Raw genomic sequence first — 55,966 nt, forward strand, 5'->3', positions numbered from 1 at the left:
CGCGACGCCGGTTGGAATCTGCACCACGCTGACCACGCCCTTGACAGCCTTGGCCTTGGCTGCATCGAAGGACTTGACCTTGCCGCCAAAGCGCGGCGCATGCGCCACCACGGCGGTGAGCATGCCCGGTACGTGGATGTCCTGGGTGAACACCGCTTTGCCGGTGGTCTTGTCGACGCTGTCCTTGCGCGGTGCGTGACGCCCGATCAGCTTGAAGTCGGCGGCGTTTTTGAGTTTGACGTCGGCCGGCACCGTCTGCGTGCTGGCCGCGCGGGCCAGCTGGCCAAAGGTGGCGCTCTTGCCGGAGCCCTTGTGTGCCACGACGCCGTTGGCGACAGTGATCTCCGCTGGCGCGACTTTCCATTCCTGAGCGGCGGCGGCAACCAGCATGGCCCGCGCCGACGCGCCAGCCTTGCGCAGCTGCTCCCACGAGTTGGCCATGGCGCTGCTGCCACCGGTGCCTTGCATCGGGCCCCAGGACAGGTTGTTGTAGCGTTTGGCGTCGGCCGGCGCAGCTTCGACCTTCACTTTGGACCAGTCAGCGTCGAGTTCTTCGGCGACGATCGTGGCCAGGCCGGTGTAGGTGCCCTGGCCCATTTCCAGGTGCTTGGAAATGACGGTCACTACGCCATCTTCGCCAATGCGCAGGAAGGCGTTGGGCTCGAAGGGCGCGGCCTGGGGTGCGCTTTTGGCGGCGGCAGCGGCCACCGATGGCAGGTAAATGGCCAGCGTCAGGCCAGCGGCGCCCTGCAGGAAACTGCGCCGGCTTTCGTTTTCAATACGTGTGGTGGTCATGGTGTCCCCTGGCTCAGGCAAGCGTTTTTGCCGCTTCGTGGATGGCGGCGCGAATGCGCACGTAAGTGGCGCAGCGGCAGATGTTGCCGCCCATGGCCTCGTCAATATCCTGGTCGCTGGGCTTGCGGTTGCGGGCCAGCAGCGCCTTGGCGCTCATGATCTGGCCCGACTGGCAGTAGCCGCACTGGACTACGTCGAGCTTTTGCCAGGCATCCTGGACTGCTTTGCCAACCTTGTCGGTGGCCGCACCTTCAATGGTGACGATCTTCTTGCCCACGGCAGCGGACACGGGCGTGCTGCAGGAGCGGATTGCTTCGCCGTTGAGCTGGACGGTGCAGGCGCCGCACAAGCCCATGCCGCAGCCGAACTTGGTGCCAGTCATCTGCAAGGTATCGCGCAGCACCCACAGCAGCGGTGTATCGGGTTCGGCGTCGGCGCGGGTGGCCTTGCCGTTGATATTGAGAGTGATCATGGGACGGGTCCAATCGGCGTGGGGAAGGTGAACTATTGTCATGGTGGAATGATCTAGGGCGATAGTCCAAAGCAACGGATTTCTTGCCTAATTCTCTGACTGGCGGGCCGAACAGGACAGTCCGGGCGTGCGCCGAGGTAACATATGGGCAAGAGGAACCGGAGGACGACGATGAATCAGATGGACGCAAACGCACAGCAACTTGCCCGCCTGGAGCAGGCGCGCGCCAGCCTGGCAGCCAGCGTGGCGCGCTGGGCCGGTCCCGATCAGGATCCCTGGAGCGGCCCCATTCCCGGGCTCAAGCTATTCCAGCGCACGGCGCCGTCGGAACCCATCAGCTGCATGTACGACCCGAGCGTCACTTTGATTGTGCGTGGCCGCAAGCGCGTGCTACTGGGCGAGGATACGTTTTTGTACGACGCCGGCGAACTCCTGATCACCTCGGTCGACTTGCCCGCCATTGGCGAAATCATCGAAGCCGATCCGGCGCGGCCCTTCCTGTCGCTGTCGATGCGGCTGGACCAGCGCGTGATGACGGAATTGATTGTCGAAGGCAAGCTGCGTCCGCCGCGCAGCGAACCAACCGGGCGCGGCATGACGGTGGGCCAGGCGACCTTGCCGCTGTTCCAGGCATTTCAGCGCCTGCTGGACCTGCTCGATGCGCCGGAAGAAATTGACGTGCTGGCGCCCTTGATTCAACGTGAAATCTTGTACCGCCTGATGGTGAGCGAGCAGGGCACGCGACTGTGGCAGATTGCCTCGCTGGGAAGCCAGGGCCAGCGCATTGCGCGCGCCATCGACTGGCTCAAGGCGCATGCCACCGAGCCCTTGCGGGTGGACGAGCTGGCCGCTTCGGTGCAGATGAGCACCTCGACCTTCCACCATCATTTCCGCGCGTTGACGGCAATGAGCCCGCTGCAATTTCAAAAGTGGCTACGCTTGCATGATGCGCGCCGGCTGATGCTGACCGAGCATCTGGATGCGGCCACGGCCGCATTCCGGGTCGGTTATGAAAGCCCGTCCCAGTTCGGGCGCGAATATCACCGCCTGTTCGGGGCGCCGCCGCTGCGTGATATTGCCAGTTTGCGGCGTGCGCCGGCTGCCGTGCATGCGACGGCGCCGGCCATGTCCGAGCCTTAATAGCAGTTGGCTTGCCGCCTTCGGGGCTTCACACCCCTGGCGGCCATTGGTACTTGGGCACCGTCGTCATGGTGGTACCGCTGATGATCAGCACTTCCCGATGGGGCAACAAGGGGATTTGCACCGGGTCGCCGTCATAGCGCTTGATGCTGCCATTCTCAATGATATAAAAGCGCACTGGTCCGGCCAGCCCGGCCGCGCCATTGCGCGATAGCGGCTGCTGCCACAGCGAGAACCACTGCCCCAGCTTGAACTGCTTGGGCACATCAGCTTCCATATGAATGATGCCAGTCACGTCGTGGGTGTGCATTTCGTAGGCGTGATAGCAGCCGGCGTGCACGCGGCCTATCCCGTCAGGAAATCCCAAGCGCTTGCCGTTCTTGTAGATCGAAATCAGCGCGTGCTTGTGATAGTTGCCGTTGACAAGACAGTTCACACCATCGACCGGCTTGCCGGTGCCGAACCACACTGGCCAATATGGCGTCGCGTTGATGGTCGCCGCAATCAGCGGCGTGTACACGGGCGCCAGCTGGATCGTTTCGATCGCGGTGGGCGCGGGCCCGGCAGAACTGACGCCTGTCTCTGACGTATCCGAGGCGGCAGCATATTCGGTACTGGCCTGTTGCGCTGGCGCGGGGACGTCGACACCCGCCCCGCATCCCGCGAGCATTAGCAATGAGAGAAGGGCGCCTGTGGCGGCCAAGGGGTCGGTTGATTTATGAGATAACATCTTTCGCTCCTGCGAGGATGGGTGAGAAAATCTGTCGAGAATGGCCCGATGGAAAACAGTTTCTTCTTATAAGTGCTGGTCTGGCGGTAGAAACTAGTGAAGTTCCAGCTACATCGCCCTCGCGAAGGCGGGGGCCCATGCCACGTTACTGCATCCGGGGACATGCTATGGGCCCCCGCCTTCGCGAGGGCGATGTGCTAACCCAACTGGATGCCCCTTCCATGCTTCTCCATGCAAGCTGAGCGGTATTGAGGATTTCGAGATGGCGTGACGCGTCAACGCCAAACGGTTGCGGCGGCGTAAGGCGCTTGGTTCAAAGAGGAAAATCCGTTGACGAAGGCATGCAGGCTGTCGCGGCCTTCTCACTGGTTCGGTTTGATAGCGCTAACCTGTTCGATTGTGCTTAACTATTCAGACAAGGTTGGTAAATACATACAGAAAACCCTTACAATCAGTGGCAGCATCGCCTCAACACCATGCAGCGTGCATAGTTGGAAAACGAGAATGCCATGATTGAAAGCATAGAAGATTTGCGCCACTGGTTTGCGGCCAGCGGCGTGGCCGATTTGGTCGATAGTTGTATGGGGCCTTTGCCGCGGTCGAAAGCGGCCTTCGGGCGCTGGTCTGATGACCAGCCCGACCACGCCATTCGCACCGTCAGCCCGCACCCAGGTTCCTACCGGCTGTCGCTGATGCTCGAACCGCTGGAGGCGCGCATCTGGGTCGACCGCCGGCCGGTGTGGGGCGGCATGATTCCCGCCCACCGCTTCCGGATTTGCCCGCCCAGCGAACAAGGGCAGTGGAGCCGCCTGAGCAGCTGCGACATCGTCAACATCTTCATTCCCATCGAGCTGGTTGATCAACTGGCCTTGTTGCGCGGCGACCTGCCGACGCCGACCCCAACGCTGGGTGCGCAAACCTTCGTGCAGGACCGCATGGTCGTCGACCTGGTCCACAAGATGCTGGACGCGCAGTCGATGGCGGGGGCGCTGGCACGTGAAGCCTGCGACGGCTTGATGACCACTCTGGTGTGCTATCTGCTGGAACACCACAGCAAACCCGCAGACCAGATTCAGTTGAGTGGCCTGGCCGGGGTGCGCTTGCGCCGTGTGCTCAAGTACATAGCCGAGAGCAGTGCCGAATCGCTGCCCAATGCCGAGCTGGCAGAGATGTGCGGGATGAGCGAGGCGCATTTTTCACGCGAATTCCGGCGTGCTGTCGGCTTGCCTCCGCACCAGTACATGATGAAGCAGCGCCTGGAACGTGCGTGCGCGGCCTTGCTGTCGGACGATGCGCGCATTGTCGATATTGCCGGTCAGTGCGGCTTTGCCGACGCCAGCCATTTCTCGCGCGCGTTTTCGAACCAGTACGGCATGTCGCCCACGACCTTCCGTCATCAGCGTCGCGCTCACAATTGATCGCTTTATACAACGCTTTGTATGCACAAAAGCCGTTTTGTTCAACTTGAGCAGGAAATGCAGCGCACCCGAATCGGATAAAAAAGACAATCTTTGTTCTATATCAATAAAGTCAAACAAGGAGACTCTATGAAGGTACATCCAATGTGGGCACTGCTGTTCCTGGGGCTGGCAGGGCAAGCGGGCCTGGCGCAGGCGGAAAACATTTCGCTGCGCGTGAATTTCAACGATGGCCGCAGTGGCACCAGCTTTACGCCGGTGCGCGCCGAAGTGGGCGCCTTTGGCGTGACGCCCAATTTGCCGGCCCGCGCCGAAGGTCAGCACTGGCGTGTGGTGGCAAAAAATGCCCAGGGCGTGATCTTGCACGAAGTCGCTGTGCAAAACATGCAGCAGCGTCACGTGGAAGTATTCAATCCCAAGACCGGGAAGGTCGATCTGGCGCAGACCGTCAAGCAAGCCGAAGGCGCGTTTGAAGTCTCGCTGCCGTTCGACAAGGCGGTGGCCAGTGTCGAGGTCTTGCCAGCCAAGCCAGCCAGTGGCAACGTGCGCACCATGGCGGCGGCAGGCCCGGCGGCCAGTTTCGACCGCGCCACCCTCGACAAGCTGGTGGGCGCCGGCAAGCTGGCGCGCAGCCAGGGCATGGCAACCGCACTGGCCGCCGCTGCCACCGCCACGACCATCATCGAATCGGGTCCGGCCAAGACCAAAATGGATTATGTGTTCGTGGGCGATGGCTACACGGCAGCTGAAATGGGCAAGTGGGCCGCTGACGCGAAAAAAGTGATTGACGGCTTCATGGCCGATCCGCTGTTTGCCGCCAACCGGGGCAGCATGAACGTGCGCCGGGTGGACGTGGCCAGTAACCAGTCGGGCGTGGATGAGCCGGACCGCGGCATTTATCGCGATACCGCCATGGATGGCAACTTCTACTGCTACAACATCGAACGCCTGCTGTGCGTGAACAATACCAAGGTACTCAATATTGTCGGCTCGGTGCTGGCGCCAGACCAGCGCGATGTGGTGATCGTCATCTCCAACTCGACCCGCTACGGTGGTTCCGGCGGCGCGGTGGCGACCTTGTCGATGCATGCCTCGTCAGTGGAAGTGGCACTGCACGAAATTGGCCACACCGCTTTTGCGCTGGCCGATGAATACGACTACGGTACCTGCAACACCAGCAGCGAGCCGACCGAGGGTGACGTGTCGCGCGTCTGGTCGCGCAGCGTCAAGTGGGGCAACCTGATTGCCGCCAGTACCCCGGTGCCAACCCCGGCAGGCAGTTATCCGAATGGCACGGTGGGTACCTTCCAGGGCGCGCAGTACTGCACGTCCGGCAAATACCGCCCGACCGAAAACTCGCGCATGCGCACCCTGGGCTACCCATGGCACGCCGTCAACGAGCGCCTGGTCAAAGCCGTGTTTGCCAAGTACGCGCCGCCAGTCACCGGCGGGCCAAGCCAGAGCGGCACGCTGAACAACGGCAGCTCGGTGTACGCGCCCAACACCACGCCTGGCTATATCACGGCGGGCAACGGCACCATCACGGGCCAATTGACTGGCGCGGCCGGCACTGACTTTGAGCTGTTCCTGCTGAAGTGGACCGGCAGTGCCTGGACCAGGGTGGCTTCCAGCACCGGCCCCACCTCGACCGAATCGATCAATTATGCGGGTACGGCCGGCTACTATTATTTTGAAGTGAAGTCGTATTCGGGCACCGGAACGTACAACCTGAAGTACGCATTCCCGCCGCAATAACAGCGCGTCGCCGTTATTGCATTGACGAAGTCGGTCAGGACGGTTAGCCTGCGAGCTATTGTAGAAACTTTAATACAATGTCGCGGGCGCCGTCATCGTCCTCGCGCCGGCAGGGCCCTCGCAGGGTTCGCCCGTGCCGGGGCGATGTTGGGCCAGCGCCATAGCCACATCGACCCACTGGCATCGGACAACGCAGATCGTGCACATCTCCTTCACCGCCCACGCGATATCGATCTCTCCGGTCGACGGCATTTTTACCATCGCGCTGCTCGAACGTACCTCGGGCGAGGGCAAATACCTTCTTCTCAAGCGCGGCAACCCTGACGGCGCCGCCGGCAATACCGGGTTCAGCGCCGAGTTATGCGGTCATGCACGGCTGGCCTACGGCGCCATCGACGCCGTCGACGTGGGGCGCAACACGCTGCGCTTTGCGTTCTCGGCAGACGGCGCGCGCTTGCTTGGCGCGCAGGAGGCATGCATTGCGCACGAACTCAAAGGGGCCGATTTCAGCCGTCTGCTGGGCGCACTGAAGCGCATTCTGGGGGCGGCCCGCATCCGCCATACGCTGCCTACCAGCGAGGAGATCGGCAAGCTGGTGCGCTTTCAGGGTGAAGCGCCCGACATGTACGGCCAGATCGATTTGTTTGTGCCTGCCTTTGAGCGCCATTTTCCGGTGCAGATTGAATTGAAAGGGGCAGGGGCAATCTCCGACTATTCAACCAGAGTCATCGCAGACATCCTTTCCATGAACAGCGCGGCACGGGCCAAGATCACCGGCCTGCTGTGCGAGCACGCGTTGAAAACCAGCCAGGATGTGCGCTTTGGCGAAGAGGGCGGCAGCAACAGCGGCGCACCCGCCAGTTTGCTTGGGCGCCTCAGAAACCGGTTCGGCAAACAGCGCTTCATTCCTATTCCGCTGGACGATCCGCGTCATCCCTGTTATTTGGAGAATGGCAGCGCCAGCGTTGAACAAAAAGTCGAGTGGCTGGGTTTTCGTATCGACGAGCGGGCTGCAGTCGCCAGCCGCCTGTGCGTGCTCGATTGCCGGGCCCAATGGGATGAGGACAATGGCGTCACGCTCGTGATCCGCAATGGTGTGCCGGTAGCGACCTCGGATGCGGACGTCAACATTGAGGACTTCGACCGCCCTTGATGGGGCACTGTCTCGATGTAGTAAAAAAACCTGCGCGCCGATAGAATTGTGGCAATATTATGCCCTTGTTAGCGCTCACTGTAGCGCAGTTACAAACAATTCTAATCGGAGACCTCATGCAAAAAATCGTGCGCAGTGCCGTCATCGGCGCCATGCTGCTGCTGGGCAGCACCCAGGCGCAGGCAGACGCGACCAATCCCAAGATCGGTTTTTCCATTGATGATTTGCGGGTCGAGCGCTGGGCGCGTGACCGCGACTATTTCGTCGCCGCCGCCACGCAGCTGGGTGCCAAGGTGTACGTGCAATCGGCTGACGCCAGCGAACAAAAACAGATCGCGCAGATCGAGAACCTGATCGCGCGCGGTGTGGACGTGCTGGTCGTGGTGCCGTACAACGCCACTGTGCTCAATAACGCCATCAAGGAAGCCAAGAAGGCCAAGATCAAGGTGGTCTCGTATGACCGGCTGGCCCTGAATTCGGACCTGGATGCTTACATTTCCTTCGACAACAAGGCCGTGGGCGAAATGCAGGCCAGGGGTGTGGTGCAGGTGCAGCCCAAGGGCAATTACTACCTGCTGGGCGGTGCGCCGACCGACAACAATGCCAAGATTTTGCGCGAAGGCCAGATGGCGGTGCTGCAGCCCCTGATCGACAAGGGCGACATCAAGGTCGTTGGCAAGCAGTGGGTCAAGGAATGGAGCCCGTCCGAAGCGCTGGCCATTGTGGAGAACGCGCTCACCGCCAGCGGCAACAAGATCGACGCCATTGTCGCCTCGAATGACACCATTGCAGGTGGTGCGATTCAGGCGCTGGCAGCGCAAAAGCTGAGCGGCAAAGTGGCGGTCTCCGGTCAGGATGCCGACCTGGCAGCGGTCAGGCGGGTGCTGGCGGGCACCCAGGCCATGACGGTGTACAAGCCGCTCAAGCTGCTTGCAGGCGAAGCGGCCAAGCTGTCGGTGCAACTGGTGCGCAACCAAAAGCCAGCCTTCAATGCCCAGTATGACAATGGCTTCAAGAAGGTCGACACCCTGCTGCTCAAGCCGACCATGCTGACCAAGGCGAATATCAATCTGCTCGTGAGCGACGGGTTTTACACCAGCGCCCAGATCGCGGGTAAATAGCCGGTGTCCGACTACCTGTTGGAAATGAAGGGCATCGTCAAGCAGTTCGGCGGTGTTCGTGCGCTTGACGGGATCGATATCAAGATCAGACCGGGCGAATGCCTTGGTCTGTGCGGCGAAAACGGCGCCGGCAAGTCGACCCTGATGAAGGTGCTGTCAGCCGTGTACCCGCACGGCAGCTGGGACGGCGAGATCCTGTGGGACGGCACACCCCTGCAGGCAGCATCGATTCGCGCCACCGAGGCCGCTGGGATTGTCATCATTCACCAGGAACTGATGCTGGTGCCGGCTTTGTCCGTGACTGAAAACCTGTTTCTCGGGCATGAGCTGACCTTGCCCGGCGGGCGCATGGATTACCCGGCCATGCACCGCCGCGCCAGCGCACTGCTGGCCGAACTTGGCCTCACCGACGTGAACGTGGCGCTGCCGGTCCTGCACTATGGCGGCGGCCATCAGCAACTGATCGAAATTGCCAAGGCGCTCAACAAGAATGCGCGTCTGCTGATCCTGGACGAGCCGACCGCGTCGCTGAGCGCATCCGAGATCGCAGTGCTGCTCGATATTGTCCGCTCGCTCAAGGCACGAGGCGTCGCCTGCATCTACATTTCGCACAAGCTGGAAGAGGTCGCAGCCATCTGCGACACGGTGGCGGTGATCCGCGACGGACGCCATATTGCCACCACGCCGATGGCGCAGCTGGACGTGGCAAGCATCATCACGCAAATGGTCGGGCGCGAAATGCACCAGTTGTACCCGCGTCAGACGCGGGCGCTGGGCGAGGTGCTGTTCGAGGCGCGCAACGTCAGCTGTTACGACGTCGACAAGCCGCAGCGCAAGCGAGTCGATAATGTGTCCTTCACGCTGCGTAAAGGCGAAATTGTCGGCATTGCCGGACTGGTGGGGGCAGGGCGCACCGAGCTGGTGTCGGCCCTGTTTGGCGCTTATCCTGGGCGCTCGGAAGCGCAGGTCTGGCTCCATGGCAAGCAGATCGATGTGGGCACGCCGTACCAGGCAATTCGCGCGGGGCTGGCGCTGGTGCCGGAAGAGCGCAAGCAGCACGGCATCGTGCCGGATCTGACGCTGGCGCAGAACATGACGCTCACGGTGCTCCAGAGGTTTTCGCGTCTGGGACGGATCGACAGCGAGGCGGAACTGGCCACCGTGCAGGCGCAGATGACCCGGTTTGGGGTGCGCGCGGCCAGTCCCTTCTTGCCGATCACCAGCCTGTCGGGCGGGAATCAGCAAAAAGTGGTGCTGTCGAAAATGCTGCTCAGTCAGCCAGCGGTGCTGATCCTGGACGAACCCACGCGCGGTGTCGACGTGGGTGCCAAATACGAAATCTACCAACTGATGTTCGAGCTGGCCACGCAGGGCATGGCCATCATCATGGTGTCGTCCGAACTGGCCGAAGTGCTGGGCATCTCTGACCGGGTGCTGGTGATGGGTGAGGGCAAGCTGCGAGGCGACTTCATCAATGACGGCCTGACACAGGAAACCGTGCTGGCGGCCGCGCTGGCGCATTGAATCGATTACCCAAGAATTGCACAATGAACCAAGTCAAATTCAAGCAGCTGTTTACTGAATACAAAATCCTGGCGCTGCTGGGCGCCATTGCGTTGATCTGGCTGTTCTTCAGCTGGCAAACCGAGGGCGGTTTCACCTCGGCGCGCAACCTGTCCAACTTGATGCGGCAGATGGCGATCACCGGCATTCTGGCGTGCGGAATGGTGTTTGTCATCATCGCCGGCGAGATCGACTTGTCGGTTGGCTCGCTGCTTGGTTTGTTGGGCGGGGCTGCCGCCGTGCTCGATGTCAGTCACCATTTGCCCTTGCCGCTGATCGTGTTCCTGGTGCTGGCCTGCGGCCTGGTGCTGGGCCTGTTCAATGGCTTGCTGGTGGCGTATGCGGGTATTCCTTCTTTCATTGTCGGGCTGGGTGGCATGCTGGCCTATCGTGGCGTGGTGCTGGGCATTACCGGGGGCACGACGGTGGCGCCGGTGTCGGACAATATGGTGTTTCTGGGCCAGGGTTATCTGTCACCGTCCCTGGGAATCGGCCTGGGCATTGTGCTGTTCATCCTCGCAGTCGGGCTGACCTGGCGTCAGCGCGGCAACCTCGCGCGCCACAGCTTGCCCGTGCCGCCGCTCTGGCGTGATGGCGTGAAACTGGCCGCCATTGCTGCCGTCTTGTTCGCTTTTGTGCGCACACTCAATACGTATGAGGGAATCCCGCTGCCGGTGCTGTTGCTGTTGCTTCTGCTGGGAATCTTCAGTTATCTGGCGTCGCAGACGGTGTTTGGCCGCCGCATCTACGCTGTCGGCAGCAATATGGAGGCAACGCGCTTGTCCGGTGTGAATGTGCGCGCCGTGAAGCTGTGGATTTTCGGGCTGATGGGACTGATGTGCGCGCTGGCTGGCTTGATCAATACTGCGCGCCTGGCTGCCGGGTCGCCGTCGGCCGGCACCTCGGGCGAACTCGATGTCATTGCCGCATGCTTTATCGGCGGCACGTCGATGCGTGGCGGTTACGGCACCGTCTACGGCGCCTTGATCGGCGCCCTGGTCATGGCCAGCCTGGACAACGGCATGTCCATGATGGACGTCGACAGTTACTGGCAAATGATCGTCAAAGGCTTGATTCTGACGCTGGCGGTGTGGGTGGACGTGGCGACGCGGGCAGGGCGGCGCTAGTGAATTCGCTGCTGTTAGCCGATGTTATCGTTATTTTAATTAGTATTTACATTCTAATACTGCAAGGTAGATAGTTTGGCAAAGGCGGCATTGCTGGGCGATAATACGGCCGGCATAACGTCATGTCGATGGCATCAGATCGAGGCGGGCTTGCTCCAGGGTTGCAAGAAGCACGTGCAACCGTCTGCAACGATTGAATTCCAAAGGTAGAACATGACGAAGAATGCAGCCCCTGCACTGGTGCGCAATGTAGTAATGGCCCTGGCCGTGGCCACCCTGGCCGCTTGTGGCAGCGGCGGTGACGACAAGCCGGCCGGCGCTATCCCTGCGCCAGGGCCGGCACCGACGCCAACGCCGACCCCGACACCGACCCCGACGCCCGCTGGCGTCCTGAACACCGCTGACCGGGCCTCTGTGCAGCTGTTTTACAACAGCACCATGCTGCCCGCGTTCTCGGTACCGATCGAATGGACCGGGGCCGTATCCGGCTGCTCGGCAGGCAAGACGTCCGATGCCTACAAGGCAGCCGTGGTGCGTACCGTAAACAACTTCCGTTTGCTCGCCGGTTTGCCCGGCAATGTGACGCTCAATGCCGCCAACTCGCTCAAAGCGCAGGAGGCCGCGCTGATGATGGACGCGAACAACAGCCTGAGCCATTCGCCGCCAACGAGCTGGGCTTGCTACACCGCCGATGGCGCGACCGCTGCAGGCAGCTCGAACCTCGCCCTGGGCAATTCCGGACCGAGTGCGATTCACGCCTACATGGCCGACACCGGCACCCCGAGCCTGGGACACCGGCGCTGGGTGCTGTATTCCCGCCTTGGGCAAGTCGGGACCGGCGATACGCCACGTGCCAATGATTTGTGGGTGTTCGGCAACGAAGTCACTGCACCACCGAGCGCGACCACCAACGGCGTGGCCTGGCCATCGCCTGGTTTTGTGCCGCGCACCAACCGTGTTGCCGATCCCCTCCATCCGTGGAGCTTCTCGGTGCCGGGCGCCGATTTCAGCAAGGCGACAGTGACGATGACCGATGACAAGAACCAGTCACTGGCACTGGGCAGTGTTTCTCAGCTGCCCAACGGCTATGGCGACAACACCTTCAGCTGGAAGCTGACTGCCGCAGCCACGCAATGGGATCGCGGACCGTCGGACACCAAGTTGAACGTACAGATCAACAATGTGATCGTCGCTGGCCAAGCGAAAAACTTCCAGTACTCCGTCACGTTCTTCGCACCGTGATGTGCACGGGGCAGCGTCTGCTGCCCCAGTTCGGTTACGGCTGCGACTTTTTGCGCGCGGCCAGCGTGCGGCTTTCCCGCTTGAGTCCCTGTGACACCGGACACACCGCCTGCATGAACGAGGCCAGCGTGTTGGCCAGGTTGTCCGATTGCAGACGATAGAACACGAACTGACCACGCTTGTCGCTGGCAATCAGGCCGGCCGACTCCAGAATCTTCAGGTGTTTCGACAGCGATGGCTTGGTCATCTCGAAACGTTCGGCAATTTCGCCCGCTGACAATTCCGCTTCCGACAGGTAGGCGAGGATTTTTCGGCGCGGGGCGGACGCCAGCGCGGCAAATATTTGATCCATGAGGCAGGGCCGTTTGAGGTAAGGGGCGGAACCGCATCATACACCATCAAATCGCACTTAGTTAATTAGCTAGTTAGCTAAGTATGGTGTATAGTGACTTCATGGACGACAAGACACCCGGCACCGCTAGCACCACGGTCTATTACAACAGCGCCTGTCCCGTGTGCGATGCGGGGATTTGCTACCAGCGCGCGCGCATGGATGTGGCCAAGGTCGATTTTATCGACGTCAACGCGCGGCCTGAAGTCGCAGCTGCTCTGGGTATCGATCTTGAAACACTGCGTGAACGGCTGCACGTGCGCGACGCGCAGGGCCACATGCAGGTGGGCGACCAGGCCTTCGCGGCGCTGTGGGTGCAAACGCGGGGGCAGCGCTGGCTTGCCACGCTGATTGCCCGGCTCGGCTGGCTGACTGGCCCACTCTACAAGCTGGTGGCTCGCTGCCTGTATCGCTGGAACCGCGCGCGCGGCAACTGGTAACCCGATTCATCACTTCAAGGAAGCAATTGTGGAACACATCACCGCAGCAAGCAACGCAGACCCTGCCGAACTGGCCCGCTTCAATGCGCTGGCCGCCCGCTGGTGGGATGAGAAATCAGAATTCAAGCCCCTGCACCGCATCAATCCGCATCGGCTGAACTGGATTGACAAGCTGACCGGACTGGCAGGCAAAGCCGTGCTGGACGTGGGCTGTGGCGGCGGCATTCTGGCCGAGTCCATGGCCAGGCGCGGGGCGGCCGTCACGGGGATCGATCTGGCGGACCAGCCGCTGCGCATCGCGCAGGCGCATGCCGAAGGGCAGAAACTGGCCTTGGCCTATGCACACAGCAATGCTGAAGACTGGGCCGCCGGTCATGGCGGCCAGTATGACGTCATCACCTGCATGGAAATGCTCGAGCATGTGCCGCAACCGGCGGCGGTGGTGGCGGCGTGCGCAGCCATGACCAAACCGGGCGGCTGGGTGTTTTTTTCAACCATCAATCGCAATTCGCTCAGTTTTTTGCTGGCCATTGTCGGGGTTGAGTACGTGCTGCGCCTGCTGCCGCGCGGTACCCACCAGTACCAGCGCTTCATCACACCGGCCGAATTGGGCGCCATGGCCAGTGCGGCCAGCCTGCGCCTGGTGGAACAGCGCGGCTTGGGCTACAACCCATTCACGCAACGCTTCAAGCTGCACCGCTTTACTGGCGTGGGCTACTTGCTGGCGATGCAAAAAGCCTGATATCAGGCGCCCACGATGGATTGGCCGCACACGCGCAGCACCGCGCCGCTCAGGCTCGAGGCGCCTGGTGCGCTCAGAAAAGCAACCGCATTGGCCACGTCCTCGGGCAAGCCGGCCTGGCGCAGCGCATTGAGACGGCGGCCCGCTTCGCGCGTCGTGAAGGGCATCTTGCGCGTCATGGCGGTATCGATGAAACCGGGCGCCAGGGCATTGATCGTGATGCCGCGCGCAGCCAGTGCTGCGGCGCTGGCCGCCACCCAGGCAATGATGGCCGACTTGGCGCAGGCGTAGTTGGTCTGGCCAAAGTTGCCGGCAATGGCGCTGGTGGACGACAGGCAGACAATGCGGCCCTCATCGCGCAGTGTGCCGTGCTGCAGCAGGGCGTCGGTCAGGCGCAGTACCGCTTCTAGATTGACGGCCATCACGGCATCCCATTCCGAGGCTGACATGCGGGCCAGGGTGCGGTCGCGCGTGATGCCGGCGTTATGAACGACGATGTCGAGTCCCCCGAAGCGGCTCTGACAAAACTGCTGCACCTGGGCCGGTGTGTCCGGCGCGGCAATATCGAGCTGCAGCGCGACGCCGCCAATCTGCGTGCACAAGGCGTCCAGTTCTGCGCCGGCTGCGGCCAGATCGGCGCAGATGACGGTAGCGCCTTCCTGCGCCAGGCGCACCGCGGTGGCACGGCCGATGCCGCGCGCGCTGCCGGTCACCAGGGCGACCTTGCCCGCCAGCGTGGCCGCCTGCGGCTGCGCGGCAGGCACGCGGGCAAGGGCATGGGGACGCAGCACCTGACCACTGATATAGGTGCTGTGGTGGCCGCAGAAAAATCGCACGATCCAGTCCATCCGCGCGAGCGCGTCCGGCGCCACCTGGACCAGGTTGGCGGTGGCGCCGTATCTGCCGACTTCCTTGGCCAGCGAACGGGTAAAGCCTTCCAGAGCGCCGGCAGCGGCCGCGCTGGGCGCCTGCGCCGGTGGAGCACCCACCAGCAGCACGCGGGCATTGCTGGCCAGCGATCCAATCACGGGGTGCAGCAAGGCGTAAGCGTCGCGGCAAGCTTGTGCATTCATGCAGCCGCTGGCATCGAGTACGACGATGTCGGGTGCGCCGCCGTCGGCCGGGCTCAGTATGGTGGCGCCGGCGCCAGCGAGAATCTGGCGCAGCGTCTCTGCCGCGTAGCCCTTGGCACCTTGCAGCAGCAAGGCCTTGCGCCCTGACAGCGCTTGCGCGGCAAACGGCCCGGCCGTGCGTCCCAGGAAGGGCGGACGGGGAAGACCAAGCAGCTTGACGACAGGTGCGGTCAGCCAGTGGTGGGCGAAAGTCTGGAGGCGGTCAGTCATGGCGGGATGCGGTTTTTCGGGGGCACCAATCCTAACACGGCGCCACTGTGATAGGCTGGCCGCTCCCAACTTCCGCCCTGTTCCCATGATCCGATTTCTGTCCATTTTGATGGCGCTGTGCAGTGCCGCTGCAGCCCATGCACAATCTGTCGCGTTCACTTTCGATGACGCGCCCAACATGCTGGCGTTGCCACGGCTAAGCGCACCGCAGCGTAATGCGGCCATGCTGGCGGCGCTGGCCAGGCACCAGGTCAAGGCAGCCTTGTTTGTCACGGCAGCCAATGGCGCCACCGGCGCCGAAGGCAAGGCGCTGGTGCGGGCCTGGGGCGAGGCTGGCCACGCAATCGGCAACCACACCATGACGCATCCGGATTTGAACAGCGACAGTGTGAGCCTGGCCCAGTATCAGCAGGAAGTGCTGGACTGCGACGCTGTCATCCGGACCATGCCAGGCTACCGCAAATGGTTCCGCTACACCTATCTGCGCGAGGGACACACCAAGGACAAGCGTGACGGCATGCGCCAGTTTCTGAGCGCGCAAGGCTACCGCAACGCCTACGTCTCGCTTGACACCAGCGACTGGCGCCTGGAAGAAAAGCTGCTCGAGGTACTGGCCAAAAATCCCCAGGCCGACCTGGCACCCATCAAGCGCATGTATCTGTCGCACATTCGCCAGCGCGCGCTGGCCTATCGGGAGCTGGGCCAGCGTTTGCAGGGGCGCGACATTGCACAGGTCATGCTGATGCACCATAACCTGATCAATGCGCTCTGGCTCGATGACGTCATTGCGCAGTTCAAGGCGATGGGCTGGACCATTGTCACCCCGGAAGCGGCGTACAGCGATCCGGTCTACGCATTGCAGCCTGCCAGCGCCGATCCCGGTCAGAGCCTGCTGCTGTCGATGGCGCGTTCGCTGGGCCTGGGGCGGTTTGACGGCTGGGCACGCCTGGTGGACGATGGCGATACCGAAATCGAGGCGCTCAAGGCGCAGGGCTGGTGACGTTCAAGCCGTGACGTCGATGGCCGATGCGCTAGGGGTGTCCTGGCTGTAGGCGCGGCGCACGGCCGCTTGCGGCGCCGCGCCGGTTTGCTGCAGCAGTTGCGCACGCGCCTGCGCGGCCATTTGCTGCGCCTGTGCTGCGACCGCACGATCGGCGCCGGAAGGATCGGCCGGCGCCAGGGCGGCAGCAATGATGGCCTGGGCGCGGGCAATGGTGTCCTGCGGCGTGCTGCCGGCCGAGGTATCGATGCGCACTTCGCCGCCCACCGCATAGTTGACGCCGTCCGGGCCACGCTGGTAGCTGTAGGTGGCGCCGGAGGTGGCCAGGCCGCCAGCGGCGGCAAGGTGGGCCTGTTCGTGCTGGCGCACCTGGGTGTCGCGCGCCTTGAGTTTGGCAATCAGTGCCAGCGCTTCGGCGCTCAGCGCCACGCTGCTGCTGGCGGCGGCTGGGGTGTCACTGGCGGTTGCCGGGCGCGCAGTGGCCTGGCCGGGTGCAGCATACCGGTCAATGGGAGTGGGTACTGTGTCGATGGACAGGCGCATCGGGCGTTCGGATCAGCCATTCAATGTGTTCATATTAGCAAATAGATGCATTGGTTCAAGCTGCAAAATATGTAACAATCGACATCCTTTCCCTGTCAGGAGCTCTGCCATGCTGCGTCGCGCCGCCGCCTTTGCCGTCCTTGCCATGCTGCCGCTGTCGCTGCTGGCCGCCGATGCCGACCCGGCGGCGGTAAAACCCGTCTACGATGCTGGCCTGGCCACCAGCCTTGGTGCAGACGAACGCGGCATGCGCAACTATGTGCTGGTGATCCTCAAGACCGGCCCCAACAAGGTGACCGACCCGGCCGCGCGCAAGAAAATGTTCGAGGGTCATTTCGCCAATATCGGCCGCCTGGCGCGGGAACAAAAGCTGGCATTCGCCGGTCCATTTGAGAGCAACGATGGCTGGCGCGGCATGTATGTGTTCGCCACGGCAGATGTGGACGAGGCAAAAGCGTGGACTGCCAGCGATCCCGTGATCGTGAGTGGCGAAATGGTGGGCGAATACCACAAGCTGTATGGCTCGGCAGCACTGATGGCCGTGAGTGGCTTGCATGCCAAAATCGAGAAAAAGTAGCTTGCAGTAAGGCAACGTGGCGTTTAAGGGACAGCGCTGCGAATCGCTTCGCTGATTATCCTATTTGCATTATAATTGTCATATTGCGCAGTCTTATTGATTTGAAGCAATATCACAGCGACACTTTTCCCACTTCCTTTTATCGCGTCAGGGCACTCCATCATGGCCACCGTTTCCTTTGCCGTCGGCAGCGTTTGCGTCGCAATCGTCTGGGGTACGTTCTTTTACCCGCCGCCACCAAAAGAGGGACGTGCACCGAGTGCGGTCAGTACTGCCGACGAGCCATTGCGTGCCCCTGCGCCATCAAGGCCAGTGCATGCGGGGCCGCTCAAACATCCACCCAGCGTGGTGTCGCAGCTGACCGAACCGCCCATGCTGCAGCTGGCAAGCGGGCACACCAAGTAAGTCTGGCGCGCCTGCGCTGATCAATAACCGCGCGCCTGCAAGAATTCGGCGCGCGCCGTCAGGGCGGTGTCGGCAAAGTCGCTGAACACCCCATCCACGCCAATCTCGTAGAACTGCTTGTACTCGTTCTTCGGCTCCCCTTTGTAGTCCGCCGCCAGGCGCCGCTTTTCGTTACGGAAGGTGTAAGGGTGCACGAACAAGCCTGCTTTGTGCGCATCGGCAACCAGGGTCGATGGCGCCAGCGTGGCGGTGTCGGCTTCGTTGACTTTACCGTCGCCATTGATGTCGGCCGGCTTGCCGTCTGCGCCCAGGGTCGCCTTGATGCTGACGATGTAGCGCTTCCAGGGACCAATGCCGTCGGCATAACTCTTGATTTCGGCCAGACCGGCTGGCGTGACCATGGCGCTGAACAGGCGCTTGTCGCCGGCCAGCTTCCAGTCATACGGCTGATCGTAGGGCGCGGCGTAGCTCAAGGCGCCAGTTTTGAGGTCGACGTCGTCGGCATCGATCAGCTGGATCATTTTCAAGGTGCTGCCACTGGCGCGCATGCGCTTCAGGCTCGACGGCTCGAACGATTGCACATACACGGGCGCCGAGCGCGTGGTCCAGCCCGCTGCGCTCAACAAGGCCAGCAATTTTTCTTCGAGCGGCAAGCCTTGCTGGCGGTGGAAGGTGGGGTTCTTGGTTTCCGGGTACAGCGCGATGGGGCGTCCACTGGCCTTGATCATCTTGATCACTTCTTCGATGGTGGCAATTTTATAGCGGCCATTAAATTGCTGCGGGCGTTCCGCGTCGGTCGAGATGCCGCCCAGGGTCTTGATTTCCGCCAGCGTGAAGTCGCCGGCAAACCAGCCTTCCTGTACCTCGCCGTCCACACTCAGGGTACGTTTGCGGCTGGCAAATTCTGGATGGCTGGCCACATCGGTGCTGTAGACGAGGTTGGGATCGTGGCGCGCAATCAGCACCCCGTCTTTGGTGGAAATCACATCCGGCTCGATGGCATCGGCGCCCATCTCGATCGCCATGGCATAGGCTTCCACGGTTTCTTCCGGCAGGTAGCCGCCAGCGCCGCGGTGCGCCACCACAATGGGCGGCTGGCCGTCGAGCGTGGCAGGGGCTTGCTTGTTGTCGCCGCCACATGCAGCCAGCATCAGCGCAGTGCCACAGGCAGCGGCCAGCGTTGCCGGCTTGTTTGAAATTTTCATGCAGATTGTCCACGGTTGATTGATCACGCGGGAATTCTAGTGACGCAAGATGACCGGGGCATGACGCGGACGCGGGACTGTCGATCGAACTTATTGAACGGTCCGCCTGTCTAGGTATGGCTGAGTTCTCCACCATACCAATAAGGACATCACAATGAAACAAGCAATGTTATGCATGATGATGACGGCCGCAACGCTGACCGCATGTGGCGGCGCTGCTGTGCCCGAGCCAGGGCCGGACAGCGCACCGGCGCCGGTGTTGCTGGCCACAACCGAGAGCGACGCCGTCGCCGAAGACGACGCGGCGGCCGATGCGTCTGGTGACGGGGCCGCCGATCCTGGCGACTTCGTGCTGCAGGGCTATGGGCCCGCGCTGACGGCAAAAGGCGACGCGGCCGCGCCGGCTTCCACCCTGCATGTGTCGCCCAAGGGTGACGATGCCAATCCGGGCACGGCAAGCCGTCCCTTTCGTTCGCTGGCCCGCGCTGTGCGCGCGGCAACGCCCGGCACCCGGGTGCTGGTGGCAGCGGGCACTTATCAAGGTGGTGTGCGCAGCAGGCAAAGCGGACGGCCCGATGCGCGCATTGTTTTTGTGTCGGCGCAGCGCTGGGGCGCGAAAATCGTTCCGCCCAAAAACTCCCCCAACAAGACGGCCTGGGACAATCGCGGCAGTGACGTCGATATTGTCGGCTTCGAGGTCGATGGCAGCAATTACCAGGGTGGCAAACGCTGGACGCTGGGGATCTACAGTGGCGGCTCGCATGTCGTAATCCGCAACAACCACGTACACCACCTGGCCCAGAGCGGCTGCACGCCAGCCGGTGGCGCCGCGATCGGGGTCGACAGTTACTATGGCGGCGTGGCGTCGTCGGTCCTGGCCAACCTGGTGCACGATATCGGCGTGCCGGGCTGCCGCTTTGTACAAGGCATTTACGTCAGCACTTCCGGCGAGGTCAAAAACAATGCAATTTACCGTGTCGCCGAGGCGGGAATACATCTCTGGCACGACGCCCATGATGTGATCATCACCAATAACACGGTGACGGCGTCGAATACGGGCATCATCGTCGGCGGTGGCAATTTTTATCGGACCAAGGGGCCCAATGACCGCACCGCCGTCTACAGCAACATCGTGTATGACAACCGGATGGGTATTTCCGAGCAAGGGAAAACGGGGCCCAACAATAGCTACCGCAACAACCTCGTGTACCAGAACAGCAGGTATGACTGGCATCTGAAAAACGGCTTGCGCCACAACGATACCGTCAGCGCGGCGCCATTGTTCGTGGCCGACGGCCGCAGTGCGCGCCCGAATCTGCGCCTGCAGCGCCTGTCACCGGCCATCGGCAAGGCGACACCGGCCCAGGCCGACAGTACCGACTTCGAGGGCAAGCCGCGCAATGCCGGCGCCGGGTTCGACATCGGCGCCTTTCAGCATTAGTGCAGCTTGCGCTTGGGCGGGCGTTTTTTTGCCGATGCAGGCGCGACGCCGTCCTGCAGGCGCTGCTGCAGCAACGCGACCACGGCGGCTTCTTCGGGTGACAGCGCGTGCAAGTCATGGGCGATTTCGTCGCGGGCACGGACGCGCAATGCCTCGAGGATGGTGCCATCCAGATAGGCGGCAATCACGGCCGGGTGCACATAGCACTTGCGGCAAATGGAAGGCGTGTTGCCAAGCCGTTCGGCCACCGATTCAATGGCGCGCAGGATGTTCTTTTTTGCCTGTGCTTCGGAATCGTATTTTTCGAATTCAATCAGCGCCAGCGCCGCCAGCACGGTGCCGGACCAGGTGCGGAAATCTTTGGCGGTGTAATCTTCACCGCTGATGTCGCGCAGATAGTCGTTGACGTCGGAGGAGTCGATGGCGTGGCGCACGCCGTCGTCGTCCACGTACTGGAACAGTTCCTGGCCCGGCAGGTCGCGCACGCGTGCAATGATGCGCGCCACGCGCTTGTCTTCCACGGTAACGTCATGGAATACACCGCTCTTGCCGCGGAAGCGGAACTGGACCGCACTGCCATCCACCCGCACGTGGCGCACGCGCAGCGTAGTGAGGCCAAAGGAGCGGTTGGTGCGGGCATATTCCTCATTGCCAATGCGCATCATGGTGGCTTGCAGCAGGTAGACGATGGTCGCCAAGATTTTTTCGCGTGGCAAGCCAGGGCGGGCCAGATCGGCCTCCACCTGGGCGCGGATGGCGGGCAGCGCTTTACCGAAGCTGATCATGCGTTCGTATTTGACTTCATCGCGCGTCTGGCGCCACTTGGGATGGTAGCGGTATTGCTTGCGACCGCGGGCATCGCGCCCGGTGGCTTGCAGGTGGCCGTTGTCGCGCGGGCAGATCCAGACATCGGTCCATGCGGGCGGAATCGCCAGCGACTTGATGCGGGCCAGTGTGTCTTCATCCTTGAGCGGTTTGCCGTCCGCATCCAGATAGCGAAATGCGTCGCCCTTGCGCTGGCGCGTGATGCCCTTGGCTTCATCGTTCACATAACGCAAGCCCGCGGCACGGGCCACGGCCGGGGCAGGGGCGGCCGGCAGCGCGCCGGTTGCGGGCTCGGCCCTCATCGAATCAATTGAGCGAGACAAGGCGTTGCGCGCGCACGCTGTAGGTGGCGTTGTCGAGCAAATGCAAATTGGCGCGCGCTGCGCGCAGCGTTGCAACATCGAGTGCCATGGCACGTGTTGGGCGCATTTTGATGCTCAGTGGCGTAAAGCGCGGTGGCAGGCGCCCGATCGTGAAGCGCTGCGGGGTCACAATTGCCTGCGTTGGTGCCAGATTCGATTCGTCCAGCTCGGCCGCGGTGCTGATCACCTTGACCGTCTCGGCGCCACTGGGGCAGGGCGCATCGGTCAAGGTCACGGAGCCGGAAGGCGTGACACATTTGTTGATGTCGCTGGCGTAGGCGCTGCCTGCAAACAGGATGCTGGCGAGAAGGATGGCGCGGGTGGCGGCTGGCTGTTTCATGTCGTGCTCCCAAGATTCATTGCCCCCAGTCTGGGCAATTGCGGAGCGCTTATCTGTTCGTTACCCCACGCAGGCGCCGTTCCGTTCAGGCCCCCACGTAAATGAACTTGGACAGAAACGCAGCGGCGATCACCCAGATGATGGGCGCAACCTGGCGCACCTGGCCAGTCAGCAACTTGAGCGCGGCATAGGCGATAAAGCCGAAACCAATCCCTTCGGCAATGGAATACGTGAAAGGAATGACCAGCACGGTGATGGCGGCAGGCACGGAATCGGTGGTTTCTTCCCAGTCGATCTGGCTCAGTTCGCGCAGCATCAGGCAGGCAACAAACAGCAGCGCGGGCGCGGTGGCATACGGCGGCACCACCGCGGCCAGCGGCGCACAGAACAGGCAGGCCAGAAACAGCAGCGCCACCACAATGGCAGTCAGTCCGGTACGCCCGCCAGCCTGCACGCCAGCCGCGCTTTCGATATAGGCAGTGGTGCTCGAGGTGCCCAGCGCGGCGCCCGCAATGATGGCGCCGCTATCGGCAAGCAAAGCCTTGTTCAGGCGAGGCATCTTGCCTTCCACCAGTAATCCGGCGCGGCTGGCCACACCCATCAATGTCCCTGTCGCATCGAACAGTTCGACCAGAAAGAACACCAGTACCACGTTCAGAAAGCCCGAGGACAGGGCACCCTTGATGTCGAGCTGCAAGAAGGTGGGTGCGAGCGACGGTGGCAGCGACACCAGCTGCCGCACCTGGTTGCCGCCAAACAGGATGCTGAGCAGGGTGACCACGGCGATACCGATCAGAATCGCGCCGCTCACTCTCAAGCGGTCCAGTGCGATGGTGAGCAGAAAGCCGACAATGGCCATCAGGGCGGCCGGCGCGTGCAGGTCGCCAGCGGTGACCATGGTGACGGGATGGGCTTTGACAATGCCGGCGTTTTTGAGGGCAATCAGGGCAAGAAACAAGCCGATCCCGACCGTGATGGCGCTGCGCAGCGCTGGCGGGATGCCCTGAACAATCATGGCGCGCAAACCCAGCACGCTTACCAGCAAGAACATGCAGCCGGAAATGAAGACCGCTCCCAGGGCCGACTGCCACGGCATGCCCATCCCCAGCACGACCGCGTAGGCAAAATACGCATTCAAGCCCATGCCTGGCGCCATGCCGATGGGGTAGTTGGCATACAGGCCCATGATCATCGAGCCCAGCGCAGCAGCAAGACAGGTGGCGACGAACACCGCGTCGCGCGGCATGCCGGCATCGCCCAGAATGGTGGGGTTGACGAAGATGATGTAGGCCATGGTCAGGAAGGTGGTCAGGCCGGCCACCACTTCGGTGCGCACATCGGTGCCGTTCTCGGCCAGCTTGAAATAGCGGTTGAGCATGGGATTCCTGTCATGACGGTGGTACCAGCATTATGCACAGCTTGGGCCAGCTGTTGTCTTGCTCGACGCGCATTTTTTAGCGGCTGGTGGCCTGCCATTTGTTACCATGGCGGGATTGCAGCCTTTCCCCCACCATGCCATGCCCAAAAATAAGCGTCCCGTCCCCCGCAAATCGCACAATCCCGCCGAAGAGGAAGAAGCCCTGGCACTGCGCCTGGCCGAGCTGGCGCTTGCCATGTCCGAACAGGAGCATACCGATGCAGATGACGAGACCGACAGCGCGGCCCAGCAAGCGGAGTTGCGCAAGCTGCTGCGCAATGCCCTGCGCAAGAAAGACGATGATCTCTTGTACGGCGCCATCGAGGCGGCGCGCGACACCGATCTGGGCGCCTATCAATTACTGAAAGGCCAGATCGAGGAAGCCAGCGCAACGCTGGTGCTGCGCAAGGAAGGCACGCCGGCCATGGAAATCAATGCCTTTGCCGTGCCCCTGTTTGTGCATAGCCAGGGTGGCTTGCGCCAGGCCGACACGTTTCAGGACAGCGAAGCCTTCAGCGCGTTGATCGACAGTTTCAAGCAGGCCGGACTCGAGAGCCCCCAGGCCAAGGTGGTCCTGATCAGCCATGCCTTCGATGCCGAGGAAATGGCGCGCATCAGCTACACGCAGCTGGGCGAGATGGTGCGCGACGCGGCCGCGGTCATGACAGAGCGCAAGCTGGTCGCTGCGCCGGCACTGGAGGCGAGCATCAGCGGCTGGGCCGCGTCGCCGTTCGGGCCGCACGACAAGGCCGTTGAATTGCGCTTTCTGGTGGGCTTTGCCTACAAGCGCGAGGACGACCCGTTTTATCAAGTGCCGGCCGATGAAGCCGCAGCCGATGCCTGGTTCGAGGCACGCATGGGGCGCTACCGCGCCTGGACCGAGGCAGCCAGTGGGCTGATTCAACGCTGTCTGCGCACCCAGCCAGGCGCGCTGGACTTGCATTTCCTGTACCAGGACCTGTTTTTCGGTGCGCGCGAACAAGGCATGACGGAACTGGCCATGCTGCAAATGATGGCGACCCTGGGCGCCGCCATCGAGGCCGCCGGCCCCGGCGCGCAGGTGCAGGCGGTGGTTGGCCCGGCCGATGCGGACCATGTGATGCAAATGCGCGTCCAGCTGCTGGGCAGCGACGGCGCCGTGCTGGCCAGCGCCGATAAAGCGCTGGACCTGGCAGCGGACTTGCAGGATGAAGTGGACGATATCGCCGATGCGCTGGCCACGCTGGGCGTGACGCAGATTGCGGTAGCGCGCCGTTTCGACGCTGCCGGCACGGCACTCGACGCCACGCCTTATCGCCAAGCCTGAGATCGACTAAGGCAGGCGCGCATTGGCCAGCAAGGCCCAGGCCACGGTAATGACCACCATGCCGGTCAGGGTGACGCAGGACCAGGTGAAGAACCAGGCCGAGAGCAAGCTGGCCTGCATGGCCCGTTCAAACAGCAGGCCCAGGGCGAAGTCGGCGCAGGTCAGGAACGACCAGCGCCGCAGGTAGGTGGGCAGATAGCGGCACATGCGGCGGTTGTGCTGCAACGCCGCATGGCGCTCATACAGGTCGCGCGCGGCATTCAGGTCGCGAAACAGCCAGCCGAAAAACAGAAAGCGGTACCACAGCGTCAGGAAGGGCAGCTCGGCCACGGCGGCGGCAGGGGCGGGGGTAGGACCGTGTTGCATGCTGAAACCTCCGGCTGAGGGCACATTCGCACAAGGTGCCTCCAATATATACCGATCCGGCAAGGGACGCACTTGCCGCGCGCTACATCGCCAGCGGCCGGGGCTTGCCGATGCAATTGCCTTGGGCGAAGTCGACCCCGATTTCCCGCAGGCGCGCCAGGATATGCGGGTCACTGACGTATTCGGCAATGGTTTTGCGCCCCATCATGTGACTGATATCGTTGGTAAAGCGCACCATTTCGTAGTCGACCGGGCTGGACGACATCATTTGCACGAAGGAACCGTCGATCTTGATGAAGTTGACGGGCAATTGCTTGAGGTAGGAGAAGGAGGTCATGCCAGTGCCGAAGTCGTCCAGTGAAAAGCGGCAGCCGCGTGCGGACAGGGCTTCGATGAAGGTGATGGTCTTCTGCATGTCGGCAATGGCGCCGTGCTCCGTAATTTCAAAGCACAGTTTTCGGGCGGGCACGCTGGAGCTGTCGATCAGATCGGCGGCAAACTTGTGGAAGCTGGGGTCGGCCAGGGAACGGCGCGACAGATTGATGCTGCAAGTGCCCAGCTGCTCCAGATGGTCCGGGTGGGCGGCCAGCCAGGCCAATGTGCTGTCAAGCACCCAGCGGTCGATTTTGAGGATCACGTCGTAACGTTCGGCGGCGGGCAGGAAAATGCCCGGCAAGATGGGCGTGCCACTGCCATTGCGCAGCCGCAGCAAAATTTCGTAGTGCTGGGTGGTCTCGCCATCGTCGAGCGCGACAATGGGCTGGTAATACAGTTGCAGCTGGTCGTGCTGAAAGGCGTGCGTCAGGCGCGTGACCCAGTGCATGTCGCTGCGCCGCTGGGCCAGGTCCAGGTCGCCCTGGTAATGCACGTGCACCCGGTTGCGTCCCCGCTCCTTGGCAATGTAGCAGGCGTGATCGGCGCGCCGCAAGGCGTCTTCCACGCTGGTGGTGGCGCTGTCGATCGGGGTCAGGCCAATACTCACGCCCAGCTGGAACATCTGGCCATTGCAGGCATAACGGAAATTGCGCGTGGCCTCGAGAATTTTGTGGGCCACGGCGAGCGCTTCCTGGACCTCGCAATGTTCGACGATCAGGGCGAATTCGTCACCGCCTATGCGGGCCAGGGTGTCGCGTTCGCGCACATGCTCGGTGTAGGAGGCTGCCAGCAGCTTGAGCAGATCGTCGCCGGCGGCGTGGCCGCAAGTGTCGTTGACGATCTTGAACTGGTCCAGGTCCATGTACAGCAAGGCGGCGTTGTCGGAGCCCGGCTGGCGATTGCGATCGATGGTGCGGGCCAGTCGCGTTTCGAATTCGCGCCGGTTGACCAGGCCAGTGAGCGCATCGTGACTGGCCTCGAAGCCAAGCCGGCGCAGCAGGCGCTTGGACTCGGTGACGTCGTGCAGCACCACCACCGCACCGAGCAAAGCGCCGTCGCCCAGCTTGACGGGCGATACCGTCGTTTCGATCGAGAAATGATGACCGTGGGGATTGGACATGGTCAGGTGCGGTAATCGCGAGATGACTTGCTGCTCCTGGACGCAGCGCTCGACCGCTGCGCCAATGGCGTTGGCGCCGTCAGGCTCGTCGAAATGGAGCAGGTCGTGCAGGGGCTTGTCGCGCGCCACTGCCTCGTCCATGCCAAGCAGGCGTTCGGCCGTGGGGTTGAGGGCAATGACAGCACCGTCCCGATTGACGGTTACGACCCCATCGGTAATGGCAGCGAGCGTGACCAGGGCGCGCTCCTGCTCGCTGGTCGCGGCCTGTTCTGCCTGTCTGAGCTTGCTGATATCGTGCACCACAGCCACGGCAATGTGGGCTTGGCCGTCGGCATCGCTGACCGCGGCACTGGTGATGGCCAGATGCAGTTTGGCGCCATCGTCCCGCTGGTAAAGCAGGTCCTGGACGCTGGCAACCTGCTGGGTGAGGACGGTGCGCGCCAGAGGCAGCGCGTCGCCAGGCACCACCTGGCCCGCTAAGTCAAACAGCTTGAAGCGCCCGTACTGGTCGACACTGTCAACGTCGCGCATGTCCTGGCCCATCAGGCGCCGCACCGCTTCGTTCTGATAAATGACACGGCCGCCGGGAATTTCCGCCAGCACGACGCCGGAGGGCATCTGGTCGAGCACGCTGGCGAAACGGGCCCGTTCGTGGCGCAGAGCCGCCAGCAGCCTGGCCTGTTCTTCCTCGGCCGTTTTGAGCGAACCCACGGCCACGCAGACGCCCATGAACACCAGCGGCGCATCTTGCTTGACCAGGTGCCAGTTGGCCCTGAGGAAGAACCATTCGAAATCGCCTTCCTTGTGGTGGAAGCGGATCTCGGTTTCCACGGGCGCGCTTTCGGGATGGTCGCGCACTTGTTCCAGGCGGGCACGAAACGGAGCGCGGTCGTCCTCGTGGATGAATTCGAGCCAGGCGTCGAACGGCAGCTTGTGGCTGGGGGCATCGTGACCGAGCAGCTGCATCAGGTAGCTCGATACCTCGACATCATCGGTCTCGAGCTCCCACTTCCAGGTGCCGGACTCGGCTGCACGCAGGATGAGATCGATTTCTTCCTTTTCTTTGGCGCATTGCTCAAGCAGCTTGTGGCGCGTGAGGTCCATGGTGACCTTGGAAAAGCCCAGCAGCTCTTCTTTTTCGCCGCGCAAGGCAGTGAGAGCGATGTGGGCCCAGAACAGGCCGCCATCCTTGCGCTTGCGCCATTGCTCTTCGCTGAAAAAGCCATGCTGCTCGGCCATTTGCAGATTGTGCTCGGGTCGGCCGCTGGCGCGATCCTCGTCGGTATAGAGCATGCCCAGATGCTGGCCCAGCGCGTCGTCGGCCGTGTAGCCCTTCATGTCCTGGGCGCCACGGTTCCAGACCGTGATGTACCCCTTGGGATCCATCAGGAACACGGCAACATCGCGGATGCCCACCACCATCAGACGGTATAGCTCGGCAGCTTCGTGCTGCGGCAGGACAGATGCCAGAAAGCGATGCGGCATGTCGAATTCCACCCTTTGCAGTTGAGCAAAAAGCTTCGAGTCGGAAAACGCGCCGAAGTTCCAGTAAATTGCTGAATTGACTTTCGCGGCTGCGCCCACCACCATGGAGGCCTTGCCCTGTCCCAGGATCGCCATGCCCGCACGCCCGTCGCCCAATCGCGCACCCTTGCCGCTCTCGTGCGGCACTCTCGTGGTCGGCCCCGGCGGGCAGTTGCTGTTATGCCATGTGACGGACACGGCGCACTGGGATATTCCCAAAGGCATGCAAGACGCAGGCGAGAGCACGCTGCAGGCTGCCATGCGTGAATTGCGCGAGGAGGCCGGCATCGTGTTCGAGGCGAGCCAGTTTGTCGATCTGGGCAGTTTTGACTACCGGCGCGACAAGCGCCTGCACTTGTACCTGGTCCGCGCGGGCGATGCGCTGGGTGACTTGTCGCAACTGTCTTGCAGCAGTTTCTTTCCCCACCCGCAGACCGGGCTGCCGCGCCCCGAAACGGATGGCTTTCGCTGGGCCGCGCGCGAGGAACTGGCGCGCCTGTGCTGGCCGCGCATGGGACGGCTGCTGCTGTCGCTAAGCTGGTAAGGCGGCCGGGGCGTACCCGGCCAGCAAGTGGAGCAGGGCGTCCAGGTCCACCGGCTTGGTCAGGTGATGGTCGAATCCGGCCGCGCGCGTTTGCTCGCGGTCGTGTTCGCCGCCCCAGCCTGTCAGTGCCACCAGCAACATGCCGGCGTGGGCAGGTTCGGCGCGCAGCGCGCGTGCTGTCTGGTAACCATTCATGCCCGGCATGCCTATATCAAGGAAGGTCACCTGCGGCAAGAACGTGACGGCCAGCCCCACCGCCTGGGCACCGCTGTTGGCGACCGCGACCGTGTGTCCCGTTATGCCGAGCAATTCGGCTAGTGTGGCAGCGGCGTCGACATTGTCGTCGACGACCAGAATGCGCAAGCTGGCAACGGACGCTGGCAGGGATGAGGTACTGGCGGGCGCGGGTTGCGGGGATATGGACAGCGGCAAGCGCACGGTAAATACGCTGCCCTTGCCGGCGCCGGCGCTGTCCGCCGAGGCCGAGCCGCCGTGCAGCTCGGCCAGACTGCGCACCAGCGACAAGCCAATCCCCAGTCCGCCCCGGGCACGGTGGCGTTCCCGGCCGACCTGGGTAAACATGTCGAATACCTCGCCCAGCACCTCGGTGGCGATGCCGATGCCGTTGTCCGCCACGGTGATCCAGGCCTGGTCGCCTTCGCGTCGCGCCCCCAGCACGATGCGGCCGCCGCGCGGGGTGTATTTGGCGGCATTGTTGAGCAGATTGCTGACCACCTGGCGCAGGCGGGTCGGATCGGCATACAGCGGCAGCGCCTCGGCCGTGATGTCGACGCTGAGGGTGTGCTGCTCGGCATCGATCAAGGGGCGCGAGGTCTCGACCGCGCTGGCCAGCACATCAGCCAGGTCGATCCAGCTGCGCTTGAGCTCGATCTGGCCGTGGGTGATGCGCGCCACATCGAGCAAATCGTCCACCAGCGCGACCAGGTGGGTCAGCTGACGCTCCATGACGTCGTGCACGCGGGTGCTGACGTCGGGATCGGTGCCGCGCAGGCGCAGCACTTGCAGACCGCTGCGGATCGGGGCCAGCGGATTGCGCAGTTCGTGAGCCAAGGTGGCCAGGAATTCACTTTTGCGGCGGTCGGCCGCTTCCAGATCGGCCGCGAGCTGGCGCAACTGCTCGTCGGCGCGCACGCGTTCGGTGATATCGGAAAACAGCACCGCGACGCGCGCGCTGCCGGGTCCCTCGATGCGGGTGGCGTAGACGTCATACCACCGTTGCAAAGCATGCGCTTCATCGATGAATCGTACCGGCTGCCCGCTGGCGGCCACTTTGCCGTAAATATCGAACCAGTGGGTTTCGTGCTCGGGGGCCAGTTCCAGAATGGTCTTGCCGATGGCGTTGTCCAGGCCGGTATGTTTGACGAAGGCGGGATTTGTTTCCAGGAAACGGTAGTCCACCGGAAAACCGTCTGCGTCATACAACATTTCGATCACGCAAACGGCGACGTCCACCGAATCAAACAGGGTGCGATAGCGCTCTTCCGAGCGGCGCAGGGCTTCTTCGGTGGCGCGCTGGCGCGTGACATCCATCACGATGCCACGCAGCACGTGGGGCTGGCCGTGGCTGTCGCGGTGCAACTGGCCGCGCGCGATCACGGTGCGCCAGGCGCCGTCGATGCCGCGCACGCGGTAAGCCACATCATAGGCGGCGCCGGTGCGGGCGGCCTGGTCGATGCGCTCGGTCGTATAGCCGACGTCGTCGGGATGGATGGCCTTCAGATACACGGCGATCGGGCCGCCGTTGGCATCGGCTGCGCTCAGGTTGAACATGCGCGCCATTTCCTGATCGGCAAAGACGCGGTCGGTCTGTACGTCCCAGCGCCACGTGGCCAGCTCGGCCGCTGCCAGCGTATCGTTCAATTCGGCACGGGTATCGTTCAGGGCGGCTTCACTGCGGCGCTGGCCGCTGCTGGTGTGGTGCACGTGCAGGAAATAGGCGAGCTTGGCTTGCAAGGCGCTGGGCAAAAGCGGACTGGTGAGGACATCGATGGCGCCAGCCTCGTAGGCAGCGGCAATCACATCGGGGCCAGCCCCGGGTGCTGCCAGCACCAGCAGCGGCGTACGCCGGGTGTCGCCGGAACGCAAGTCCCGTATGCGCTGCAGCATGGCCTCCGGCGCGTTCCACGAGGCATCGAGTGCGACCAGCGCCACCTGGCTGTGCGCGCCCTGGGCAAGCAGGGCCAGCGCTTGCGCGTCGCTGCAGCGCTCCGGCGCGTGGCCGCAGGCAAGGAGCGCTTGCTCCAGGGGGCCAGGCGCGCGGTCAGGCGGGCCAGGCAGCAAGATGCTGGCAGGGGAATGCGAAATCAAATCAGGTCCGTTCTTGTGTGCAGCTGCGCAGCTGCCTGCCGCACGCCACCTGCGGCGGTCAATTGTTCAGTTCGACAATGTAGGGAGAAGCCAGGAAATTGTCAATCGAACAGGACCAACCGTACACGCCTTCTTAGATTGGTGGGGGCAGCGCCTCTTCCAGTGCGCCGCCCTGCGGCAGGGGCAGCTTGCCCTGGTCTGGCTGGAGTGCCTCGGCCAGGGCGCCGCTGGCCGGGCCCGGTTGCAGGGTGCCGACCTGACGTGCTTGATCGGATTGCTGGTCGAGGCTGACTTCTTCAGCGACCTCGGGAGCGCGGTCGTCGGCTTGGTCGGGCAGCAAGCCCTCGGAACGGTTGCTGGGTGTGTTGGTGGTCATGGCGCCTCCAGGTCAAATCGCCTTGGACCGGCGGGCGCGCCGGAGGTTCCTGCGCCCTTTACTCTCGCTTTTTGCCTGGCCAGTTCTTCTCTACAATCGCCCACAGGATCAGGCTGTACGCCAGCAGCCGTACCAGATAATGATGGGGCGTGTCCTCGCTGGCGCTCAGGTCAAAGTTGGCGTAAACCCGGTGCAAGCCTTCGATCAGGAAGGACAGGGCGAAATACAGGAAGAAGCGGTCGCGGGTGCTGCGCCAGAAGCGCAAGAAGAACAGGGCAATGGTGAGTGAACCCATGGCAACGGCACCGGCCAGCAACTGGTTCATTGTGCTTACTCCTTCTCGTCAATCAAGCCATACAACAGCAGTGCCACTGCCACCAGCGCCGATATCAAGCGCCACGGGAGCAGATCTATGGTGGTGGGAAAAACCACCTTGTCGCAAATGAGCAAGACGTTGTTGACGGTCATGCCGACAAAGCAGAGCCCGCTCCAGAACAGGACCCGATGGCCGGTGCGCCGGTAACTGAGCAGCAGCAGGAAGGCGCAGCACAGCGCCGTCAGCGCGCACAAGAGATAGATCGTGATTGCCATCAATCGTCCTTTCGCCATTTGAAGGCATCGGCAAACTGCTGCGCTTTGCGCTCGAGTCTGGAATGTATCAGATGGGTAATTTCAAGCAGTTCGCGGCCGTACCACTCGGCCAGTTGATCAACGGCGGCGGCCAGGGCTGGCGAGGCGGGCTGGTAGAGGAAGCGGGCGGGGGCGTCGGGCGCCGGACCACACAGGCTATCCCGGCACAAGTCGGCCAGCACAGCACCCGCGACTTTTTCCGATACGTAAAGGCGCTCGGCCAGAGCCGCCGCATCCCATTGCAAGTCCGCATGGGCGCGCAGCAGCAACAAGGCTTCCAGGTGCGGTACCGAGGCGATGCGCGCCAGAATAAAACGGCGTATGTCTTCGGGAATGGTGGCGTGAGGCATGAAGGCAGCTGCCGGCGAAAACGCAAAGCCGCATTTTAAAAGATTCTACTCAGCAAGGTATTCTTGTATCGTGCGCACCGTCCGGTATTGGCATCCAGCGCAGGCGCGAGCGCTGGCCCGGGTCCAGCACCAGCAGTTCCGGCGTGGCCGCCAGCAGCCCGGCCGCCGTCAGTGCCCGCGCCGCCCCTTCGCAGCATGGCTGCAAGGCAGCCAGCGCTGCCTCGTCGCGCAGAATCCCGATCCAGACCAGCCAGGTGCCGTCGGTGCGAACCGGATGGCGCGGGAAATTGTTGGCTTCGTTCAGGGTGGCCAGCACACCGGCTTCCACCAAGCCGTCACCGCCGTAGGCACTGAACCAGGTTTCGGCGGCGGCCGCGCAGGCGTCGAGCTTTCCATCGGCGACCTGGAACAGGTGGGCGACGGCCAAGCCTTGCGCGCCGCCTGGTTCGGCCACCGGGTCAACTGCCGGCAGGGTGGGGAGGGCGGCGCCTGGGTAGAGCGGGCGCAGCAGGAGGACGTCGTCGCTGTCGAGGATGAAATGGTTGAGCGTGGCCCTGTGCTCTTGCCAGACCGGGCCGTCGTAAAAGGCGGTGTTGGCGGCCAGGCGCGCCGCCATATCCGGATAGGCGCGCAGCCAGGTGAAGCGGGTGATGGCCCCGCGCTCAACAAAGTGGCCTAGCGCCAGCGCCCCGAGTTGCTGAAACGCTTCCGGGAACCATGTTTCAAAATAGCGGGCGAAGGGGCCGGCACTGCCTTGGCGCAAGGTGTAACGACGCAGTTCGATGACCGGGTAGGATACAGGGCGGGCAGACATGATGGGCGCTTTCGAAAGAACGAATACGTCCATGGTAATGCCCAAATAGGGCAGATTCCGCCCTGATTCTCTGCTATTGTTGATCAATGTACCATCCAACTACCCGTGTTCTGGCCGTGCTGGAACTGCTGCAAACCCATGGCCGCCTGAGCGGCGCCGAGATGTCCGCTCGCTTGGCCGTTGACGCGCGCACCTTGCGCCGCTATATCGTCACGCTCGAAGACATTGGCATTCCCATCGTCAGCGAGCGCGGCCGGCATGGCGGTTATGCCTTGATGCCGGGCTTTAAGCTGCCACCCATGATGTTTTCCGACGAGGAAGCCCTGGCCCTGTCGGTTGGCTTGCTGGCTGCGCAAAGCCTGGGCTTTTCCGCCGCCGCGCCTGCGGTGGAAAGCGCACGCGCCAAGCTCGAACGCATCATGCCCGACCGGCTCAAGCAGCGGGTCCGGGCGGTGGACCAGACCGTGCGCCTCGATTTGCTGCGCCCGGCCAGTGGCGCCGACCGCGAAGCGCTGGTGATGCTCAGTTCGGCAGCGGTGGCACAGCAGCGCATTTACCTGGAGTATCGCGCGCTCGATGGGCGCGCGTCGGAGCGCGAATTTGATCCTTATGGTCTGGTGCTGTGGGAACGCTGCTGGTATGCCCTGGGCATGTGCCACTTGCGCGGCGAGATGCGCTCGTTCCGGCTGGACCGCATTGTGCGCACCGAGCCGCGCGCCGTGCAGTTCACGCGCCCGCCGGGATTTGATGCGCTGGACTACCTGCGCCGTTCGTTCAAAAGCATGCCGCGCGCACACAGGATTGAAGTGTTGCTGCATACCGATCTGGAAGCGGCAAGCCGCTGCTTTTTCGACGTGAGCGCCTTGTTCGAACAAACGGCAGGGGGCGTGCTGCTGCGCACCAGCACCGACCACATTGACTGGTTTGCCGGGCTGCTGGCTGGCATGGGGTGCGAGTTCGAGGTCTTGCACCCGCCCAGCCTGAGGGACAGCGTACAGCGGCTGGGTCAGCGCCTGTTGCGCGCGGGCATGGCCCCCGTTCAGCGTTCGAGCACATAGTTGCCTGGTGCCGGCCCCAGGCCCGGTGCCACCGCCCTTGCTGGCACCTGCGTGCTGCTGGCCTTGTCCGCCAGCCAGGCCAGCCAGGCTTCCCACCATGAGCCTTCGTGCTGGTCGGCTTGCGCGAGCCAGCGCTCGGGATCGGTGTAGCAATCCCCGGCGCGGTGCAAACTGCTGTAGTAGTGGCGCCCGCGGTGCCCCGGTTCGCTGACGATGCCGGCGTTGTGACCGCCGCTGGTGAGGATGAACTGCACGTCGCAGCGCGACATCAGGTGGATCCGGTGCACCGAGCGCCAGGGCGAAACATGATCGGTCATGGTGGCTACGGCAAAAATCGGTAATCGGATGTCGGACAGGGCGATCGGTTTGCCATCAACCCGGTAGCGGCCGCAGAACAGGGCATTGTCAAGGAACAGTTCGCGCAGATATTCGCTGTGCATGCGATAAGGCATGCGGGTGGCATCGGCATTCCAGGCCATGAGGTCGGTCATGGGCGCCCGCTCTCCCAGCAGGTACTGGTTGACCGCCAGTGACCAGATCAGGTCGTGGCTGCGCAGCAGGCGGAAGGCGCCGGCCATCTGGCCATTGTCGAGAAAGCCCTGCTGCCACATCAAGTCTTCCAGCCAGGCGACCTGGCTTTCATCGATGAACAAGGTCAGTTCGCCAGCCTCGCTGAAATCGGTCTGGGCAGCCAGCAGGGTCAGCGATTCGAGCGGGCCACTGGACGTGCAGCCCATGGCCGCAGCGGCGATGGTGAGCAGAGTGCCGCCCAGGCAATAGCCAACTGCATGCATGGGCTGGTCCGGCACGACCGTGCGCACCTGGTCGATGGCGGCCAGAACGCCGTCAGTCAGATAGTCGTGCATGCCGAGATCGCGGTCGTTCTGGTCGGGGTTGTGCCAGGAAATGATGAACACCGTGTGGCCCTGTGCCACCAGATAGCGTACCAGTGAGTTGTGCGGCGACAGGTCGAGGATGTAGTACTTCATGATCCAGGCCGGCACGATCAGGATGGGCTCGGCATGCACGCTGGGGGTGACAGACGCGTACTGGAGCAGTTCAATCAGGTGGTTGCGGTACACCACCCGCCCGGGCGTTGCCGCCACCTCGATGCCGGGACGGTAGCGTTCGCTGCCGGGCGCCGCCTCCGCGCTGGCCCTGCGCCGTACATCTTCCAGCAGATTCAGTGCACCGCGCACAAAATTGGCACCGGCCTCGCGCACGGCCGCAGCCGTGACATCCGGATTGGTGGCAACAAAGTTGATGGGCGAGGCCATGTCCAGCAACTGGCGCGCGGCAAATGCCAGCACGTCTTCATGGTGACGGGTGACGCCGTCAATGCCGGTGGTGGCCTTGTGCCACCACTGCTGATTGAGCAGAAAAGCTTGCTGATACAGATTGTAGGGCCAGGTTTGCCAGCCGGGACTGTGCCAGCGCCGGTCTTGCGGGAGCGGCGTGACGCAGGGGGTGGCGCGCAAGCCGAGCGTGCTGCGCATGGCGTAGTCGAGCCAGCGAAGATCTTTGGTGCAGGCCTTTTCCAGTAATTGCTGCCACTTGCCGGGCGAGAGCGCCAGATGCATGGCCCAGTCGAGCCAGGCCAGCGCCAGGCTGGTGGGGGCAATGCCCTGGGTGAATTTACCGATGATGGCGTGCAGCCTGCGGTCGACATTGTCGGGCGCGTCGGCAGGCGCTGGCCGCAGCACGGCGGGGTCGTGCCGCTTCTGCAGATTGTGGCGGCGCTCGGGCGTGACAGCAGCTGGCATGGGCTTTCTCCGGCGATCGGTGGAACTCCAGCATCGTATCGGCGTCAAATCTGCACTTGATGAGCCTCAATGGTGCGCATCGGTCAACAAGGAGCGAGCATGGTCGAAGAAGGGAAGTCAGGGCAGGAGGCGCTGGTTATTCCGGTACTGCGCGAGCAGGTCGCCATTGGCATTCGCAAGGTTGACCGTGGCGGCAAGCGCATCCGCAAAACCGTCAGCGTGCAGGAGCAGCCGGTCGAAGCCACGCTGGTCCGGCACACAGTCGAAGTGCGGCGCGTGCCGGTCGAGCGCATTGTAGCGCCGGCCGAGGCACCCTCTGCGCGCCAGGAGGGCGATACCCTGATCGTGCCGGTGCTCGAAGAAGTGCTGGTACTGGAAAAGCGTGTGCGCATCAAAGAAGAGATTCACATCATCCGGACCGCGCGCGAAGAGCCGTTCCGCGACACGGTGACCCTGCGCAGCGAGCAGGTCAGCGTCGAGCCGATCGCGCCTGGTTCCCCGACCGAAGCAACATCCATGAACGGAGGTACGCATCATGCAACACACACTGATCGCCGTATTTGACAACCGTGGCGACGCCCAGCGCGCGCTCGACGAACTTGTGGCCAGCGGCTTTTCGCGCCAGGACGCGCACCTGTCCGAGGGCGACACCAGCGGGCAGTCCGATCTGACCGGCAGCAGCACTGGTATCGGCGCAGACGCAGGTGCCGATGCTGACGCTGGCAGTTCCATTGCAGGCAGCCTGCGCCATTTTTTCAGTGACATCTTCGGCACCGAGCGCAGCGAGCACGCCAGCATGTATTCTGAAGCTGTCAGCCGCGGCCACTATGTACTCACGCTCGATGCCGACTCCGAGCCGGAAGTTGAACGCGCGGCCGACATCGTCGAGCGTTTCGGCCCAGTCGACATCGACGAGCATGCGCGCCAATGGGCGGGGCAAGATGCCGCGCGCATGGGCGCCAGCGGCATGCAGCAAAGCGCGTCCATGTCACAGCAGTCGGCTGGCAGCGTTGGCGCCGGGGCCGGCAACGTCCAGGGTGGGCAAATGGACGACCTGTCCGTGGCCAATCAGGGCAGCCTGCAAGGGGGAACGGCCAGTGCTTCGCAACAGCGTGCCGACGATGCCACCGCAATTCCCGTCATTCAAGAAGAACTCAAGGTCGGCAAGCGCGCTGTCCAGCGCGGAGGCGTGCGCATTGTGCAGCGCGTGGTGGAAACACCGGTCAACGAAACCATTGGCCTGCGCGAAGAGCATGTCAATGTCGAGCGGCATGCGGTTGACCGGCCTGCCAGTCCGGCGGACTTGAATGCCTTCCAGGAAACCACGATCGAGCTGCGTGAATCCGCCGAAGAAGCCGTGGTTGAAAAAACGGCGCGCGTGGTCGAGGAAGTGGTGGTCGGCAAAGAGGTCTCCGAACGCAGCGAACAGATCAGTGACACCGTGCGCCGCACCGAGGTGGAAATCGAACAGCTATCGCCGACGGACGACGCCTATTTCCGCGGCCACTGGACCAGCAACTTTGCCAACGAAGGGGGCAGCTACGAAGATTACGCGCCCGCCTACAGCTATGGCAGCTCCATGGCGCGCAGCACCGCGTATGGTGGCCGGCAGTGGAACGATGTAGAAAGCAATTTGCGCAGCGATTGGGAACAGCGCTATCCGCAATCGGCCTGGGAGAAAATCAAGGCGGCCGTGCGGCATGGCTGGGACCGCATGACATCCTGATGCGGCCTGTGGGACAGGCGCCGGCCAAACAGCCGGCGCCCGGGTGGCTTACTCGGCAAATGCCTTGCTGGCCGGGGTGATGGTAACGGCCTCAGGCTTGATGTTGAGCTTCATGTTGCCAATAACCTTGTCTTCATCGAGCAGCGACTGCGGCTTGTTGCCATCGTACTTGATGGGCGAATAGGCGTCGCTGACCAGGGTGTTTTTCAAGCCGGCGGCATCCTTGGTGATCATGACGACCGACAGGTTCTTGGCCGACAGGTGGCGCTTCATGGCTGCATTCAAGTCGTCCAGCGTGAGCTTGGACAGGCCGTCGCGCATCATCTTGGTGAACTCGGGCGTGCCATACCACTGCGAATCGAGCGCATAGCCAAGGTACTGGTCTTGCGTTGCCGTCATCACAAACACGTTCTTCATCAGGTAGTCGCGCGTGATTTCGAAGTCTTCCTTGCTCAAGCCTTCCTGGATCGTCTTGTCCAGTTCGCGCAGGGCGATGCGCAAGGCCATGTGGGCGTTTTCCGGTGCCACCGGACGGATCCACACTTCAAACAGCTGCGACTTGCGGCCCAGGTTCGGGCTCGGGAAGAACTGGAACATGCCGCGAGGGAAAGCTTCGATATAAGCGTAGTCGCCGTAGTTCATGCCGCGCAGTTCACGGATGCGCTGATACAGGTGCGCATTCGAGGCGCGGTGTTCACCCAGGAAGGTCTTGGCCAGCCACAGGGCAGGGAAGTCCGCATGGGCGCGGTTGACGGCAATCGGCAAGCCAAACGAGATGGCGGTGGCGCGGGTGTTCTTTTCGATGATCTCGATGTTCAGACCACTGACTTGCTTGCCTGCCGGGGCGGCCAGAGCAGGCAGACCGGCGCCAGCTGGCAGGCGCGCCAGTGCGGTTTTCAGCGAGGCGACCATCTTGTCGTTGACGTCACCGGAAATGCCGACCTTGACCGCGCCCTGGGTGTAGGCCTGCTGGTAGAACGCTTTCACATCATCCAGCGTGATGGCGTCAATGCCTTTTGCCGTGCCCAGCACAGGGTGGCCGTAAGGCGTACCTGCAAACACATTGGTTTGCAGGCGTTCCTTGCCAAATTCTTCCTCGTTGTTGTCCTTCAGGTCCACCACCAGCGCATTTTTCAGCGTGTCTTTCAGGCGGCGGAAGTCTTCGTCACGGAAGCCTGGCGCGTTCAGCAGCGGCAGCGCCACTTCCAGATAGCGGTCCCAGTTATCCTTGTGCACCGAACCGGTGAAGGTGGTCATTTCCTTGTCAATTTGCTCGCTGAACGAGCCTGCCATCGGGAACAGGGCCTTGGTCACTTCATCGATCTTGCGTTCGCTCGAACCAGCCGACGCCACCATCATGGCGGTGAGGGCCGCCAAGCCTTCCTTGCCAGCAGGATCGTGGGCCGAACCGGCATTGAACAGCAGCTTGAAGCGAATTTGCGGCAAGGCCGATTTTTGCACCAGGACGTCAAATTTGGTGTCGCCGGCGACCGCGTCGAAGCTGGCCAGCTTGGGCAACGTGGCAATTGCCTCCGGCAAGGCCTGATTCGACAAGGTGGTGACGATCATGCCTTCATCGTTCAGATACTTGCGGCCGGCGGCCAGCAGATCGGCCGGTGTCAGCGTGTCCATCAGGCGCGCGTACTGGTTCAGGGTGCCGTAGGAACGGTTGTAATGCACGAACGAAGCCAGCGTGCCGGCGATCTGTTCGGTGTTGTCGAGCGTGCGGATCAGCGAATACTTGGTGTTGCCCTTGGCATCGGCCAACGCTTGTTCACTGACCGGGACCGAACGCATCTGCGCGACCGTGCGCAGAATCTGGTCGCGCACGTACAGTGCGTCTTCCGGCTTCTTGACGCGCGCGCCAATCGTGGCCAGGGTCGGGTCGACCCGGCCTGGCGTGAAGTCGAACAGCTGGTCGACCTTCTGTTCATCCTGCACCAGGCGCTTGTACAGGGGCGAGGTGCGGCCGAAGGACAGGGAAATGAGCATCTGCAAGGCCAGCTGGTCCTTGTCCTTGACCGAGAATGCCGGCGCGCGGAAGGCGACGGTCACATACGGCAGGGTCGGGCTTGGCCATGGCACGTGCTTGTAGATGGCGGCGGTGGGGGCAGGCTCTGCCGGCACCACGCTCTTGTAACTGCCTTTTTTCCAGCTGCTCCAGTATTTTTCAACCAGGGCAATCGCGTTTTTCGGCTCCACGTCGCCGGCAATGATGATGGTGGTGCGTTCGGGACGGTACCAGCGGTCGAAGAAGACCTTCGAGTAGGCATACTGGTTCGGCATGTCCTCGATGTCCTTGATGAAGCCCATCGTGGTGTGCTTGTAGGTATGGGTGGTATAGGCGGCGTCACGCTGCACTTCGAGCAGCTTGGACACCGGGTTCGCACTGTTCTTGTTGTATTCGCCCAGCACCGCGCGCGACTCGGTCTTGAAGTCGTCTTCACTGTAGTCGAGGTTCTGGAAGCGGTCGGCCTCAACCTTGAGGATGGTTTCCAGGTCCTGCTTGGCAAAGGTGGTGTGGTAATTGGTCAGGTCGTCGCTGGTATAGGCATTCTGGCGCGCGCCGGATTTGGTGATCACGTCCTTGTACTTGGCGGGCGGGTAGGCCTTGGTACCGCGGAACATCATGTGTTCGAAGAAGTGGGCGAAGCCCGATTTGCCCGGCTCGATCTCGTTGCGTGAGCCCGTCTGCACCGGAATCTGGACCGACACCAGGTTCGGGAAACCGGTGGGTACCACGATGATCTTCAAGCCGTTTGGCAACGTTTTTTCAGTGGCGTTAAAGGGCAGCAAATCTGCCTTGGGGGCGGGGGCTGTGGCGCTCATGGCCAGGACCGGGACCGCGAGCAGGGAAATCGGAATTAGTTTCGACACGTTGTCTCCTAGTGAAAAAAACAGCATCGGGCAGCATAAAATATTCGCTGTATAAAAGACAGCGATATTTTATGCATACACGCACTTTGGGAGTGGCGGTGAAACCAGGGGGCGTCGCGTCAATACGAGGCGGCTTTACAGGGCTTCGGTCAATGGCAGGCTGATCCGGTTGCGGCCCATGTGTTTGGCGCGGTACAGGGCCGCGTCGGCAATGGCCACCAGCTGGCAAGGCTCGCTGTCGGCGGCGCTCAGGGCGGTGGCTGCACCAATACTGACCGTGACGTGGCGTTCGATGCCGGCACCATGCGGCACGCGCAGGCGCTCGACACGGCAGCGGATTCGTTCGGCCACGATGGCGGCCCCCTTGAGTGACTGATTGGGCAAAATCACGGCAAACTCTTCGCCGCCATAACGCGCCACCAGATCGTTGGCGCGCATCTCGTTGGCCACGGCAAGGGCAATCCGTTTCAGGCATTCATCGCCGCCCAGATGCCCGTTGGCATCGTTATAGGCCTTGAAGTTGTCCACGTCGACCATCAGCAGCGACAAAGGCTGGCGCTGGCGCAGCGCGCGCGACCACTCGGCGCGCAAGGTGTCGTCAAAGCAGCGCCGGTTGGCAAGACCAGTCAGGCCGTCGCGCGTGGCCAGTTGCTCCAGCGCGATCTGGGCCGCTTTTTCTTCGGTCATGTCACGCAAGGTTTGCACCACGGCGCACAAGGTCCCGTCATCGGCGTAAATGGGGCTGGCATCGGCCGCCAGGTAGCGCCGCTTGCCGGTGTAGGGCATGTCGCACCAGCTTTCCACACACAAGGGCGCGTCGGCATCGGGCTGCCCCGTGGCGCGCAAATAGAGTTTGTCCAGTTCATCGGTGCGATGCTGGATCACCAGGTCGGCCAGGGTGGGGCGCGCGGCAGCGTAGAAGCTGCGCCAGTGGTCGCGCGTGCCCAGCACCTCGTCTGCCCCGACGCCAGTGAGGCGCTCGCAGGCCCGGTTCCAGACCATCACCCGGCAATTGGTGTCGAGCACGAAGGTAGGCACGGCCAGCATGTCCACCATCTTGCTGGCAAACACGGCGGGCTGTTCGGCCGCCTGCGAACGACGGCATGGGTGGGTGAGGAGGCTGTTCATGGTCCGTCCCTGTGGGTGGAGTATCCGGATGGCAATTGTTGATTGCTTGCAAGACTTGATTTTGCAGCTCGGCCCCGCGCATCCCTTTGATTTATCACAAACAGATGGAGAATGCCGCTAGTGCGCGATGCAGGTCGGAATGAGCGGGAAGGACAGTGTCAGTAAAGTACCACTGCCAGGCTGGCTGTCGATGGCAACGCAGCCACCGATGGCGGCAGCGCGCTCGCCGATCCCTGCCAGACCGTTGCCGCCGGCAGCGCGGCACAGGGGCATGCCGATGCCGTTGTCGCGCACGGTCATGGTCAACACGGTGCCCGAGCGCGACAAAGTGACCGCCACTTCGCTTGCGTGGGCGTGCCGCACCACATTGGAGAGCGACTCTTGCAGGATCCGAAATACGGCGCCGTCGCGCGCCGCATCGGGACCGCCATCAAGGCAGTGCGGCTCGATCTTGAGCTCGTGGGCAATCCCATGCAGGCGGCTCAGTTCAGCCAATTGCCATTCAATCGCCGCCGGCAGGCCGGCTGCCAGCGCAAGCGGACGCAAATCGTTGATCACGCTGCGCAGCGAGGCGATGGTGCGGTCCAGATGGCCAATCATGGTGCCCACTTTTTGGGCCACCTGGGGATGGGCGCCAGTGGTGCTCACTTGCAGCAGCGACAGGTCGATTTTGAGGGCCAGCAGATGTTGGCCAAGATCGTCGTGGATATCGCGTCCGATGCGCTGGCGCTCCGCTTCGCGCACCGATTCTTGCTGCCGCGCCAGCTTGCACAAGGTGACGTGGGTACTGGCCAGGGCCCGCTCGGCACTGCTGCGCGCCTGCCGCTCTGCCTGGAGTTCGCCGTCGCGCTCGCTGAGCGTCTCGTCGAGCCGCAAATGGCGCTGCAGCAGGGCGTGAAATCCCCATCCCAGCAACAACATCCACAGAAATGCAATGATCATGACAGGCATGGTGAGCATGACATCCTTCCGATTTGTCCGAGGTGGCGAAGCCGACTCTGATAAAGTTACATGGGAGGAAAAGCCTGTACTTGTTGAAGATCAACTTACTTGCGGCGGGGCATTAAGCTAACGCAAGTCGCGCGGCGGCGGCTTTTTCCGGCCTGGCCGCGGCACTTGCTATAATGGAGGGTTGACGTTCAGAGGTGCATGCGTGGCTTACAGTATTAAAGAGATGTTTTATACCTTGCAGGGCGAGGGCGCGCATGCGGGCCGGCCTGCGGTATTTTGCCGTTTTTCGGGCTGCAACCTGTGGAGCGGGCGCGAAGCCGACCGCGCCAGCGCCGTCTGCCAGTTCTGCGACACCGATTTCGTCGGCACCGATGGCGACGGCGGCGGCAAGTTTGCCGCGCCAGCCGCCCTGGCCGAGCGCATCAACAGCTTGTGGCCAGCGAGCCACCCGGCTGGAAAATACGTGGTGTTTACCGGCGGCGAGCCACTCCTGCAGCTCGACAGCGCCCTGATTGACGCCATGCACGCAGCCGGGTTCACCATTGCGATCGAAACCAATGGCACCTTGCCGGTGCCGGCAGGGGTGGACTGGGTTTGCGTGAGCCCCAAAATGGGCGCCAATCTGGTGGTCAAGGGCGGCAACGAAATCAAAGTGGTCATTCCGCAAACCAATCAAGACCTTGGCGCGTACGAAGGCCTGGCGTTCGATCATTTTTTTGTCCAGGCCATGGACGGCCCGCTGGCCGACTTCAATACCCGTCTCGCCATCGAGACCTGCAAACGCAATCCAAAGTGGCACCTGAGCTTGCAAACCCATAAACTTTTACAGATACCCTGACCGCACATGTTGACGATTACCCGCAAGCTCGAATTCGATGCAGGCCACCGCATTCCCGACCACAAAAGCCAGTGCCGCAATCTGCACGGGCACCGCTATACGCTGGAAATCACGCTGGTCGGTGCCGTGATCGAATCGGAAGGCAATTCCGACAATGGCATGATCATGGATTTTTCCGACATCAAGGCGCTGGCCAAGGAACATCTGGTCGACATCTGGGACCATGCTTTTATCGTGTACGAAAAAGACGACAAGGTGCGTGATTTCCTGGCCACCTTGCCTGGACATAAGACGGTGGTGATTGACCGCATCCCGACCGTGGAAAACCTGGCGCGCGTTGCCTTTGACATCCTGAAAGCGGCCTACACCGACCGTTTTGGTACCGGCTTGCATCTGCATAAGCTGGTCTTGCATGAAACCCCGAACTGCTGGGCCGAGATCACCGATGCCTGAGCAGGATTTCATGCGCCTGGCGCTTGAACAGGCCCAGCAGGCATGGCAGCAGGGCGAGGTGCCGGTGGGCGCGGTGGTAGTCAAGGATGGCGTGGTCATTGCCACCGGCCGCAACGGCCCGATCGGACGTCACGACGTGACGGCCCACGCCGAAATTGTCGCTTTGCGCGCGGCTTGCGAAGTGCTGGGCAACTACCGCTTGCCAGGTTGCGAACTGTACGTGACGCTCGAGCCCTGCGCCATGTGCGCCGGCGCCATGCTGCATGCGCGCCTGGCGCGCGTGGTGTATGGTGCCAGCGACCCCAAGACGGGCGCATGCGGCAGTGTGCTCAATCTGTTCGACCAACAACAACTGAATCACCATACCGCACTTCTCGGCGGCATCCTGGCGGACGAAGCAGGCGCCATGCTCAAGGGCTTCTTTGCCGAGCGGCGCCTTGCCGCGCGCGCGGGCGTGGTCGGCGGCCCGACCCCGGGCACGTCCGGCTGAGGGTTGGCAGCGCCAAAAATGGTATCCTCATGCCATGCGAACAGGCCATGCGCTGGCATGGCAACAGGAGAACAGATTGTCACGTAACACAATATCAAGACAGGACAAAGCCGACACGGCGCCCGGTCTGGTCCGGCTGGCGCTGGAAATGCGCGCGCCCTGGGAGTTGGGCATTGCCCTGGCAGCTTATCCATTCGTCAAGAGTGCGCCGCGTGGCGATGGTCATCCGGTGCTGGTGTTTCCCGGCCTGGCCGCAGGCGACGTCACCACGGTCGTGATCCGGCGTTTTTTGCGCGACCTGGGCTACGACGCCCACGCATGGGAGCAGGGCCTCAATTTCGGTCCCCGGCCCGGCGTGCTGGAAGCCTGTGTCGAAAAAATCCGCCAGCTGCGTCAGCAGCATGGCCGTACGGTCAGCCTGGTGGGCTGGAGTCTGGGCGGCGTGTATGCGCGCGAGCTGGCCAAGATGATGCCCGACGACGTGAGACTCGTTATTTCGCTGGGCTCGCCGTTTACCGGCAGCCCCAAAGCCACCAATGCCTGGCGCGTGTATCAGCTGGTGTCGGGCGAAAAAGAGATTGATGAAGCGCGTTTTGCGGCCCTCAAGCAAACGCCAGGCGTGCCAACCACCTCCATTTTCAGCCGCACCGATGGCGTGGTTGCCTGGCAATGCAGCGTGGAGCAGGAAACGGCCACCTCCGAAAACATCGAAGTCCACGCCAGCCACGTGGGCATGGGGCTGAACCCGACCGCGCTGTACGCAATTGCCGACCGGCTGGCGCAGCCCGAAGGGGACTGGAAACGCTTTGACCACAAGGCGCATACCGGCATCAAGAAGCTGCTGTTTCTCGACCCGGCCCGCTCGTCATGGCCGAATCCCTTCTTCGGCCTGTATTAGGCGCAGGGTTTCCTGACCGAGTCACGCCCACCATGCCCATTCTGAAAGTCAACGGCATCAAGATCGCCTGCGAATGCGCGGGCGACCCCAAGGCGATACCGCTGCTGCTGATCATGGGGCTGGGTATGCAGCTCATTGCCTGGCCCGACGACCTGGTTGAGGGACTGGTGGAGCAGGGCTTTTACGTGATCCGTTTCGATAACCGCGACAGCGGCCTGTCGGAGAAATTCGACCATGCGGGCAAGCCCAATCTGCTGCTCGCCTTCCTCAAGACCAAACTGCGCTGGCCCCTGAAAAGCGCCTACACGCTCGACGATATGGCGCGCGATGCGCTGGGCGTTCTGTCTGCTCTGGGCGTGGCGCGTGCGCATGTGGTGGGCGTGTCGATGGGCGGAATGATCGCCCAGCAAATGGCCGCACTGTACCCTGATCGGGTACTGTCCCTGACTTCCATCATGTCCAGCACGGGCAGGCGCGGTTTGCCGGGCCCGACGCCGGCTGCCCGCGCGGCGCTGCTGCGCCGGCCGGCCGATCCGGCCAATCTTGAAAGTGTGATCGATAGCGCCGTGCTCACGTTCCAGGCCATCGGTAGCCCAGCTTACCCGACTCCGGAACCACAACTGCGCGCGCGCGTGGCGCGCGCACTGCGCCGCAACGTCTGCCCGGCCGGGGTGGCGCGTCAGATGGTGGCCATTGCCGCGGCGGGCGACCGCAGTGCCCAGGTGCGCACGATCCAGGCACCGACCCTGGTGATCCATGGCGCGGCCGACCCCTTGATTCCAGCAGCCTGCGGCGAAGACACGGCGCGCCAGATCCCGGGCGCACGCCTGGTCTGCATCGAGGGCATGGGGCACGACCTGCCCGGGCAACTGATCGAACGCCTGCTTGCCTTGATCGACGCGCACGCACACGGTAAGATGAGCCCCGACTCCACAGTGCGGCTCTTCGAAAAACAGTGAAAACCCATTCCATTGGCATCGCCATTGTCGCGCCGAGCGGCAATACGCGCGATGCGGCGCAGCTGGCGCGCGGGGTGCAGCGCCTTGAAGCGCTGGGCCACACGGTCCACAATTACTTTGACCCTGCCCAGGTATTCCAGCGCTTTGGCGGCACCGACGAAGGTCGTCTGGCGCAGCTTGACGCGGCTGCCGCCAACCCGCAGGTGCAAGTGGTCATGGCCTTGCGTGGCTCGTACGGCTTGACGCGCCTGCTGCCGCGGATCGATTTTGCGCGCCTGGCCGCAAGTGGGAAAATCTTCGTGGGCTACAGCGACTTCACCGCCTTTAACATGGCGCTGCATGCGGCCACCGGTGCCGTCAGCTACGCCGGTCCGATGCTACTGTCGGACTTTGCGGCGCCCGAGCCGGAGCCGTTTACCATCGACGGTTTTTTCGACTGCCTGACCAGTGCCACCCGCCGGATCACGCAGCCCGCCGTGGGCAACCCGGCCGTGGCCGTGGACGGCACCATCTGGGGCGGTAACCTGGCAATGATCATGTCGCTCCTTGGCACGCCTTATTTCCCGCGCATCGACGACGGTATTTTATTTGTCGAAGACGTCAATGAGCACCCTTACCGGGTCGAGCGCATGCTGCTGCAATTGCTGCAGGCCGGCGTGCTCGCAAGGCAGAAGGCGCTGATTCTGGGCGATTTTTCCGCCTACAAGCTGGCGCCCAACGACAATGGTTACGATTTCGACGCCATGCTGGCCTACCTGCGCTCGACGCTGCCCATTCCCGTCCTCACGGGACTGCAATATGGCCATTGCCGCAAGCTGGTCACGATTCCCTTCGGCGCCAAGGCGCAGCTGCGCAGCGATGCGAGCCACTTCACCATCGATCTAAGCGGCTATCCTGCCTTGCCGAATGCTTAGCGCTGCGGGGCAGGGCGACTACTACCGCGCCACCAGTCCGGGCCAGCGCTACGCGCGCCTGAATGAAGTGCGCGAGTGCGACGTCTGCATCATCGGTGGCGGCTTTGCCGGCTTGTCCACCGCCGTGGCGCTGAGCGAGCGCGGTCACAAGGACATCGTGCTGCTCGAAGCCGAGCAGGTCGGCTTTGGTGCATCCGGACGCAATGGCGGCTTTGTGTTCGGCGGTTACTCGCTGGGCGAGCGCGCCGTTCTGGCCGCGGCCGGTGCCGAAGACGGCCGCAAGCTGTATCACATGACGCTCGACGCGGTGGAGCAGATCCGGCGCCGCATCAAAGCCTATGCCATCGATTGCGACTTGCAGGAAGAGGGCGTGTATCTGGCCAACTGGTTTGACGATGCGCGCATTCTGGACCAGCAGCAGCGCTTCATGGCAGAGCAGCTGGGGGTGGAATGGGAGCGCGTCAGCAGGGCGCAACTGGCTGAAAAAATCCGCTCCGAGCGCTATTTCGGCGCCTTGTTCGAGCCGGGCGCTTTTCATTTTCACCCATTGAAGTACGCGCAGGGCTTGGCGCGCGCCATCAGCGAACGCGGTGCGCACGTGTACGAAGACAGCCGCGTCACCCGGATCGAGGCGGCAGGCGCCCAGTGGCTGGTGCACACGCCGGGCGGCAGCGTGCGTGCGCGCCAGCTCGTGGTGTGCTGCGGCGGCTACATCGAAAAGCTGTATCCGCGCCTGGGCGGGGCTGTGCTGCCGATCGCCACTTACGTGATGGTGACCGAAGCGCTGCACGAGCGTCTGGGCGACGCCATGCGCACGCGCGCGGCAGTGTATGACACCCGTTTCGCCTTTGACTACTACCGGCCGCTGGCCGACAGCCGCCTGCTGTGGGGCGGGCGCATTTCGATCCGCGCCCGCAGCGGTGCCGATGTGGCGCGCCTGCTGTACCAGGACATGCTCAAGGTCTACCCGCAGCTGGCCGGCACCGGCGTTGACTATGCCTGGAGCGGCATGATGAGTTATGGCCGCCACAAAATGCCGCAGCTGGGCCGCCTGCCAGAAGGTATCTGGTATGGCATGGGCTTTGGCGGCCATGGTGTGGCGCCGACCACCCTGGCCGGTGATGTGCTGGCGGCGGCCATCCTGGGCGAGGGCGATGGCCTGTCCCGTTTTCGTCCATGGGGTTTGCCGTCGACGGGCGGCCCGGCCGGTTTGCTGGCCGCCCAGCTGGCCTACTGGTACTACGAAATGCGCGACTGGATGCGGCAATAGTGGCGGCGCGTTCGGCCAGGATCGATGCTGCCCGCGGCTGCGCCGTGTTTGGCATCCTGCTCGTCAATATCTGGGGCTTCGTGCATGGCTATGCGCTGCAGCGCTATACCGACCTTGCCGGCGCCATGCCGCTGGCGGATCAGGCGGTGCTGTTTTTTGTGACTGCCTTCGCCGAGCAGAAGTTTTACCCGATTTTCTCGTTCCTGTTTGGTGCCGGGTTTGTGCTGCAGACCGGGCGCCGGCGTGCGCCCGGGCCGGCGCTGGACGCCATCCGCGCGAAATACCTGCGGCGCGTGCGCTGGCTGCTGGCATGCGGCGTGGTGCACGGCGCCTTCTTCTGGTTCGGCGATATCCTTACCACGTATGCGCTGCTCGGGTTCTGGCTGGTGCAGTTTGCCGGCGTGCGCCTGGCCTCACTGTGGCGCACCCTGTGGCTGCTGGTGGCGCTCAATGGCGCCATCCTGATCGTGTACGCAGTGGCGGTCGTGGCCACGCCGGCCCCTTCACTGGACGACGCCATCAGCATGGCGTACGAGACGCAGCGCATCCATGCTGTCTATACCCAGGGCGGCTGGCTGGCCATTGCGCGCGAACGCCTGTCGGACTATGCGACCAACCTGGCTGCCGGCTGGATCATCTGGCCGCGCATCGCCTTGCTGTTCATGCTGGGCGTGATCGCAGCGCGCATGGGCTGCCTGACGCGCCCGCAGCGGATGCGCCGTTTCTGGCGCACACTGGCCATTCTGGCGCTGGTCGTTGGCTTGCCGCTCAACCTGTGGGCCGGCGCGGCGGCGGTCAGCGCGGCCATGCAGCCGTTTGCTGCGCTGCCGCTCACGGCGCTGGGGCCGCTGGTGCAAGAGCTTGCCGGCCCCTTGCTGGGCGGCGGCTACCTGGCTGCATTCATGCTGGCGCGTCGCACGCTAGCGGCCTGGCTGGTCCCGGTCGGTCGCATGGCGCTGACCAATTACCTGATGCAGTCGCTCATCGCCATGTTGACGCTGCAAGGCTTCGCGCTTGGTCTGGGCAAGACGCTGGGCGCGCTGCATTTGATGCTGCTGGCGTTTGCCATCATGGCCGCCCAGACGCTGTTCTCGCACTGGTGGATGGCGCATCACCCGCAGGGGCCAATGGAGACCTGGTGGCGCCGTTATACAGATGGCAAGCCGCGGGTATAATTGCCAATTGTTCAACTCCTTTGAAAGCGCCCACATGCCCCGTTTTTGCCGCCTGTTGTTCCCCGTCTTGTTGCTTGCCGTGTCGGCCTCCACCTTTGCCGCCGACCCATATTCGGTGGCGATCGGCGAGCCCCTGGTCGGCAGTATTTTGCCGCGTGGGCGCGTCACGCTGGGCATTCCGGTGAACATCGACAAGAGTTGGGATGGCCTGGCCAGTGCTGACCGTAGCGCCTGGCGCGCCTTTACCGAGATGGACGATCCGGAGGTGACGCCACCATTTCCGCTGCCACACATCCGCGGCTTTCTGAGCAAGCTCAACACCTATGATTTTCCGATGGGGACAGAGTCGGTAACGCGTGACGACCGCATTTTCCTGGTCGTGCGGGTTGCCGAGACGGGCGCCGTCAGTCAGGTTGAAACCATGGACGCCAGTGCCGACGGCAAGCAGGGCTTGAGCGACTACGAAAAAGTGCTGGCTGCGCGCTACAGCTTGGCATTGCTTGCAACCAAGTTTTCACCTGCCCTGTACAAAGGCCAGCCAGCGCCCTCGGCGTTTGTGATGCGCGTGAACCAGACCACCAGCTTGAAGTAGCATAAAGCGCAACTTTTGACAGGGGTTTTGCTGCTGGCGGGCCCCGTCCGCAGCCGTGCAATGGTAAAATGCCCGGTTAATCAAATCACCGCTCGCAAAGGCTTTACCCGTGCTCTCCACTGCTAATATCACCATGCAATTCGGCGCCAAGCCGCTGTTTGAAAACATTTCCGTCAAATTCGGCGATGGCAACCGCTATGGCCTGATCGGCGCCAACGGTTGCGGCAAGTCGACCTTCATGAAGATTCTGGGCGGCGACCTGGAGCCGTCGGCCGGCAACGTCATGCTCGACCCGAACGAGCGCCTGGGTAAATTGCGCCAGGACCAGTTCGCATTTGAAGAGATGCGCGTGCTCGACGTGGTCATGATGGGTCACACCGAACTGTGGAACGCGATTACCCAGCGCGATGCCATCTACGCCAACCCGGAAGCGACCGACGACGACTATATGCACGCGGCCGAACTGGAAAGCAAAGTGGCCGAGTACGACGGCTATTCGGCTGAAGCGCGCGCCGGCGAACTGCTGCTGGGCGCGGGCGTATCGATTGACCAGCACCAGGGCCCGATGAGCGCCGTGGCGCCAGGCTGGAAGCTGCGCGTGCTGCTGGCGCAGGCCTTGTTCTCGAACCCGGACATCCTGCTGCTTGACGAACCAACCAACAACCTGGATATCAACACGATTCGCTGGCTGGAAGATGTGCTTAATGAGCGCAATTCCACCATGGTCATCATTTCCCACGATCGCCACTTCCTCAACCAGGTGTGCACCCACGTGGCCGACATGGACTATGGCACCCTGAAGATCTACCCGGGTAACTACGACGAGTACATGTTCGCCTCGACCCAGGCGCGTAACCAGCAGCTGGCCAACAACGCCAAGGCCAAGGAAAAGGTCGCCGAGCTGCAGGACTTCGTGCGCCGTTTCGCGGCCAACAAGTCCAAGGCCCGCCAGGCCACGTCGCGCGCCAAGCAGATCGAAAAGATCAAGGTTGACGACATCAAACCATCGTCGCGCGCCTATCCCTTCGTGCGCTTCGAAGCCGAGAAAAAGCTGCACCGCCTGGCGGTGGAGGTGGAAGGCATCTCGAAAAAATACGACCGTCAGCTGTTCAAGAATTTCAGCATCATGGTCGAAGCGGGTGAGCGCATTGCCATCATTGGCGCCAACGGCGCCGGTAAGACCACGCTGCTGCGCTGCATCGGCGCCGAGCTGACCGGCCTGCAAGCCGACACCGGCCGCGTCAAGTGGGCCGAAAACGCCAACGTCGGCTACATGCCGCAGGATCCGACCGAGGACTTTGCCACCGACGCCGTGCTGACCGACTGGATCGGCCAGTGGACCAAGGAAGGCGACGACGACCAGGCCGTGCGTTCGATCCTGGGCCGTCTGCTGTTTGGCGGCGACGACGTCAAGAAATCGGTGCGCGTGCTGTCCGGTGGTGAAAAAGGCCGCATGATGTACGGTAAGCTGATGCTGGGCCGGCACAACGTCATGCTGCTCGATGAACCAACCAACCACATGGACATGGAATCGATCGAGTCGCTCAACATCGCGCTGGAAAAATACACCGGCACCCTGATCTTCGTCTCGCACGACCGCGAATTCGTCTCGTCGCTGGCCAACCGCATCCTCGAAATCAAGGAAGACGAAATCGTCGACTTCCGCGGCAATTACGAAGACTACCTGACCAGCCAGGGCATCGACTGAGTTCCTGCACGATTAATTGGCTTGTGAGATAGTAACGACATGAACACGATCGCAATTAAAACCGTCGAATACGACCATCCTGTGGCCGGTGCCAGTTGCACCGCCCAGGCCTGGGCACGGACGCCGGCCGCTCCGTCGGCCGAAGAAAAAGTCGCCCTGAAGGCGCGCATCAAGCGCTTGCTGAAAGAGCGCGAAGCGGTGCTGGTGGCCCACTACTATGTGGACGGCGAATTGCAGGACCTGGCCGAGGAAACCGGCGGCTGCGTCTCCGATTCGCTGGAAATGGCGCGCTTCGGGCGCGACCATCCGGCCAAGACCCTGGTGGTGGCAGGGGTGCGCTTCATGGGCGAGACAGCCAAGATTCTCAGCCCGGAAAAACGCATCCTGATGCCGGACCTGGACGCCACCTGTTCGCTTGACCTGGGTTGCCCGGCCGACGAATTTGCCGCCTTCTGCGACGCCCATCCAGACCGCACCGTGGTCGTGTATGCCAACACCAGCGCCGCCGTGAAGGCGCGCGCCGACTGGATGGTGACCTCGTCGATCGGACTCGATATCGTGGCCCACCTGCACGCGCAGGGCAAAAAGATCCTGTGGGCGCCTGACCGTCACCTGGGTTCCTACATCCAGAAGAAGACCGGCGCCGACATGCTGCTGTGGCAGGGTTCCTGCCTGGTGCACGATGAATTCAAGGGCATCGAACTTGATCTGCTCAAGGCAGAGCATCCGCATGCCAAAGTGCTGGTGCATCCCGAGTCGCCCGCCGGCGTGGTGGCGCTGGCCGATGTGGTGGGCTCGACCACCCAGCTGATCAACGCGGCCCAGACCATGGATGCGACCACCTTCATCGTCGCGACCGACAACGGCATCTTGCACAAGATGCGCGCGGCAGCGCCGGGCAAGCAATTTATCGAAGCGCCGACGGCTGGCAACAGCGCTACCTGCAAGAGCTGCGCGCATTGCCCATGGATGGCCATGAACGGCCTGCAGAATCTGGCCGATGTGCTGGAACACGGCCACAACGAAATTCAGGTTGATCCCGAGATCGGCAAACAGGCGGTGCGGGCAATTGACCGCATGCTCGATTTTGCGGCCGCAAAAAAAGCCAAGGCGCTGCCCAGCGGCGACCTGTCCAAAGAAGCACAACTGTTTTCGGGAGTCGGCCCTGCATGAGTAATTTGCGTAACCCCTTTGACCGCCAGGACGATGCGCTGCAGTCGGCATTCGAATCGAACCTGCTGGCCGCGCTGCTGGAAGACGTGGGCACGGGCGACCTGACGGCCCAGCTGGTGCCTGACGGGGTGCGCGTACGTGCCCGCGTGATCGTGCGCGAAGACGCGGTGCTGTGCGGCGCACCCTGGTTCGAAGGCGTGATGCTGGCGCTTGACCCGTCCATTGAAATCGACTGGCAGTACGGCGAAGGCGACATGATGAATGCCGGCAGCGTGGTGTGCACAATTGAGGCGCCTCCGCGCAGCTTGCTCACGGCCGAACGCAGCGCGCTCAATTTTTTGCAGCTGATGTCGGGTGTGGCCACTTATACGCGCAAGTATGTCGAGCTGATTGCCGGCACCAAGGCAGCCATTCTGGATACCCGTAAAACCGTGCCGGGCCTGCGCCAGGCGCAAAAATACGCGGTGCGCGTGGGCGGCGGGCAGAATCAGCGCATGGCCCTGTTCGACGGGATCCTGATCAAGGAAAACCACATTGCCGCCGCGGGCGGCGTGGCCAAGGCACTCAAGGCAGCGCAAGATCTGAATACCGGCGTGTCGATCCAGATCGAGGTGGAACATCTGTCGCAGCTTGCCGAGGCGCTTGAGGCAGGCGCTACCTCGGTCTTGCTCGATAACTTTGAACTCGATGCGATGCGCGAGGCCGTGGCGCTGAACGCCGGACGGGCCTTGCTGGAAGCATCGGGCGGGGTCAACATGGACAGTGTGCGGGCGATTGCCGAAACAGGGGTCGACCGGATTTCCATCGGCAGCCTGACCAAAGACGTCAAGGCCACCGACTATTCGCTGCGTATTATCGATTGACGCTCTGCTGATCGACGTAGATCAGCTTTGCAGTATCAAATCCAAGCGCCTGGGCTTTGTCGACCAGGCGCTTTTTTGTTGTCTCATCCATGGTGGGCGTGCGCGAGAGCAGCCACAGATACGACTTGTTTGGTCCGCTGATCATGGAGTAGCTGTAGTTTTCCTGGTCCAGATCGAAGACGATGTAGGAACCATAGAACGGGCCGAAGAACGACACCTTCAGATAGGCGGTATCAGGCTGCTCGACAAAGTAGGCCTTTCCTTCCGCCTCTTTCCACTCTGATTTTTCCTTGTTGTAGCCGCGATTGAGCACCTTCAGGCCGCCATCATCGCGCTTGCTGTATTCGGCCGTGACCTGGTTCAAGCCGCGCTCGAAGGAATGGTCGAGACGGGCAATCTCGTACCATTTGCCCAGATATTTGTCGCTCTTGAAGTTGGTGACGGGCTCGATCTGGGGCGGTTTGCCGACGCAGCCGGCCAGCAGCAGGGCTGCCATGATCCATAGTTTGTTCATCGCATATCCTCTGATTGGCTTGTAATGTGGGCAATTCTAGCCCAGGCGAAGCAGACTCGTCGGTTACACCGTCAACAGTGCGGGCAGGATGACCTCGGCTGACTGCTCGACCTTGAGTGCGAGCAAATCGTCGGCGCGCGTTTTGCCCATGTTGACGACGGCAATCGGCTTGCCGGCAGCGGCAGCCAGACGGCAGAAGCGAAAGCCCGAGTACACCATCAGCGACGAGCCAATCACCAGCAGGGCGTCTGCCGCTTCCATGGCGGCCAGGGCCTGTGCGGTGCGCGCGGCCGGCACGCCGTCACCAAAGAACACGACGTCAGGTTTGAGCATGCCGCCGCAGTGCACGCACCAGGGAATGTGGAAGTCGGCCAGCGTGTCCGGTTCCAGTTCGGCGTCGCCGTCAGGCAGGGCGCGCGCGGCGACCGTGCCAAACGTGGGATTGGCGTCATGCAGCTGCTGCTGCACAAAGCTGCGCGTAAAGCTGGCCTGGCAATCGAGGCACACCACGTGGTGAATGCTGCCATGCAGTTCGAGCACGCTGGCGCTGCCGGCGCGCTGGTGCAGGCCATCGACGTTTTGCGTGAGCAGCTGGCCAATGCGGCCCTGGGTTTCCAGCGCAGCCAGGGCATGGTGACCGGCATTTGGCGCCGCGCGCGACAGGGTCGGGTAGCCGGCCATGCTGCGTGCCCAGTAGCGGCGCCGCACCGCATCGTGCTTGACGAAGTCGGGCCCCTGGACCGGCGGCTTGCCGCGCCGTACACCGTCCTTGTCGCGGTAGTCGGGAATGCCGGAGGCGGTGCTCATGCCGGCGCCGGTCAGCACCAGCACGCGCGGGTGGCGCGCGATGAAGTGGGCAAGTTGGTGCAGCGGTTCGGACATGGCGTCCATTTTATGCTATCTGCGCGCCGAGAACACGATGCCTGCCACGATCAGGACAAAGGCCGCTGCGTGGTAAGCGTGCGGCGTCTCGCCCAGAAAAGCCGACGACAGCACGGCAGCAAACAAAGGGGTCAGATTGGTGAAAAAGGCGCCCACACTGGGCCCGGCGCGCTGCACGCCTGCCCCCCAGCAGCGAAAGGCAATGATGGCCGGGCCGATGGCCACATACAGCAGCGCGGCGGCCACCGGCCAGCTCCAGACGATGTGCACGGTCTTGAGTGTCCATTCGCCGGCCGCGAACAGGCCGGACCACATCACGCCGTAGATGACCTGGGCCAGCAGAAACACGGCCCAGTCGGCGCGCTCCTGCGGGCGGTCCTGATCGGTGCGGGTAAGCAGCCAGCTATAGAAGGACCAGGCGATGGTCGCCAAAATCATGTACACGTCGCCCGCT

General features: G+C 62.7%; 56 protein-coding genes (2 of these 56 only partly in view). 31 read left to right on the plus strand and 25 right to left on the minus strand.

Annotation, left to right across the window (positions count from 1 at the left end):
* Both BUC24_RS09085 and BUC24_RS09090 read right to left on the minus strand, forming a co-directional pair.
* Positions 1-795, minus strand: the 5' portion of a protein-coding gene (locus BUC24_RS09085; protein ID WP_073214018.1) for a xanthine dehydrogenase family protein molybdopterin-binding subunit. The gene continues 1,395 nt to the left of window position 1, outside the view; 795 of the gene's 2,190 nt are visible here — the first part of the coding sequence; the start codon lies at positions 793-795; the stop codon falls past the left edge of the window.
* Positions 796-808: 13 nt separating this feature from the next.
* Entirely contained in the window at positions 809-1,267 is a 459-nt protein-coding gene (locus BUC24_RS09090; protein WP_073214021.1) for a (2Fe-2S)-binding protein, read from the minus strand.
* A 171-nt stretch (positions 1,268-1,438) separates the two neighbouring features.
* Between BUC24_RS09090 and BUC24_RS09095 the strand changes: the two genes are divergently transcribed.
* A complete protein-coding gene (locus BUC24_RS09095; protein ID WP_229448114.1) occupies positions 1,439-2,407 on the plus strand; it encodes an AraC family transcriptional regulator in 969 nt (322 codons plus the stop codon).
* Between the two features lie 28 nt (positions 2,408-2,435).
* On the opposite strand, the gene BUC24_RS09100 is transcribed toward BUC24_RS09095, so the two are convergent.
* Positions 2,436-3,137 carry a hypothetical protein gene (locus BUC24_RS09100; RefSeq protein WP_143167436.1) on the minus strand — a complete coding sequence of 234 codons (702 nt, stop codon included), beginning with the start codon at positions 3,135-3,137 and terminating at the stop codon, positions 2,436-2,438.
* 509 nt (positions 3,138-3,646) lie between these two features.
* On the opposite strand from BUC24_RS09100, the gene BUC24_RS09105 reads away from it, so the two are divergent.
* The 7 genes from BUC24_RS09105 (at position 3,647) to BUC24_RS09135 (ending at position 12,516) form a co-directional block, all read left to right on the plus strand.
* Positions 3,647-4,555 carry an AraC family transcriptional regulator gene (locus BUC24_RS09105; protein WP_073214030.1) on the plus strand — a complete coding sequence of 303 codons (909 nt, stop codon included), beginning with the start codon at positions 3,647-3,649 and terminating at the stop codon, positions 4,553-4,555.
* A gap of 129 nt (positions 4,556-4,684) precedes the next feature.
* The gene (locus BUC24_RS09110; protein WP_073214032.1) at positions 4,685-6,310 is read left to right on the plus strand and encodes a M64 family metallopeptidase; all 1,626 of its coding nucleotides are present in this window, start codon (positions 4,685-4,687) and stop codon (positions 6,308-6,310) included.
* A gap of 199 nt (positions 6,311-6,509) precedes the next feature.
* A complete protein-coding gene (locus tag BUC24_RS09115; protein ID WP_073214035.1) occupies positions 6,510-7,463 on the plus strand; it encodes a hypothetical protein in 954 nt (317 codons plus the stop codon).
* 116 nt (positions 7,464-7,579) lie between these two features.
* Positions 7,580-8,584, plus strand: a complete 1,005-nt coding sequence (gene xylF, locus BUC24_RS09120) for a D-xylose ABC transporter substrate-binding protein (RefSeq protein ID WP_073214038.1) — start codon at positions 7,580-7,582, stop codon at positions 8,582-8,584.
* A gap of 3 nt (positions 8,585-8,587) precedes the next feature.
* Positions 8,588-10,108, plus strand: a complete 1,521-nt coding sequence (gene xylG / locus BUC24_RS09125) for a D-xylose ABC transporter ATP-binding protein (protein WP_073214040.1) — start codon at positions 8,588-8,590, stop codon at positions 10,106-10,108.
* A 23-nt stretch (positions 10,109-10,131) separates the two neighbouring features.
* Positions 10,132-11,274: a sugar ABC transporter permease gene (locus tag BUC24_RS09130; RefSeq protein WP_073214043.1), complete on the plus strand. Its 1,143-nt coding sequence runs from the start codon at positions 10,132-10,134 to the stop codon at positions 11,272-11,274.
* A gap of 213 nt (positions 11,275-11,487) precedes the next feature.
* Positions 11,488-12,516, plus strand: coding sequence for a CAP domain-containing protein (locus tag BUC24_RS09135; RefSeq protein ID WP_073214046.1), 1,029 nt, complete (start codon positions 11,488-11,490; stop codon positions 12,514-12,516).
* A gap of 34 nt (positions 12,517-12,550) precedes the next feature.
* Here the strand turns inward: BUC24_RS09135 and BUC24_RS09140 are convergent, their stop codons facing one another.
* Positions 12,551-12,868: a metalloregulator ArsR/SmtB family transcription factor gene (locus tag BUC24_RS09140; protein ID WP_073214049.1), complete on the minus strand. Its 318-nt coding sequence runs from the start codon at positions 12,866-12,868 to the stop codon at positions 12,551-12,553.
* Positions 12,869-12,969: 101 nt separating this feature from the next.
* Here BUC24_RS09140 and BUC24_RS09145 point away from each other — a divergent pair, with 101 nt between their 5' ends.
* Together BUC24_RS09145 and ubiG are read left to right on the plus strand one after the other, a co-directional pair.
* Positions 12,970-13,347: a thiol-disulfide oxidoreductase DCC family protein gene (locus BUC24_RS09145; RefSeq protein ID WP_073215039.1), complete on the plus strand. Its 378-nt coding sequence runs from the start codon at positions 12,970-12,972 to the stop codon at positions 13,345-13,347.
* Between the two features lie 28 nt (positions 13,348-13,375).
* Positions 13,376-14,089: a bifunctional 2-polyprenyl-6-hydroxyphenol methylase/3-demethylubiquinol 3-O-methyltransferase UbiG gene (gene ubiG, locus BUC24_RS09150; protein ID WP_073214051.1), complete on the plus strand. Its 714-nt coding sequence runs from the start codon at positions 13,376-13,378 to the stop codon at positions 14,087-14,089.
* A gap of 2 nt (positions 14,090-14,091) precedes the next feature.
* On the opposite strand, the gene BUC24_RS09155 is transcribed toward ubiG, so the two are convergent.
* A complete protein-coding gene (locus BUC24_RS09155; protein WP_073214054.1) occupies positions 14,092-15,432 on the minus strand; it encodes a 3-oxoacyl-ACP reductase in 1,341 nt (446 codons plus the stop codon).
* A gap of 85 nt (positions 15,433-15,517) precedes the next feature.
* Here BUC24_RS09155 and BUC24_RS09160 point away from each other — a divergent pair, with 85 nt between their 5' ends.
* Complete coding sequence (locus BUC24_RS09160) at positions 15,518-16,432, plus strand: polysaccharide deacetylase family protein (protein WP_073214056.1); 915 nt, start codon at positions 15,518-15,520, stop codon at positions 16,430-16,432.
* Positions 16,433-16,435: 3 nt separating this feature from the next.
* Here the strand turns inward: BUC24_RS09160 and BUC24_RS09165 are convergent, their stop codons facing one another.
* Complete coding sequence (locus BUC24_RS09165; RefSeq protein ID WP_073214060.1) at positions 16,436-16,975, minus strand: putative metalloprotease CJM1_0395 family protein; 540 nt, start codon at positions 16,973-16,975, stop codon at positions 16,436-16,438.
* Positions 16,976-17,084: 109 nt separating this feature from the next.
* On the opposite strand from BUC24_RS09165, the gene BUC24_RS09170 reads away from it, so the two are divergent.
* Both BUC24_RS09170 and BUC24_RS26610 read left to right on the plus strand, forming a co-directional pair.
* Positions 17,085-17,552, plus strand: coding sequence for a YciI family protein (locus BUC24_RS09170; RefSeq protein WP_073214063.1), 468 nt, complete (start codon positions 17,085-17,087; stop codon positions 17,550-17,552).
* Positions 17,553-17,714: 162 nt separating this feature from the next.
* A complete protein-coding gene (locus BUC24_RS26610) occupies positions 17,715-17,957 on the plus strand; it encodes a hypothetical protein (RefSeq protein WP_143167437.1) in 243 nt (80 codons plus the stop codon).
* A 20-nt stretch (positions 17,958-17,977) separates the two neighbouring features.
* Here the strand turns inward: BUC24_RS26610 and BUC24_RS09175 are convergent, their stop codons facing one another.
* Positions 17,978-19,162: a glycerophosphodiester phosphodiesterase gene (locus BUC24_RS09175; protein ID WP_073214066.1), complete on the minus strand. Its 1,185-nt coding sequence runs from the start codon at positions 19,160-19,162 to the stop codon at positions 17,978-17,980.
* A 154-nt stretch (positions 19,163-19,316) separates the two neighbouring features.
* Here BUC24_RS09175 and BUC24_RS09180 point away from each other — a divergent pair, with 154 nt between their 5' ends.
* Positions 19,317-20,603, plus strand: coding sequence for a right-handed parallel beta-helix repeat-containing protein (locus BUC24_RS09180; protein WP_083598792.1), 1,287 nt, complete (start codon positions 19,317-19,319; stop codon positions 20,601-20,603).
* Here the strand turns inward: BUC24_RS09180 and BUC24_RS09185 are convergent.
* The 3 genes from BUC24_RS09185 to BUC24_RS09195 all read right to left on the minus strand — a co-directional run bounded on the left by BUC24_RS09185 (position 20,600) and on the right by BUC24_RS09195 (position 23,508).
* Positions 20,600-21,730 (minus strand): DNA topoisomerase IB, encoded by a 1,131-nt coding sequence (locus BUC24_RS09185; protein WP_073214073.1) that lies wholly within the window; start codon positions 21,728-21,730, stop codon positions 20,600-20,602. The genes BUC24_RS09180 and BUC24_RS09185 overlap by 4 nt on opposite strands.
* A 4-nt stretch (positions 21,731-21,734) precedes the next feature.
* Positions 21,735-22,130, minus strand: a complete 396-nt coding sequence (locus BUC24_RS09190; protein WP_073214076.1) for a DUF4124 domain-containing protein — start codon at positions 22,128-22,130, stop codon at positions 21,735-21,737.
* 85 nt (positions 22,131-22,215) lie between these two features.
* Positions 22,216-23,508, minus strand: coding sequence for an NCS2 family permease (locus BUC24_RS09195; RefSeq protein WP_073214079.1), 1,293 nt, complete (start codon positions 23,506-23,508; stop codon positions 22,216-22,218).
* A gap of 139 nt (positions 23,509-23,647) precedes the next feature.
* Here BUC24_RS09195 and BUC24_RS09200 point away from each other — a divergent pair, with 139 nt between their 5' ends.
* The gene (locus tag BUC24_RS09200) at positions 23,648-24,853 is read left to right on the plus strand and encodes a hypothetical protein (RefSeq protein WP_073214082.1); all 1,206 of its coding nucleotides are present in this window, start codon (positions 23,648-23,650) and stop codon (positions 24,851-24,853) included.
* Between the two features lie 6 nt (positions 24,854-24,859).
* Here the strand turns inward: BUC24_RS09200 and BUC24_RS09205 are convergent, their stop codons facing one another.
* Positions 24,860-25,219, minus strand: coding sequence for a hypothetical protein (locus BUC24_RS09205; RefSeq protein ID WP_073214084.1), 360 nt, complete (start codon positions 25,217-25,219; stop codon positions 24,860-24,862).
* 82 nt (positions 25,220-25,301) lie between these two features.
* A complete protein-coding gene (locus tag BUC24_RS09210; protein WP_073214087.1) occupies positions 25,302-28,334 on the minus strand; it encodes a bifunctional diguanylate cyclase/phosphodiesterase in 3,033 nt (1,010 codons plus the stop codon).
* On the opposite strand from BUC24_RS09210, the gene BUC24_RS09215 reads away from it, so the two are divergent.
* On the plus strand, positions 28,333-28,782 hold the full coding sequence (locus BUC24_RS09215; RefSeq protein WP_073214091.1) for an NUDIX hydrolase: 450 nt from the start codon (positions 28,333-28,335) through the stop codon (positions 28,780-28,782). The two genes, BUC24_RS09210 and BUC24_RS09215, sit on opposite strands and share 2 nt — an antisense overlap.
* Here the strand turns inward: BUC24_RS09215 and BUC24_RS09220 are convergent.
* The 6 genes from BUC24_RS09220 to BUC24_RS09245 form a co-directional block, all read right to left on the minus strand.
* Positions 28,771-31,110, minus strand: coding sequence for an ATP-binding protein (locus BUC24_RS09220; RefSeq protein WP_073214094.1), 2,340 nt, complete (start codon positions 31,108-31,110; stop codon positions 28,771-28,773). The two genes, BUC24_RS09215 and BUC24_RS09220, sit on opposite strands and share 12 nt — an antisense overlap.
* Positions 31,111-31,243: 133 nt before the next feature.
* Positions 31,244-31,486 carry a hypothetical protein gene (locus BUC24_RS09225; protein WP_073214097.1) on the minus strand — a complete coding sequence of 81 codons (243 nt, stop codon included), beginning with the start codon at positions 31,484-31,486 and terminating at the stop codon, positions 31,244-31,246.
* Positions 31,487-31,544: 58 nt separating this feature from the next.
* Positions 31,545-31,811, minus strand: coding sequence for a DUF5985 family protein (locus BUC24_RS09230; RefSeq protein WP_073214100.1), 267 nt, complete (start codon positions 31,809-31,811; stop codon positions 31,545-31,547).
* Between the two features lie 5 nt (positions 31,812-31,816).
* Positions 31,817-32,077, minus strand: coding sequence for a DUF5985 family protein (locus BUC24_RS09235; RefSeq protein WP_073214103.1), 261 nt, complete (start codon positions 32,075-32,077; stop codon positions 31,817-31,819).
* Positions 32,077-32,466: a hypothetical protein gene (locus BUC24_RS09240; RefSeq protein ID WP_073214105.1), complete on the minus strand. Its 390-nt coding sequence runs from the start codon at positions 32,464-32,466 to the stop codon at positions 32,077-32,079. Before BUC24_RS09240 ends, BUC24_RS09235 begins: the two co-directional genes overlap by 1 nt.
* A 49-nt stretch (positions 32,467-32,515) precedes the next feature.
* Positions 32,516-33,280: an NIPSNAP family protein gene (locus BUC24_RS09245; protein WP_178372507.1), complete on the minus strand. Its 765-nt coding sequence runs from the start codon at positions 33,278-33,280 to the stop codon at positions 32,516-32,518.
* Between the two features lie 86 nt (positions 33,281-33,366).
* On the opposite strand from BUC24_RS09245, the gene BUC24_RS09250 reads away from it, so the two are divergent.
* Positions 33,367-34,338 carry a helix-turn-helix transcriptional regulator gene (locus BUC24_RS09250; RefSeq protein WP_073214111.1) on the plus strand — a complete coding sequence of 324 codons (972 nt, stop codon included), beginning with the start codon at positions 33,367-33,369 and terminating at the stop codon, positions 34,336-34,338.
* Here BUC24_RS09250 and BUC24_RS09255 read toward each other — a convergent pair.
* Positions 34,320-36,101, minus strand: a complete 1,782-nt coding sequence (locus tag BUC24_RS09255; RefSeq protein WP_083598795.1) for a PHA/PHB synthase family protein — start codon at positions 36,099-36,101, stop codon at positions 34,320-34,322. The two genes, BUC24_RS09250 and BUC24_RS09255, sit on opposite strands and share 19 nt — an antisense overlap.
* 99 nt (positions 36,102-36,200) lie before the next feature.
* Between BUC24_RS09255 and BUC24_RS09260 the strand changes: the two genes are divergently transcribed.
* Both BUC24_RS09260 and BUC24_RS09265 read left to right on the plus strand, forming a co-directional pair.
* Positions 36,201-36,665, plus strand: coding sequence for a YsnF/AvaK domain-containing protein (locus tag BUC24_RS09260; protein ID WP_073214115.1), 465 nt, complete (start codon positions 36,201-36,203; stop codon positions 36,663-36,665).
* A complete protein-coding gene (locus BUC24_RS09265) occupies positions 36,637-37,827 on the plus strand; it encodes a YsnF/AvaK domain-containing protein (protein ID WP_073214118.1) in 1,191 nt (396 codons plus the stop codon). The genes BUC24_RS09260 and BUC24_RS09265 overlap by 29 nt, the downstream gene beginning before the upstream one ends.
* A gap of 48 nt (positions 37,828-37,875) precedes the next feature.
* Here BUC24_RS09265 and BUC24_RS09270 read toward each other — a convergent pair whose 3' ends face one another.
* From BUC24_RS09270 to BUC24_RS09280, 3 genes are all read right to left on the minus strand, one after another.
* A complete protein-coding gene (locus BUC24_RS09270) occupies positions 37,876-40,704 on the minus strand; it encodes a M16 family metallopeptidase (protein WP_229448116.1) in 2,829 nt (942 codons plus the stop codon).
* A gap of 135 nt (positions 40,705-40,839) precedes the next feature.
* A complete protein-coding gene (locus tag BUC24_RS09275; protein WP_073214123.1) occupies positions 40,840-41,832 on the minus strand; it encodes a sensor domain-containing diguanylate cyclase in 993 nt (330 codons plus the stop codon).
* A 117-nt stretch (positions 41,833-41,949) separates the two neighbouring features.
* Positions 41,950-42,792 (minus strand): sensor histidine kinase, encoded by an 843-nt coding sequence (locus tag BUC24_RS09280; RefSeq protein ID WP_073214128.1) that lies wholly within the window; start codon positions 42,790-42,792, stop codon positions 41,950-41,952.
* Between the two features lie 193 nt (positions 42,793-42,985).
* Between BUC24_RS09280 and queE the strand changes: the two genes are divergently transcribed.
* The 12 genes from queE (at position 42,986) to nadC (ending at position 54,116) form a co-directional block, all read left to right on the plus strand.
* Entirely contained in the window at positions 42,986-43,621 is a 636-nt protein-coding gene (queE, locus tag BUC24_RS09285; protein WP_073214131.1) for a 7-carboxy-7-deazaguanine synthase, read from the plus strand.
* Positions 43,622-43,627: 6 nt separating this feature from the next.
* A complete protein-coding gene (queD, locus tag BUC24_RS09290; RefSeq protein WP_073214134.1) occupies positions 43,628-44,074 on the plus strand; it encodes a 6-carboxytetrahydropterin synthase QueD in 447 nt (148 codons plus the stop codon).
* Positions 44,067-44,564: a tRNA adenosine(34) deaminase TadA gene (gene tadA, locus BUC24_RS09295; RefSeq protein WP_073214138.1), complete on the plus strand. Its 498-nt coding sequence runs from the start codon at positions 44,067-44,069 to the stop codon at positions 44,562-44,564. The genes queD and tadA overlap by 8 nt, the downstream gene beginning before the upstream one ends.
* 76 nt (positions 44,565-44,640) lie before the next feature.
* Positions 44,641-45,462: an esterase/lipase family protein gene (locus BUC24_RS09300; protein WP_307188461.1), complete on the plus strand. Its 822-nt coding sequence runs from the start codon at positions 44,641-44,643 to the stop codon at positions 45,460-45,462.
* Between the two features lie 32 nt (positions 45,463-45,494).
* Complete coding sequence (locus tag BUC24_RS09305; protein WP_073214140.1) at positions 45,495-46,421, plus strand: alpha/beta fold hydrolase; 927 nt, start codon at positions 45,495-45,497, stop codon at positions 46,419-46,421.
* Positions 46,418-47,335, plus strand: a complete 918-nt coding sequence (gene ldcA / locus BUC24_RS09310) for a muramoyltetrapeptide carboxypeptidase (protein ID WP_073214143.1) — start codon at positions 46,418-46,420, stop codon at positions 47,333-47,335. Before BUC24_RS09305 ends, ldcA begins: the two co-directional genes overlap by 4 nt.
* Entirely contained in the window at positions 47,328-48,605 is a 1,278-nt protein-coding gene (locus BUC24_RS09315) for an NAD(P)/FAD-dependent oxidoreductase (RefSeq protein WP_073214146.1), read from the plus strand. Before ldcA ends, BUC24_RS09315 begins: the two co-directional genes overlap by 8 nt.
* Entirely contained in the window at positions 48,605-49,780 is a 1,176-nt protein-coding gene (locus tag BUC24_RS09320) for a DUF418 domain-containing protein (protein ID WP_178372508.1), read from the plus strand. Before BUC24_RS09315 ends, BUC24_RS09320 begins: the two co-directional genes overlap by 1 nt.
* Before the next feature lie 34 nt (positions 49,781-49,814).
* Positions 49,815-50,372, plus strand: a complete 558-nt coding sequence (locus tag BUC24_RS09325; protein ID WP_143167441.1) for a hypothetical protein — start codon at positions 49,815-49,817, stop codon at positions 50,370-50,372.
* A gap of 109 nt (positions 50,373-50,481) precedes the next feature.
* Entirely contained in the window at positions 50,482-52,080 is a 1,599-nt protein-coding gene (locus tag BUC24_RS09330; RefSeq protein ID WP_073214152.1) for an ABC-F family ATPase, read from the plus strand.
* 39 nt (positions 52,081-52,119) lie between these two features.
* Positions 52,120-53,253, plus strand: coding sequence for a quinolinate synthase NadA (gene nadA / locus BUC24_RS09335; RefSeq protein ID WP_073214154.1), 1,134 nt, complete (start codon positions 52,120-52,122; stop codon positions 53,251-53,253).
* On the plus strand, positions 53,250-54,116 hold the full coding sequence (gene nadC, locus BUC24_RS09340) for a carboxylating nicotinate-nucleotide diphosphorylase (RefSeq protein WP_073214157.1): 867 nt from the start codon (positions 53,250-53,252) through the stop codon (positions 54,114-54,116). The genes nadA and nadC overlap by 4 nt, the downstream gene beginning before the upstream one ends.
* On the opposite strand, the gene BUC24_RS09345 is transcribed toward nadC, so the two are convergent.
* From BUC24_RS09345 to BUC24_RS09355, 3 genes are all read right to left on the minus strand, one after another.
* Positions 54,106-54,630, minus strand: coding sequence for a lipocalin family protein (locus BUC24_RS09345; RefSeq protein ID WP_073214160.1), 525 nt, complete (start codon positions 54,628-54,630; stop codon positions 54,106-54,108). The genes nadC and BUC24_RS09345 overlap by 11 nt on opposite strands.
* 63 nt (positions 54,631-54,693) lie before the next feature.
* A complete protein-coding gene (locus BUC24_RS09350) occupies positions 54,694-55,521 on the minus strand; it encodes an NAD-dependent protein deacetylase (RefSeq protein WP_073214163.1) in 828 nt (275 codons plus the stop codon).
* 6 nt (positions 55,522-55,527) lie between these two features.
* Positions 55,528-55,966, minus strand: the 3' end of a protein-coding gene (locus BUC24_RS09355; protein WP_073214164.1) for a DMT family transporter. Its footprint extends 464 nt past the window's final position; the window shows 439 of its 903 coding nt (coding positions 465-903); the start codon falls outside the window, past its right edge; the stop codon is at positions 55,528-55,530.

The organism is Massilia sp. CF038 (assembly GCF_900129765.1).
Taxonomy (GTDB): Bacteria; Pseudomonadota; Gammaproteobacteria; order Burkholderiales; family Burkholderiaceae_D; genus Telluria_A.

What these genes read in the sequence shown, in the direction of transcription:
- queD (WP_073214134.1), top strand. Translation starts at nt 43,628, where the DNA reads ATGTTGACGATTACCCGCAAGCTCGAATTCGATGCAGGCCACCGCATT.
- BUC24_RS09240 (WP_073214105.1), bottom strand. Translation starts at nt 32,466, where the DNA reads ATGCCTCACGCCACCATTCCCGAAGACATACGCCGTTTTATTCTGGCG.
- BUC24_RS09215 (WP_073214091.1), top strand. Translation starts at nt 28,333, where the DNA reads ATGCCCGCACGCCCGTCGCCCAATCGCGCACCCTTGCCGCTCTCGTGC.
- BUC24_RS09135 (WP_073214046.1), top strand. Translation starts at nt 11,488, where the DNA reads ATGACGAAGAATGCAGCCCCTGCACTGGTGCGCAATGTAGTAATGGCC.
- BUC24_RS09305 (WP_073214140.1), top strand. Translation starts at nt 45,495, where the DNA reads ATGCCCATTCTGAAAGTCAACGGCATCAAGATCGCCTGCGAATGCGCG.
- BUC24_RS09325 (WP_143167441.1), top strand. Translation starts at nt 49,815, where the DNA reads ATGCCCCGTTTTTGCCGCCTGTTGTTCCCCGTCTTGTTGCTTGCCGTG.
- BUC24_RS09165 (WP_073214060.1), bottom strand. Translation starts at nt 16,975, where the DNA reads ATGCGCCTGTCCATCGACACAGTACCCACTCCCATTGACCGGTATGCT.
- BUC24_RS09105 (WP_073214030.1), top strand. Translation starts at nt 3,647, where the DNA reads ATGATTGAAAGCATAGAAGATTTGCGCCACTGGTTTGCGGCCAGCGGC.
- nadA (WP_073214154.1), top strand. Translation starts at nt 52,120, where the DNA reads ATGAACACGATCGCAATTAAAACCGTCGAATACGACCATCCTGTGGCC.
- BUC24_RS09110 (WP_073214032.1), top strand. Translation starts at nt 4,685, where the DNA reads ATGAAGGTACATCCAATGTGGGCACTGCTGTTCCTGGGGCTGGCAGGG.
- BUC24_RS09245 (WP_178372507.1), bottom strand. Translation starts at nt 33,280, where the DNA reads ATGTCTGCCCGCCCTGTATCCTACCCGGTCATCGAACTGCGTCGTTAC.
- BUC24_RS09345 (WP_073214160.1), bottom strand. Translation starts at nt 54,630, where the DNA reads ATGAACAAACTATGGATCATGGCAGCCCTGCTGCTGGCCGGCTGCGTC.
- BUC24_RS09190 (WP_073214076.1), bottom strand. Translation starts at nt 22,130, where the DNA reads ATGAAACAGCCAGCCGCCACCCGCGCCATCCTTCTCGCCAGCATCCTG.
- BUC24_RS09130 (WP_073214043.1), top strand. Translation starts at nt 10,132, where the DNA reads ATGAACCAAGTCAAATTCAAGCAGCTGTTTACTGAATACAAAATCCTG.
- BUC24_RS09145 (WP_073215039.1), top strand. Translation starts at nt 12,970, where the DNA reads ATGGACGACAAGACACCCGGCACCGCTAGCACCACGGTCTATTACAAC.
- BUC24_RS09350 (WP_073214163.1), bottom strand. Translation starts at nt 55,521, where the DNA reads ATGGACGCCATGTCCGAACCGCTGCACCAACTTGCCCACTTCATCGCG.
- BUC24_RS09315 (WP_073214146.1), top strand. Translation starts at nt 47,328, where the DNA reads ATGCTTAGCGCTGCGGGGCAGGGCGACTACTACCGCGCCACCAGTCCG.
- BUC24_RS09275 (WP_073214123.1), bottom strand. Translation starts at nt 41,832, where the DNA reads ATGAACAGCCTCCTCACCCACCCATGCCGTCGTTCGCAGGCGGCCGAA.
- xylF (WP_073214038.1), top strand. Translation starts at nt 7,580, where the DNA reads ATGCAAAAAATCGTGCGCAGTGCCGTCATCGGCGCCATGCTGCTGCTG.
- nadC (WP_073214157.1), top strand. Translation starts at nt 53,250, where the DNA reads ATGAGTAATTTGCGTAACCCCTTTGACCGCCAGGACGATGCGCTGCAG.
- BUC24_RS09225 (WP_073214097.1), bottom strand. Translation starts at nt 31,486, where the DNA reads ATGACCACCAACACACCCAGCAACCGTTCCGAGGGCTTGCTGCCCGAC.
- BUC24_RS09155 (WP_073214054.1), bottom strand. Translation starts at nt 15,432, where the DNA reads ATGACTGACCGCCTCCAGACTTTCGCCCACCACTGGCTGACCGCACCT.
- BUC24_RS09230 (WP_073214100.1), bottom strand. Translation starts at nt 31,811, where the DNA reads ATGAACCAGTTGCTGGCCGGTGCCGTTGCCATGGGTTCACTCACCATT.
- BUC24_RS09280 (WP_073214128.1), bottom strand. Translation starts at nt 42,792, where the DNA reads ATGCTCACCATGCCTGTCATGATCATTGCATTTCTGTGGATGTTGTTG.
- BUC24_RS09160 (WP_073214056.1), top strand. Translation starts at nt 15,518, where the DNA reads ATGATCCGATTTCTGTCCATTTTGATGGCGCTGTGCAGTGCCGCTGCA.
- BUC24_RS09175 (WP_073214066.1), bottom strand. Translation starts at nt 19,162, where the DNA reads ATGAAAATTTCAAACAAGCCGGCAACGCTGGCCGCTGCCTGTGGCACT.
- BUC24_RS09180 (WP_083598792.1), top strand. Translation starts at nt 19,317, where the DNA reads ATGAAACAAGCAATGTTATGCATGATGATGACGGCCGCAACGCTGACC.
- BUC24_RS09250 (WP_073214111.1), top strand. Translation starts at nt 33,367, where the DNA reads ATGTACCATCCAACTACCCGTGTTCTGGCCGTGCTGGAACTGCTGCAA.
- BUC24_RS09185 (WP_073214073.1), bottom strand. Translation starts at nt 21,730, where the DNA reads ATGAGGGCCGAGCCCGCAACCGGCGCGCTGCCGGCCGCCCCTGCCCCG.
- BUC24_RS09090 (WP_073214021.1), bottom strand. Translation starts at nt 1,267, where the DNA reads ATGATCACTCTCAATATCAACGGCAAGGCCACCCGCGCCGACGCCGAA.
- BUC24_RS26610 (WP_143167437.1), top strand. Translation starts at nt 17,715, where the DNA reads ATGGCCACCGTTTCCTTTGCCGTCGGCAGCGTTTGCGTCGCAATCGTC.
- BUC24_RS09210 (WP_073214087.1), bottom strand. Translation starts at nt 28,334, where the DNA reads ATGGCGATCCTGGGACAGGGCAAGGCCTCCATGGTGGTGGGCGCAGCC.
- BUC24_RS09170 (WP_073214063.1), top strand. Translation starts at nt 17,085, where the DNA reads ATGCTGCGTCGCGCCGCCGCCTTTGCCGTCCTTGCCATGCTGCCGCTG.
- BUC24_RS09100 (WP_143167436.1), bottom strand. Translation starts at nt 3,137, where the DNA reads ATGTTATCTCATAAATCAACCGACCCCTTGGCCGCCACAGGCGCCCTT.
- BUC24_RS09095 (WP_229448114.1), top strand. Translation starts at nt 1,439, where the DNA reads ATGAATCAGATGGACGCAAACGCACAGCAACTTGCCCGCCTGGAGCAG.
- BUC24_RS09140 (WP_073214049.1), bottom strand. Translation starts at nt 12,868, where the DNA reads ATGGATCAAATATTTGCCGCGCTGGCGTCCGCCCCGCGCCGAAAAATC.
- BUC24_RS09260 (WP_073214115.1), top strand. Translation starts at nt 36,201, where the DNA reads ATGGTCGAAGAAGGGAAGTCAGGGCAGGAGGCGCTGGTTATTCCGGTA.
- BUC24_RS09205 (WP_073214084.1), bottom strand. Translation starts at nt 25,219, where the DNA reads ATGCAACACGGTCCTACCCCCGCCCCTGCCGCCGCCGTGGCCGAGCTG.
- BUC24_RS09255 (WP_083598795.1), bottom strand. Translation starts at nt 36,101, where the DNA reads ATGCCAGCTGCTGTCACGCCCGAGCGCCGCCACAATCTGCAGAAGCGG.
- BUC24_RS09265 (WP_073214118.1), top strand. Translation starts at nt 36,637, where the DNA reads ATGCAACACACACTGATCGCCGTATTTGACAACCGTGGCGACGCCCAG.
- BUC24_RS09200 (WP_073214082.1), top strand. Translation starts at nt 23,648, where the DNA reads ATGCCCAAAAATAAGCGTCCCGTCCCCCGCAAATCGCACAATCCCGCC.
- BUC24_RS09235 (WP_073214103.1), bottom strand. Translation starts at nt 32,077, where the DNA reads ATGGCAATCACGATCTATCTCTTGTGCGCGCTGACGGCGCTGTGCTGC.
- BUC24_RS09195 (WP_073214079.1), bottom strand. Translation starts at nt 23,508, where the DNA reads ATGCTCAACCGCTATTTCAAGCTGGCCGAGAACGGCACCGATGTGCGC.
- tadA (WP_073214138.1), top strand. Translation starts at nt 44,067, where the DNA reads ATGCCTGAGCAGGATTTCATGCGCCTGGCGCTTGAACAGGCCCAGCAG.